Origin of the sequence: Pseudomonas sp. CBZ-4, from assembly GCF_000346755.1 — a bacterium.
Taxonomy (GTDB): Bacteria; Pseudomonadota; Gammaproteobacteria; order Pseudomonadales; family Pseudomonadaceae; genus Aquipseudomonas.
On record NZ_ANNV01000120.1, the window covers coordinates 1 to 56,130 of the forward strand.

The following is a 56,130-nucleotide window of genomic DNA, read 5'->3' on the forward strand; positions in this document are numbered from 1 at the left end:
CCTTCAGCCAAACCCGGGTGATGCCATCGCAGGCAAGCCAGCTCCCACAAAATCCAGCTCCTACAAAAGCCAGCCCTCACACAAGACTGGCCAGCGGAGTGTTTAGAAGATGTAGTCGGTCGTCAGGAAGCTGGAGTCACGGTTTTTCAGGATATCGCTGACCAACGCCTTGTTGCTCTCCTGGAACTTGGTCGCCACCAACGTACGGATCGAGAACACGCGCAACGCGTCATGCACCGACAGCGTGCCCTCGGCCGAGTTCTTGCGCCCGTTGAACGGAAACGTGTCCGGCCCGCGCTGGCACTGGGCGTTGATATTGATACGGCCGACCTGGTTGGCGAAGGTGTCCACCAGCTTGCCGACGGCCTCGGGGTTGGTGCCGAAGAGGCTCAGTTGCTGGCCGAAATCCGAGTCCAGCACGTAGTCGATCACGGTCTCCAGGTCGCGGTAAGGCACGATCGGCACCACCGGGCCGAACTGTTCTTCGTGGTACACGCGCATCTGCGGGTTCACCGGGTACAGCACCGCCGGGTAGAAGAACGAACCGCGACTTTCGCCGCCGTTGGCGTTCACCACCTGGGCGCCGTGTTGCGCGGCATCGGCCACCAGGCCGTTGAGGTAGTCGACCTTGCCGGCCTCCGGCAGTGGCGTCAGCGACACGCCGTCTTCCCACGGCATGCCGGGTTTGAGGCTGGTCAGCTTCTGGTTGAATTTCTCGATAAAGCGTTCAACCACGTCTTCATGCACAAAGAGGATTTTCAACGCGGTGCAACGCTGGCCGTTGAACGACAGGGAACCGGTGACGGCCTCGCTCACGGCGTTGTCCAGGTCCACCTCGGGCAACACGATGCCGGGGTTTTTCGCATCCAGGCCCAGGGCCGCGCGCAGGCGGTGCGGTTTTGGGTGCAGCTTCTTCAAGTCGCTGGCGGCCTTGTTGGTGCCGATAAACGCAAAGATGTCGATCTTGCCGCTGGCCATCAGCGCGCTGACCGTCTCGCGGCCGCTGCCGTAGATCACGTTGATCACACCCGCCGGGAAGCTGTCGCGGAACGCTTCCAGCAAGGGGCGGATCAGCAGTACGCCGAGCTTGGCCGGCTTGAACACCACGGTGTTGCCCATGATCAGCGCCGGGATCAGCGTGGTGAAGGTTTCGTTCAGCGGGTAGTTGTAGGGGCCCATGCACAACGCGACGCCCAGGGGTACGCGGCGGATCTGGCCGAGGGTGTCCTGCTCCAGCTCGAAGCGGCTGGAGCGGCGATCGAGTTCCTTGAGGGCGTTGATGGTGTCGGTGATGTAGTCGCAGGTGCGGTCGAATTCTTTCTGCGAGTCCTTGAGGTTCTTGCCGATCTCCCACATCAGCAGCTTGACCACGGCGTCGCGCTGTTCACGCATGCGGCGTAAAAAGGCTTCGACGTGCCTGATGCGGTCGACTACGCGCATCGTCGGCCACTCGCCCTGGCCGCGGTTGTAGGCGCGCACGGCGGCGTCGAGGGCGGTGAGGGCGGTGTCGGCGTCCACCAGCGGCGTGCTGCCGATGTGCACGCGCTTGTCACCGAGCTGCACCGGGCTTTGCACTTGGGCCAATGGGCCGTTCCATACCTGCAACTGGCCATCGACCAGGTAATCACGCTGTTCAATGGGCGCCGCCAGGCGGAATTGCTCGGGAATATCGTTGGCGGTGGCGGGAAACAGCTCGTCGAGCAGGTTGCTGGTGGTCATGTCGCTACCCCTGGAATAGTTGCAAAACATGACTAGAGAGTCACCCAACACAGGGCTCTATGGCAAGGCTTGCGCGCTTTCTTGTACGCCTGCGGGTAAACTGCGCGGCTTTCTTGAAGGAGTTCACATGAGTCAGTACCAGCCGGGCATTCTTGCCGCACCGGTGCCGTTGCAGGCACGCCATCTGTTTTTCGCCGTGGATTCCCTGGCCGCCGTGCCCGCTGCGCTTGATGCGCTGGTGCAGTTGACGGATGCGCAGGTGGTGGTCGGTTTGGGTGAGCCGCTGGTCAATGCGCTGGATGCACAGATTGACGGCTTGCGCAGCTTCCCGACGGTCAGCGGCCCGGGCGCGCACAACCCATCCACCCAGCAGGCGTTGTGGGTGTGGTTGCACGGCGTCGACCGTGGCGAACTGCTGTTGCGCAGCCGCGCCTTTGAAAAAGCCCTGGCCCCGGCATTCAGCCTGGTGCAGATGACCGAAGGCTTCCGCTACAAGACCGGCTTCGACCTCACCGACTACGAAGACGGCACCGAAAACCCCCACGACGACGCCGCCGTCGAAGCCGCCCTGACCGACAGCGGCGCCAGCTTCGCCGCGATCCAGCAATGGCAGCACGACCTCGACGGTTTTGCCGCGTTGCCGGCGCAGGAGCGCGATCACATCATCGGCCGTCGCCATGGCGACAACGAAGAACTCGACGACGCGCCGGAATCCGCCCACGTCAAACGCACCGCCCAGGAAAGCTTCACCCCGGAAGCCTTCGTGGTGCGCCGCTCCATGCCATGGGCCGAGAACGGTCAGGCGGGGTTGATGTTCCTGGCGTTTGGCCATTCCTTCGATGCGTTTGAAGCGCAACTGCGAAGGATGAGTGGGCTGGAGGATGGGATTGTCGATGGCCTGTATCGCATCAGTACAGCGTTGACGGGGGGCTACTACTGGTGCCCGCCGGTCAAGGACGGGCGCTTGGCGCTGAGTGTGCTGGTACGCTGATCTAAGCGAGTAATTCAACCTCGCCACTGTGCAGGCGGTAAATGCCGCCGACAATGTTCAACTGGCCGTTGGCCAGTGCCTCGGTCAGCAGGCTGGACTCGCGCTTGAGCCGCGCCACGGTGTCCCGGACATTTTGCGCAATGGCGTTGTCGAGGAGATTGCCGGGTGCTTTCAACACCGTGTTCACCGAGGGTCTGAACGCATTCGCCAGGCCCTGGATCTTGCCGGGGAACGTGGCGTTGCCTGTGACAGCCTTGACGCCAGCCTCAACGGCGCCACAGCTGTCATGCCCCAGCACCAGGATCAGTGGGGTGTTGAGCACCGCGACGGCGTATTCGAGGCTGGCGAGCCCGTCATTGGTGACGAAGTTGCCTGCGACGCGCACTGAAAAAAGTTCGCCCAGGCCCGTGTCAAACATGTACTCAGGGGCAATCCTTGAGTCGGCGCAGGCCAGGACCGCTGCGAACGGATGTTGGCCGTTGACCAGAGCCGCACGTTCATCCATCAGGCCGCGTCGCTTTGTGACATCCGCGGCGTATCGACGGTTGCCTTCCTGCAGCCGCGCCAGGGCTTGTTGTGGGTTTGTAACAGCCGGTGGAGCAGCCACTTCATGTGCCAGCGCAGGCGGTAATGCACCCGCCAATAGCAGTGCTCCGGCACCGGCGGTGGCCAGTCGTAGAAAGTTGCGGCGGTCATTCATCAAGGTGGGTGGGACGGGGTGGTGGGCGTTGTCCATCGATGGGCTTCTCGCGGTGGTTGGAACAGAGAAGTTCCAAGGTTGCAAACAACGCTGCGCAAGGCTGTAGGAGGCCTCTGATGATGGTGTAAACGTAGGCACGGGACATGAAGATATTGACAGTTGGCCAATCGGTCGCTGAAAAATATTGCCGCTGCCCGTACTCTAGACGCCTTTGCCATCCGTACGGATTGTTCATGTCTTCAGTTGCCGATGGGCTGCCCCTCAATAAACGCCTGCCGGCCGTGATCGCGATTTCCCTGGGGATCGGCATGGCGACCCTGGATACGGCCATCGTCAACACGGCGTTGCCGACCTTGGCCGAGGGCATTGGTACCGACTCGGCTTCGGTGATCTGGGTGGTCAATGCCTATCAACTGGCGATCATCGCCACGGTGTTGCCCTTTGCGTCGCTGAGCGAGGTGTTGGGACATCGCCGTGTGTACCTCGGCGGGTTGCTGCTGTTTATCGTCTCGTCGCTGTTCTGCGGACTGGCCGGCTCGCTGGAAACCCTCACCGCCGCGCGGGTGGTGCAGGGGCTCGGGGCGGCGGCGATCATGAGCGTGAACACCGCGTTGCTGCGGCATATCTATCCGTCGCGCATGCTCGGGCGTGGCCTGGGCTATAACTCGCTGGTGGTGGGGTTGGCGTTTACCCTTGGGCCGACGGCCGCGTCGGCGATCTTGTCGGTCACCACCTGGCACTGGCTGTACCTGATCAATGTGCCGTTGGGGGTGTTGGCCCTGGCCTTGGGTTTGCGCTCGTTGCCGACTCTGCCGATGACCGGGCACGCGTTTGACCGCCTCGCCGCCGTGCTGTGTGCCGGGTTGTTCGCCCTGTTGGTGTTGGGGCTGGGCACGGCGGTGCATGGTGCCCAAGGGGCGCTGACCCTGGGCTTGATCGCCGTGGCGTTGCTGTGCGGCGCCTTGCTGCTGCGCCGCCAGGCCGGGCACCCGGCGCCGATGCTGGCGGTGGACCTGTTCAAGCGGCCGGTGTTTGCCTTGTCGTCCCTCACCGCGATTTGCGCCTTCAGTGCCCAGGGCCTGGCGTTTGTGTCGTTGCCGTTCCTGTTGCAGGCGGTGCTGGGGCATAGCCAGGTGGAAACCGGGTTTCTGATGACGCCGTGGCCAGCCGTGGTGGCGGTGATGGCACTGGTGGCGGGGCGCCTGGCGGACCGCATGTCGCTGGGGGCGCTGTGCGGCTTCGGCCTGTTGATGCTCAGCCTGGGCATGGCGGCGTTGGCCAGCCTGGGCAACGGGGCGTCGGCCGTGGATATTGGCTGGCGCATGGCCTTGTGTGGGGCCGGTTTTGGGTTCTTCCAGTCGCCCAACCTCAAGGCCATCATGACCAGCGCGCCGCTCGCCCGCAGCGGTGGGGCCAGCGGCATCGTGGCGATTTCGCGGTTGCTGGGGCAGACGCTGGGGGCGTCGCTGGTGGCGCTGTGTTTCCACCTGTTCGTCGACAACGGCCCGCAAACGGCGTTGTGGCTGGGTTGCGTGTTTGCGTTGGTGGGCGCCGTGGCCAGCGTGTTGCGTTTGCTGCCCTATGGAAAAAAGCCCGCTGGACCGTTGTAAAACACGCGGGGGGAGGGCTACCGTGGCGACCTGAATATTTCGGGATGTTTCAGATTTATGACCGCCCTGGCCCAACGCACTGTTGACACCCAATCCCGCCGCGCTGCGCTGACCCTGGCGTTATGCCTGCCCAGCGATGTGCTGCTGTACCTGCTGCTGCCGATGGAGTCCCAGGCCTTCGGCATCACGCTGGCCCAGGCCGGGGTGTTGCTGGCGGCCAACCGCCTGGTAAGGATTTTCGGCTACCGGCATGTGTTGAATTTCTACGCACGCAACGGCGACCGCCTGACCTGCATGATCGCCGCCGGCGCCGCGACGCTGTGTGCCTTGGGCAACTCGATGCTGTCGGGCTTTGCCGCGTTGCTGGGCTTGCGGTTGGTCTGGGGCCTGTGTTTTGCCGCGTTGAACCTCTCGACCCAAGTGCTGGCGACGTCGGAACCTGCGGGCGCAGCACGCCGGGCCGGACGCTCACGGGCAGTGATCGCCCTCGGGCCGATGCTCGCGCTGCCGCTGGGTGGTTGGCTGACGTTGTGGGCCGGGCCGCGCCCGATCTTTCTGATCCTCACCGGTTGCTGCCTGGTGGGCCTGTGGGTGGCGCGCGGCTTGCCCGTCGCCGGCCATGATCTGCACAGCAGCGGGCGCCGATTCAAGTGGCCCGACAGTGTGGCGCTGTGGTCGTTTATCGAAGGCGTGGCGTTGGATGGGCTGTTTATCTTTGGCCTGTCGATCCAGGCGCAGAAGATCCTCGGCGGCGATGCGGTCCTGATTGCCGGCGGGTTGATGGCGCTGCGCTATGTCTCGGAAATGCTCCTGAGCCCTTTGGGTGGGCGCGCGGCCCAGCGTTTCGGCGCGACCTCGATGTTGCTGCTGTTCTCGTTCATGAGTGCGCTGGCCCTGACCGCGTTTGCCAGCTACTGGGTGATTGTCGGCGCGGCCGCGGTGCTGGTGTTGCGCGCGCTGCAACTGCCGCTGGTGACTACCTTGGTGGCCGAGCGCAACCCCGGTGCGATGCGGGTGTCGGCGCTGGCCTCGAATGCGGTCTGGCGGGATATCGGCGCGGGCCTTGGGCCGTTGTTGGCGGGGTTGCTGCTGCCGGTGGCGTCGGCGCCGCTGGTGTTTGGTTTGGCCGGCGCGGCGATTGCGGTGAGTGCGCTGTTTTGTTGGCGCGCCGGTCGGGTTGCCTAGCTGCGCAGGTGTTCCAGCCACGCCGGATCAAGGCGTGTTTGTTCGGTGTCGATGCCCAGCGCCTGCATTTTTGCCTTGTGCGCCTCGACTTCGCTGAGGAGTTGCGCCTGGGCGCTGGAGTTGGCGTCCAGGGCATGCATCTGCGTCAGCCCCAGGTGGTAGAAACGCAGCAGCTTGATCGCCGTCGGGTCATTGGCCTGCACACGTTCGGTAACCTTGTGCATCACATTGGTCACGCTCATCAGGCTGCGCTTGAGCTGCCAGCCATACACCGCGGGCGCCAGCCACGGCTGGGTCCAGAACGGGCCGCGCACCAGGGCCAGGGTGATCAGTACGCCGGCAAAGACGCCGCCGACGTTGAAGCGGAAGTTGTCACCGCCCGGTTCGCCGAACAGCATCACCGCCAGGCTCGACAGCAACATCGCCAGCGCCAGGAACAGGACTGCCACGATCAGCGTGCTGCGGCGGGTTTGGCGGCGGTAGGTGACAGGGTCGCAGGGTTTGAGCTCGAACATCCGGGGCGGTCTCCAGTGGCGTAGGCGCGCATCTTCGCACATCGCACATGAAGAGCCCCGCTTCGGCGGGGCTTTTGGTTACTTGGGCGCGGTCCACGTCACCTCGGTGACGCCGAATTTCTCCGCCCAGGGCCGGGTGGTCTTTTTCACTTGCTCGTGACCGACACGGCCGATGCGGCTCACGTGGGCAATGTCGGCGTCCACTGCCGCCCAATGCCAGGCCTCGGCGTTGTTCATCACGTCGGCGCGAACCACAAAGGACTTCGGTTGACCGTGTAGTTGGTAATTGATCGTGTAGATTTTTGCGCTACTCATGTTGCCTCCCTGTGTTGTTATAAATGGATAGGGCGGCGTTCAAAAAGGTTCATTCAAAATGACAATCTGCACGTCGGCGCGGCATAGTGTCGCCTCTGCACTGTGCCCAACGATTGTGCCCAAGGACTGCGCCATGCCCGACCTGGCCCATTCGCAGCTTTACCTGCAGCGCCTTGGCTACAGCAAGCCCCCAGCGCCCACCCTGGACAACCTGCGGGGCCTGCAACTGCGCCACGTGTGCGTCTTTGCCTTTGAAAGCCTGTCCACCTTGCTGCACCAGCCGGTGCCCATCGACCTGGCCAGCGTCGAGCGTAAAGTGCTGCTCGATGGGCGAGGGGGGTATTGCTATGAGTTGAACCAGATGTTCCTGGCCCTGTTGCAGGAGCTCGGTTTTGACGCGCGCGGCATCACCGGCCGTGTGGTCATGGGCGGGCCGCCGGATGCACACACGGCACGCACCCATCGCTTGACCCTGGTGACCCTGGACGGCGTGCGCTACATCACCGACGTCGGCTTTGGCGGCATGGTGCCCAGCGGCCCGCTGCGGTTGGACAGCGAGGAGGATCAGGCCACAGCTCACGAATTCTATCGCCTGACGCACAATGCGGACGACAGCTACACGTTATGGGCTGAAGTCGCCGGGGAATGGCGCGGGCTGTACGTGTTCGACCTGCAAGTGCAGGCGGATATCGACTACGAAATCGGCAACTGGTACGTGTCCACCCATCCTGGGTCGCCGTTCCTGGGCCAGTTGAAAGTGGCGCTGTTGGCGCCGGGCAAGCGCTACACGTTGAACAACGCCCACTATGCGGTCCACTACCTTGATCGGCCCAGTAAGAAACGCACGATTAAACAGGCAGATGAACTCTTGGTGCTGCTCAGGGAAACCTTTGGGATTCGCTTGCCGGTAGACGGGTCGCTGGTTGAAAAAATCGATAGCCTGATAGTGGCGTCTAGCTAGAAATATCGAGATAGAGCCATCGCTGAACCGTTTTATCTCTCTGTCTGCGCAAATGAATGCGAACCTTTTTCCTACATTTAGGCTCGAAGCGGTTCCGGAGTAATTTGCTCACCAGACAAGGAGCTGTAAAACGATGTCCAAGCTATTCGGAAAATTCCTCAAGAACACCTCGGTATTTGCGTTAGTCGCAGCGCCTGCCATGGTGTTCGCCGCACCGCCTACGGGGCCGATTTCCACCTTCGGTATCCTGGGCGCCTACAACGACTTCAAGCTCGAAGGCGGCAGCCAGAGTGACAAGGACAACATGCCCGAAGCGGGCCTGTTCTATAACTTCGGCAACAAACTCACCGCTGAGTCCGGCTTTATCTACCAGGCGGGCGTTACCGCCAAGTACGGCAAAAAGAGCGACAACAAGCTCAAGGACGGCCAGGCCGACCTGGACCTCGGCTGGCGTGCCGCGCTGGATGCGCGCAACTCGGTCGATGTGATTGCCGGCGGCGGCTACAGCTGGACCCGCTACGAGCTGGACTCCAACAACGAAGACCTGGAACTCACCAGCAAATCGCCATTTGCCAAGGCAGCCCTGGGCTACAACCACCAGTTCGATGACATGACCCTGCGCGTCGAAGCCGGCGCCCGTCGCACCCTCGACAGTCGTGCCAAGATCAAGGTGGACGGCCTGGGCAGCGACACCGTGGACCTCAAGGACCGCACCAACCCCTACGCCGAAGTCAGCTTGCTGATGAACCAGAAGGGCGACCTGCCCGTGGTCGCGGGCCTGTACTACACCCGCACCGAGTACAAGCTGGATGAAGACTCGGAAGTGGCGGATAACACCAGGCTCAAGCGGGATGAGTATGGGGTGAAGGTCGGGATCGCGTTCTGACGCCAGCACCGATGCAACTGATCTAGCGCCATCGCAGGCAAGCCAGCTCCCACAGTTGGGTGATGTGAACCCGATCCCCTGTGGGAGCGGGCTTGCCCGCGATGGCGGCGTATCAGTCACCACCTCTGGCACTGAACCACCGCATTCGCGGACAAGCTCCACACGGGTATGGGGTGTTAACTCAATGCAGCAAGTTGCGCCATGGTTTCCGGAAAACGCTCCACCAGGCGGATCAAGGTCACTGCCTGGGCATTGGGTTTGGCCCGGCCTTGCTCCCAGTTCTCCAGCGTGCGGGTATTGGTGCGCAGATACATGGCAAATACCGAGCGGGAGAGGTTGAGCTGTTGGCGTACGGCGACCACTTCTTCGGCGCTAAGGGGTGAGAGTTTGTTTAGTTGAACCTTGTGGGTCCGTAGGGTGACTTTGCCTTGGCGTTTGTTTGCCAGTGTGTCGAAGCCTTCGACCAATTCGGAAAAGATGTCACGTTTCATGGTTTTTCCTACGTAGTTTGCGTATGCGACGGACACTTTACGTTTAGCTCCGAGGAGCTGGATGCCAGTCAGCAGATATACGTTCAGTCAGAAAAATCCGATCTGCATTCGCGCAACGGCCAAGCACATAGTTGTGGCGAGGGAGCAAGCTCCCTCGCCACAGGAATGCCTTCAGGCATTTACTTATCGCAATAAACGCAAAACGGCGCCCGAAGGCGCCGTTTTGTTTACCACAGTGACTTAAGCGATCAAACGCCCAACACCGCGTGCTGCACCAAAGTGAGCAACGGTTGTGGGTACACACCCAGGAAGAACGCGAGCAGGGCGATGGCCAGCAGCATTACGCCGCCTGCCTTCTGTTCCCAATGCAGCTCGGCGTCCACACGGCGCAGGTTTGGCTCGATCAGGTAGAGGGTGACCATCACGCGCAGGTAGTAGAACACGCCGATGGCGCTACCCAGCACGAGGGAGGCAACCAACCACCATTCGTGGGCTTCAACGCCGGTGGCGACGATGTAGAACTTGCCGATAAAGCCCGCAGTCAGTGGAATGCCGGCCAGGGACAGCATCATCACGGTGAGTACGGCGGTCAGGTACGGACGGCGCCAGAACAGGCCGCGGTATTCGTACAGGGCGTCGGCGTCACGGCCTTTGAACGGCGAGGACATCAGCGTGATCACGCCGAATGCACCCAGGCTCGTGATCACGTAGGTGACCAGGTACACGCCCATGGCTTCCACGGCCAGGCCTTTGCTCGCCACCAGGGCGATCAGCAGGTAGCCGAAGTGCGCGATGGAGGAGTAACCCAGCAGACGCTTGAGGTTGTTCTGGGTCAGGGCCAGCAGGTTACCGAACAGGATCGACGCAATGGCGATCACGGTCAGTACGTCGCTCAACACGCCGGTGTTGGCAGCAGGGGAGATCTGGAACAGACGCACCATCACCGCAAACACCGCCACTTTCGACGCGGTGGCCAGGAACGCGGCCACCGGCGCCGGGGCGCCTTCGTACACGTCCGGGGTCCACAAGTGGAACGGCACCAGCGACAGCTTGAACGCCAGGCCGATCAGCATCATTGCCAGGCCCAGTTGGGCAATCGGTGCAGGCATGCCGGTGGCGGCCAGGGCGTGGCCGATACCGGTGAAGCTCAGGCTGCCAGCTTCGGCGTAGAGCAGGGCCATACCGAACAACAGGAACGCGGAACCCGCCGCCGACAGCACCATGTACTTGATGCCGGCTTCCAGGGAGCGCTTGTTGAAGAAGGCATAGGCCACCAGGCCGTAGGTCGGGATCGACAGCAGTTCCAAGCCGATGAACAGGCCCGCCAGGTGCTGCGCGCTGACCAGCACGATGCCACCGGCCGCAGCCAGCAGGATCAGCAGGTACAGCTCTTCGCGGTTGCCTGGGTAGCCGGTGCCGCCTTCGCCGAGGTAGGCGTGGGCGAGGGTGACGCAGGCCAACGTGGCCACCAGGATCAGCGCGATGTACAGCAGGGCGAAGTCATCGACCATCATCAGTGGCGTGACCGCCAGTGGTGCGACCTTGAGGGCCGGAATGATCGACAGCAGGGCCAGGTTCAACCCGGCGCAGGACAGCAGGAACGTTTGCGAGTGATTGCGGCGCCAGGCGATGGCCAGCATCACCGCGACAACGGTGAGGCTGGTAATCAGCAGCGGCGCAAGCGCGATAAAGTGTTGGATCGTGAATTCCATAGCGCTCTTACCGGGCCGAAGCGAGTTGAGAGAAGGCGGTGCCGAACCACTGCTGCACGCCATGCATCGTCGCGGCAGAAGTGTCCAGGAACGGTTGCGGGTACACGCCGATGTAGATCAGCAGTACCGCAAGGCCGAGCACCATGATCAGTTCGCGAGCATCCATCCCTTGCAGGACGGTGTCGGACTTGGCCGGGCCGAAGTAGGCGCGGTGGATCATGATCAACGAGTAGACCGAACCGAACACCAGGCCGGACGTCGCAATGGCACTGATCCACGGCGTCTGCACGAAGGCACCCATCAGGATCAGGAACTCGCCGATGAAGTTGCCGGTACCCGGCAAGCCCAGGGAGGCCGCAGCGAAGAACAGGCTGATCGCCGGCAGGTACGCGATGCGCGACCACACGCCACCCATTTCACGCATGTCACGGGTGTGCAGGCGCTCGTACAACTGGCCACTCAGGATAAACAGCGCAGCGGCGGAAACACCGTGGGCCAACATCTGGATCACCGCGCCTTGCAGCGCCAGTTGGCTACCGGAGTAGATGCCGATCAGTACGAAGCCCATGTGGGAAACGGACGAGAAGGCAATCAGACGCTTGATATCGGTTTGGGCGAAGGCCAGGAACGCACCGTAGAAGATCCCGATCAGACCCAGGGTCATGGCGATCGGCGCAAACTCGGCCGAGGCATTCGGGAACAGCGGCAGGGCGAAACGCAGCAGGCCGTAGGCCGCGGTTTTCAGCAGGATACCGGCCAGGTCCACGGAACCCGCGGTCGGCGCCTGTGCGTGCGCATCAGGCAACCAGGAGTGGAACGGCACCACCGGCAGCTTCACCGCGAACGCGATGAAGAAGCCCAGCATCAGGATGTACTCGGTGGTCAGGGACATCTTGGTTTTCAACAGGTCGGCGTAGTTGAACGTAATCACGCCGGTGGTGTTGAAGTTGACCAGTACCAGACCCAGGATCGCCACCAACATGATCAGGCCGGAAGCCTGGGTGAAGATGAAGAACTTGGTCGCCGCGTAGATCCGGGTTTTCTTGCCGTCCGAAGAACTGTGACCCCAGAGCGCGATGAGGAAGTACATCGGCACCAGCATCATTTCCCAGAAGAAGAAGAACATGAACAGGTCGAGGGCGAGGAACACGCCGACAACGCCGCCCAGGATCCACATCAGGTTCAGGTGGAAGAAGCCCACGTGACGCTGGATCTCTTTCCACGAGCAGAGTACCGAGAGGATACCCAGCAGGCCGGTCAGCAGGATCATCAACAGCGACAGGCCGTCGAGGGCCAGATGCACGTTGATGCCGAAGCGCTGGATCCACACGTGCTTGAATTCAAGCGCGAACGTTGGATCGACACCCGGTGCCGGAGCAAATGAATAGTCGCCATGGGCCCACAGCCAGAGGCCGAGTGCGAGTTCCAGGGACATGGTCAGCAACGCAATCCAGCGGGGGAGGGTGGCGCCGAAGCGTTCACCCATCCAGCAGAGCAGGCCGCCGATAAAGGGGATCAGGATTAGCCAGGGCAGAATCATGACAGGCTCGTTTCCTTTCGCAAGTTCGCAAAGTTGGCAAAGTTCATAGTCACACCGCTACCACGACGATGGCGCCGATCACCAGCACGGCACCGGCAGCCATGGACGCTGCATACCAACGCAGTTGGCCTGTCTCGCTGCGGCTCAGGGCGGTGTGACCGGCCTTGGCGGCGCGCGGGATCAAACCGATGGTCTGGTCGAGCGGGTCTTTGCGCAGTACATGGCTGATGGCCAGGTATGGCTTGACGAACAGTTTGTCGTAGATCCAGTCGAAGCCCCAGGCAGCGAACCACCAGGCCGACAGGAAGCGGCCAATGCCACTGTTGGCCACGGCGGTCACGAAGCGACGCTTGCCGAGGAACAGCAGCGCGGCCAGCAGGATACCGGCGATGGCGATGGCGCCCGAGGCGATTTCCAGGCTGTGCTTGGCAGCGCCACCGGCATGGCCGGCGCTTTCTGGCAGCACGCCAGCCAGTGGCGGGGTGATCAGGGCGCCGACGAAGGTCGACAGGATGATCAGCACCGACAAGGGCAGCCAGTGGGAGATGCCGTGGCCTGCGTGGGCTTCGGTCTTGGCTTCACCGTGGAAGGTGATGAAGATCAGGCGGAAGGTGTACAGCGAGGTCATGAATGCACCCACCAGGCCTGCGTACAGCAGGTTCTGGTTACCGCTGGCAAAGGCTTCCCAGAGGATTTCGTCCTTCGAGTAGAAACCGGCGGTCACCAACGGCAGGGCGGCCAGGGCGGCACCACCGACGATGAAGCTGGCGTAGGCCAGTGGCAGTTTCTTCCACAGGCCACCCATCTTGAAGATGTTCTGCTCGTGGTGGCAGGCAACGATCACCGCACCGGACGCGAGGAACAGCAGGGCCTTGAAGAAGGCGTGGGTCATCAGGTGGAAGATCGCCGCGTCCCAGGCGCCAACGCCCAGGGCCAGGAACATGTAGCCGATCTGGCTCATGGTCGAGTAGGCGAGGATACGCTTGATGTCGGTCTGTACCAAGGCTGCGAAGCCGGCCAGCACCAGGGTCACGCCACCGACGATGCCGACAAGATGCAGGATCTCCGGCGCCAGGGTGAACAGGCCGTGGGTACGGGCGATCAGGTACACACCAGCAGTAACCATTGTCGCCGCGTGAATCAGTGCGGAAACCGGGGTAGGGCCCGCCATCGCATCCGCCAGCCAGGTTTGCAGCGGCAGTTGCGCGGATTTACCCACGGCGCCGCCCAGCAGCATCAGGGTCGCCAGGGTGATCCAGAAGTCGCCGACCTGGAATTTCTGCGGCGCCAGCACCAGCAGTTCCTGGATGTTCAGCGTGCCCACCTGTTGGAACAGGATGAACAGGCCGATGGCCATGAACACGTCGCCGATACGGGTGACGATAAAGGCCTTGAGTGCCGCGTTACCGTTGTTGCGGTTGCTGTAGTAGAAACCGATCAACAGGTACGAGCACAGGCCCACGCCTTCCCAGCCGAAGTACAGGAACAACAGGTTATCGCCCAGCACCAGGAACAGCATGCTGGCGATAAACAGGTTGGTGTACGAGAAGAAGCGCGAGTAACCGGCTTCACCGCGCATGTACCAGGACGCGAACAGGTGGATCAGGAAGCCCACGCCGACGACCACGCCAAGCATGGTGATCGACAGGCCGTCGACGTAGAGGGCGAAGTTGGGCTTGAAGCCCTCCACCGACATCCACTGCCACAGCACCAGGGTGTAGTGGCCGCCTTCCGGCGGCGCCACGTTGAATTGCCAGATGACGTAGGCGGTCACGATGGCCGACAGGCCAATGGAACCGACGCCCACCAGGGCAGACAGGTTTTCCGACCAGCGCCCGCGAGAGAACGACAGCAGCAGGAAACCGATCAGGGGGAATACGAAAGTCAGAAAGATCATGTTCATCCGCGCATCTCACTGGCAGCGTCGATATCAAGCGTGTGGAAGCGACGATACAGTTGCAGCAGGATCGCCAGGCCAATACTGGCCTCGGCGGCTGCCAGGCTGATCACCAGGATGAACATGACTTGTCCATCCGGCTGGCCCCAACGTGCGCCGGCAACGATGAACGCCAGTGCGGCGGCGTTCATCATAATTTCCAGGCTCATCAACACGAACAGAATGTTACGGCGGACCATCAGGCCGACCAGGCCAAGGCAGAACAGGATGCCGGCGACCGCCAGACCATGCTCCAAAGGAATAGCAGGCATCGTCATTGCTCCTTGGCTTCGTTGCGGCCCAAGTGGAAGGCGGTGATGGCTGCGGCGAGCAGCAGCATCGAAGCCAGTTCGACCACCAGCAGGTACGGGCCGAACAGGCTGATGCCCACGGCCTTGGCGTCTACGGTGGTGTGGCCGATGGCCTGGCCGCTCTGGTGAGCGAACAGCACATACAGCAGCTCACCCAGCAGCAGGGCTGCCAGGATCACCGGGCCGAGCCAGATGCCGGGCTTGAGCCAGACGCGTTCCTGGGCGACCGAAGCCGGCCCCAGGTTGAGCATCATCACCACAAACACGAACAGCACCATGATGGCGCCAGCGTAGGCGATCACTTCCAGGACACCGGCGAACGGTGCGCCGAGGCTGAAAAAGGTCATGGCCACGGCGATCAACGAAATGATCAGGTAGAGCAGGGCGTGCACAGGATTGGTGTTGGTGATCACGCGAAGCGTGGACACCACTGCAATACCGGACGCGAAATAGAAAGCGAATTCCATCTTTCTTCCTTAAGGCAGCAAGCTCTTTACGTTGATCGGCTCGGCTTCGTTTTGTGCGGCGCCTTTCGGCTTACCGGCAACGGCCATACCTGCAACACGATAGAAGTTGTAATCAGGGTTTTTACCGGGACCAGAGATCAGCAGATCTTCTTTCTCGTACACCAGGTCCTGACGTTTGAACTCGGCCATCTCGAAATCCGGTGTCAGCTGGATCGCGGTGGTCGGGCAAGCTTCCTCGCAGAGGCCGCAGAAAATGCAGCGCGAGAAGTTGATGCGGAAGAAGTCCGGGTACCAGCGACCGTCTTCGGTTTCAGCTTTCTGCAGGGAGATGCAACCCACTGGGCACGCCACGGCGCACAGGTTGCAGGCTACGCAACGCTCTTCGCCATCGGGGTCGCGGGTCAGCACGATACGGCCGCGATAGCGCGGCGGCAGGTACACCGCTTCTTCCGGGTATTGCAGGGTGTCGCGTTTGCGGAAGCCATGGCCGAAAACCATCACCAGGCTTCGCAACTGGGTACCAGTACCCTTAACGATGTCGCCAATATATTTGAACATGGGTCAAATCCTCACTGAACCGCGCCGGCTGGCGTGTTCAACAACACAACGGCAGCCGTCACCAGCAAATTGATCAGGGTCAGCGGCAGGCAGAAGCGCCAGCTGAAATCCATCACCTGGTCGTATCGTGGACGCGGAATGGAAGCGCGCAGCAGGATGAACAACATGATGAAGAACGCGGTCTTGAGGAAGAACCAGAAGAACGCCAACTGCGGCAGGATGCCGAACGGACCGTGCCAGCCGCCGAAGAACAGCGTGACCAGCAGGGCCGAGATCAAGATGATGCCGATGTACTCACCGACGAAGAACATGCCCCATTTCATGCCGGCGTATTCAATGTGGTAACCGTCGGCCAGTTCCTGTTCCGCTTCCGGTTGGTCGAACGGGTGACGGTGAGTCACGGCGACGCCAGCGATGAAGAAGGTACAGAAGCCGAAGAACTGCGGAATGATGAACCACAGGTTCTGCGCCTGGTACTCGACGATGTCGCGCATGTTGAACGAGCCCACCTGCACCACGATGCCCATCAGCGCCAGGCCCATGAACACTTCGTAGGACACGGTCTGGGCCGAAGCCCGCAAGCTGCCCAGCAGGGCGAACTTGTTGTTACTGGCCCAACCGGCGAACAGCACCGCGTAGACCGACAGGCCGGCCATGGCGAAGAAGAACAGCAAGCCGATGTTCAGGTCCGCCACGCCCCAGGTCGGGGTGATCGGGATGATCGCGAAGGCGATCAGCAAGGCGCTCATGGCCACGACCGGTGCCAGGGTGAAGATCACCTTGTCGGCAAACGGCGGGGTCCAGTCTTCCTTGAAGAACATTTTCAGCATGTCGGCCGCGATCTGGAACATGCCGAACGGGCCCACGCGGTTCGGACCGTAACGGTCCTGCCACCAGCCCAGCAGGCGACGTTCGACGAAGCTGAGCAGGGCGCCCGCGACGACCACGGCCAACAGGATCACGATGGCCTTGACCACCGAAATGATCACGTCAATTACTTCCGGCGTGAACCAAGTCATTGCGCTGCCTCCTGCAGACCGTCAACGGTTTTGCCAAAGATCGCCGCAGGAATACCGGCGATGCCTTTAGGCAGTGCGATCAGGCCAGCGCCCAGCTCTTCGTTGATACGCAGCGGCAGACGCAGGGTCTGGCCGGCCACGTTGAGGCTGAGCAGGGCACCGTCGTTGACGCCAAGGCGGTCGGCTTCGGACTTGGCCACGGACACGTAGGCGGCGGGGATGCGCTCTTGCACCGGTGCGGCCTTGGAAGAGTTCTCTTCGCTGCCGAACAGGTGGAAGAACGGCACAACCTGCCAGGTGCCCTGGGCCGGGTTGAACGGACGCGGTACGGCAGCGAACCAGTTCAGGGCGTCACCAGTGCTTTCGATCAGGCGGGTGCCCGGGTCGCCAGCGCGGATATGACCACCGACTTCGTCCTGGAACTTGTTCCAGGCCTGCGGCGAGTTCCAGCCCGGCGACCAGGCGAATGGCACCTGCTGACGCGGTTCGGCCGAACCCGAGTAGCCTTCCATGGAGAAGGCGAACGCGGTATCCGGGTCTTGCGGCGTACGTGGTTCGTGCACGCTGATATTGGCGCGCATGGCGGTACGACCGGAGTAACGCAGCGGTTCACGGGCCAGTTTCATGCCCTTGATGCGGAACGCGGCGGATGGCGCAGCATCGATGATGCGCGCCAGTTGCGGCGTGCTGGCAGCGGTGGCGGCGGTCACGTGGTCGAGCTGGGTCCAGTCGATCGGCTGGGTCAGCAGGGTGGCGCGCAGGGCATGCAGCCAGCGCCAGCCTTCGTGAACCAGGATGCTGGCGTCCATGTACTTCGGATCGAACACCTGGAAGAAGCGCTGGGCGCGGCCTTCCTGGCTGACCAGGGTACCGTCGCCTTCGGCGAAGGTGGCGGCTGGCAGCACCAGGTCGGCCCGTTCGCTGGTGGCGGTGGTCTGGTGGTCGGCGACGATCAGCACCTTGGCTGCGTCCAGTGCCGCGTCAACCTTGGCGGCATCGGTGCGGGTGTACAGGTCGTTTTCCAGCACCACGATGGCGTCGGCGTTGCCGTCGATCACCGCTTGCAGGCCAGCGTCCAGGGACTCGCCACCGAGCATGGCCAGGCCAAGGCTGTTGGCTTCCGGCACCACCAGGCTGATGGAACCGTTCTTGTCGCGCAGCTTCAAGGCTTTGGCGATGTTGGCTGCGGCTTCGATCAGCGCCATGGAACCCAACGAGGTGCCGGCAATGATCAGTGGACGCTTGGCAGCCAGCAGGGCGTCGGCGATACGCTGGGCCAGGGCCACGGCTTCGCTGTCCAGGCCTTCGACGGCAGGGGCGCTGGCGTCGAGGGCGTGGGCCACGGCGAAACCGATGCGGGCCAGGTCGTCCGGTGCGGCGTGCACGCATTCTTCGGCGATGTCGTCGAGCTTGGTCTCAGCCAGGCTGGCGATAAACAGCGGGTTCAGCGCGTGCTGGCCGATGTTTTTCACCGCGGCGTCGAGCCATGGCTGGACGCGCATGGCGTCGGCCATGTCTTCGGCCTTGCCTTTCACCGACTGGCGCAGGGACAGGGCCACGCGGGCAGCGGTCTGGGTCAGGTCTTCGCCTAGGACGAAGATGGCGTCGTGGTCTTCGATGTCGCGCATGTTCGGGACTGGCAGCGGGCTGTCGTTCAGCACTTGCAGGACCAGGCGGATGCGCTCCAGCTCAGCGGCTTCGATACCGCTGTAGAAGTGCTCGGCGCCGACCAGTTCGCGCAAGGCGAAGTTGCTTTCGAGGCTGGCGCGCGGCGAACCGATGCCGACGATGTTGCGGCCGCGCAGCAGGTCGGCGGCTTTATCCAGCGCGTCGTCCAGGCTCAGCTTGGCGCCACCGGCCAGCAGAGGCTGGCGTGGGCGGTCTGCGCGGTTGACGTAGCCATAGCCGAAACGGCCACGGTCGCACAGGAAGTACTGGTTGACCGAACCGTTGAAGCGGTTTTCGATGCGACGCAGTTCGCCGTAGCGCTCGCCCGGGGAGATGTTGCAACCGCTGGAGCAGCCATGGCAGATGCTCGGGGCGAACTGCATGTCCCACTTGCGGTTGTAGCGCTCGGAGTGAGTCTTGTCGGTGAACACACCGGTCGGGCAGACCTCGGTGAGGTTGCCGGAGAACTCGCTTTCCAGTACGCCGTCTTCAACGCGACCGAAGTACACGTTGTCGTGGGCGCCGAACACGCCGAGGTCAGTACCGCCGGCGTAGTCTTTATAGAAGCGCACGCAGCGGTAGCAGGCGATGCAGCGGTTCATTTCGTGGGAAATGAACGGGCCCAGTTGCTGGTTCTGGTGGGTACGCTTGGTGAAGCGATAACGGCGCTCGTTGTGGCCGGTCATCACTGTCATGTCTTGCAGGTGGCAGTGACCGCCTTCCTCACAGACCGGGCAGTCGTGGGGGTGGTTGGTCATCAGCCATTCGACGACACTGGCGCGGAACGCCTTGGATTCTTCATCTTCGATGGAGATCCAGGTGTTGTCGGTGGCTGGGGTCATGCACGACATGACGATACGACCACGGGTGTCGTTCTCGTCGGTGTATTGCTTGACCGCACACTGGCGACAGGCACCGACGCTACCAAGCGCGGGGTGCCAGCAGAAATACGGGATGTCGAGGCCGAGTGACAGACACGCCTGTAACAGGTTGTCCGCCCCATCGACTTCGAGCGCTTTGCCGTCTACGTGGATAGTGGCCATGGTTCAAAGTTCTTCGTTGGCCCGTTGTCAGCGGGCGTGGCTAATGGAATCTTGTTATTCATGTGCATCTACACAGCCGTTAAGGCGCCGGCACATGAGAAAGCGAAGGGCACGGACCCTTCGCTTCTTTAAGCGTTACGCGCCGACTACGATCGGCCTCGCCAGAGGCGGGACGGCGGCGCTGGTAGGCGCGATGCCGGCTTCGAACTCCGAGCGGAAGTATTTGATAGCGCTGCCCAATGGCTCCACGGCGCCCGGTGCGTGCGCACAGAACGTCTTGCCTGGGCCGAGGAAACCGACCAGACCCAGCAGGGTCTCGATGTCGCCCTCGCGGCCTTCGCCGTTTTCCAGGGCCATCAGCAGTTTCACGCTCCACGGCAGACCGTCGCGGCATGGGGTGCAGAAGCCGCAGGATTCGCGGGCGAAGAACTGTTCCATGTTGCGCAGCAGCGAGACCATGTTCACGGTGTTGTCCACCGCCATCGCCAGGCCGGTACCCATCCGGGTGCCGACCTTGCCGATGCCGCCGGCATACATCTGTGCGTCGAGGTGCTCGGGGAGCAGGAAACCGGTACCGGCGCCGCCTGGCTGCCAGGCTTTCAAGGTGTAGCCGTCGCGCATGCCGCCGGCGTAGTCCTCGAACAGTTCGCGTGCGGTGACGCCGAACGGCAGTTCCCACAGGCCAGGGTTCTTGACCTTGCCGGAGAAGCCCATGAGCTTGGTGCCCATGTCTTCGCTGCCTTCGCGGGCCAACGATTTGTACCAGTCCACGCCGTCGGCGATGATCGCCGGCACGTTGCACAGGGTTTCGACGTTGTTCACGCACGTCGGCTTGCCCCACACGCCAACGGCGGCAGGGAAGGGCGGCTTGGAGCGCGGGTTGGCGCGGCGGCCTTCGAGGGAGTTGATCAGTGCGGTTTCTTCACCGCAGATATAACGCCCGGCGCCGGTGTGCACGAACAGTTCGAAGTCGAAACCCGAACCGAGAATGTTCTTGCCCAGCAGGCCCGCGGCCTTGGCTTCTTCCACGGCACGGTTGAGGTGCTTGGCGGCGGTGGTGTACTCGCCCCGCAGGAAGATATAGCCACGGTAGGTTTTCAGCGCGCGGGCGCTGATCAGCATGCCTTCGATCAGCAGATGGGGCAGTTGCTCCATCAGCATGCGGTCTTTCCAGGTGTTCGGCTCCATTTCATCCGCGTTGCACAGCAGGTAGCGGATGTTGATGGATTCGTCTTTTGGCATCAGGCCCCACTTCACGCCAGTGGGGAAGCCTGCACCGCCGCGACCTTTGAGGCCGGCGTCTTTCACAGTCTGGACGATATCGTCCTGGGCCATGTCGGCGAAGGCTTTGCGCGCCGCTGCGTAACCGTTCTTGGCCTGGTACTCGTCCAGCCATACCGGCTCGGCATCGTCACGCAGGCGCCAGGTCAGCGGGTGGGTTTCAGGCGAACGCTTGATCAGGTTGGCCGGGCCGAAAGATGTAAGGGTCATGGGTAGCCCTCGAGCAATTGGGTCACGCCAGCTGCCTGTACGTCACCGAATGTGTCGTCGTCGATCATCAACGCCGGCGCCTTGTCGCAGTTGCCCAGGCAGCACACCGGCAGCAGGGTGAAACGCCCGTCTGCGGTGGTCTGGCCGAGGCCGATGCCCAGTTTGGTCTGGATCGCGTCGACCACTTTCTCGTGGCCACCGATGTAGCAGACCATGCTGTCGCACACGCGAATGATGTGGCGGCCTACGGGCTGACGGAAGATCTGGCTGTAGAACGTGGCCACGCCTTCAACGTCGCTGGCCGGGATGCCGAGGATCTCGCCGATGGCGTAGAGGGCGCCGTCCGGCACCCAGCCACGTTCCTTCTGGACGATCTTCAAGGCTTCGATCGACGCCGCGCGCGGGTCTTCGTAGTGATGCAACTCGTGCTCGATGGCCGAGCGCTCGGTTTCACTGAGGGTGAAACGGTCTGTCTGGATAAGCGTGCTGTTCATGCTTAGCGGTCCACGTCGGCCATAACGAAATCGATACTACCCAGGTACGCAATCAAGTCCGCGACCATCTCGCCTTTGATCACCGAAGGGATCTGCTGCAAGTGCGGGAAGCTTGGGGTACGAATCCGGGTGCGGTAGCTCATGGTGCCGCCATCGCTCGTCAGGTAATAACTGTTGATACCCTTGGTCGCTTCAATCATCTGGAAGGATTCGTTGGCCGGCATGACCGGGCCCCACGAAACCTGCAGGAAGTGCGTGATCAGGGTTTCGATGTGTTGCAGCGTGCGCTCTTTCGGCGGCGGCGTGGTCAGCGGGTGATCCGCCTTGTACGGGCCGGCCGGCATGTTGCGCATGCACTGCTCGATGATCTTCAGGCTCTGGCGCATTTCTTCGACGCGCACGATGCAACGGTCGTAGGCATCGCCATTGGCCGCCAGCGGTACTTCAAATTCGAAGTTCTCGTAGCCGGAGTACGGGCGCGCCTTGCGCAGGTCGAAATCGCAACCGGTGGAACGCAGGCCAGCACCGGTGACGCCCCATTCGAGGGCCTCTTTGGTGTTGTAGGCAGCGACGCCGATGGTCCGACCCTTGAGGATGCTGTTGTCCAGCGCAGCCTTTTGGTACTCGTCCAGACGCTTGGGCATCCAGTCGATGAATTCCTTGACCAGGCGCTCCCAGCCGTTCGGCAGGTCGTGGGCCACGCCGCCGATGCGGTACCAGGCCGGGTGCAGGCGGAAACCGGTGATGGCTTCGATGACCTTGTAGGCGCGCTGACGGTCGGTGAAAGTGAAGAACACCGGGGTCATGGCGCCGACGTCCTGGATATAGGTACCCAGGAACAGCAGGTGGCTGGTGATGCGGAAGAACTCGGCCATCATGATGCGGATGGTGTCGACGCGGTCCGGGACCTTGATGCCGGCCAGCTTCTCGACCGAGAGCACGTACGGCAGGTTGTTCATCACGCCGCCGAGGTAGTCGATACGGTCGGTGTACGGGATGAAGCTGTGCCACGACTGGCGCTCAGCCATCTTCTCGGCACCACGGTGGTGGTAGCCGATGTCCGGCACGCAGTCGACGATTTCTTCGCCGTCCAGTTGCAGGATGATACGGAAGGCACCGTGGGCCGAAGGGTGGTTCGGGCCCAGGTTGAGGAACATGTAGTCCTCGTTGGTGCCGGAGCGTTTCATGCCCCAGTCTTCCGGACGGAAGCGCGCGGCTTCTTCTTCAAGCTGCTGCTTGGCGAGGTTGAGGCTGAACGGGTCGAATTCGGTGGCGCGGGCAGGGAAGTCCTTGCGCAGCGGGTGACCTTCCCACGTGGGCGGCATCATGATGCGCGTCAGGTGCGGGTGGCCCGGGAAGTCGATACCGAACATGTCCCAGACTTCACGCTCGTACCAGCTGGCGTTCGGCCAGATACCGGTCACGGTCGGGACGCTCAGGTCGCTTTCGCTCAGCGCGACCTTGATCATCACGTCGCTGTTACGTTCGATCGACATCAGGTGGTAGAACACGGTGAAGTCGGCGCCACTCGGCAGCCCTTGACGCTTGGTGCGCAGACGCTCGTCCACGCCATGCAGGTCATAGAGCATGACGTACGGCTTGGGCAGGTTACGCAGGAAGGTCAGGACTTCGACGAGCTTGGCGCGCGCCACCCACAGCACCGGCATGCCGGTGCGCGTGGCCTGGGCGGTGAAGGCGTCAGGGCCAAAACGGTTATTGAGTTCGACGACCACATCCTGGTCGTCTGCCTTATAAGGCGGGATGTACAGAGCGCTGCCTGTAGTCATGGTTTTTTTATCGCTTTCGGTCAACGTAAAGAATGAAGCCAGGTTTTCGTTCTATAAAAAGAAGCGGACTGGATCAGACTTCGTCGGGGCTGCGCAGGTTGGTCACTGCGATTCGCTGTTCGCGGCGCTGTTCCTTTTGCGAAGGCATCTCGGCGCGGTAAACGCCTTGATCGCCAACGACCCAGGACAGTGGGCGACGCTCCTTGCCAATCGATTCCTGCAACAGCATCAAGCCTTGCAGGAACGCTTCGGGGCGGGGCGGGCAGCCGGGCACGTAGACATCCACGGGCAGGAACTTGTCCACCCCTTGGACAACGGAGTAGATGTCGTACATGCCACCGGAGTTGGCGCACGAACCCATGGAGATAACCCACTTCGGTTCGAGCATTTGCTCGTAGAGACGCTGGATGATCGGCGCCATCTTGATGAAGCAGGTGCCGGCGATAACCATGAAATCCGCCTGGCGCGGTGATGCCCGGATAACTTCGGCGCCGAAGCGTGCGATGTCGTGGGGCGCCGTGAAGGCAGTGGTCATTTCCACGTAGCAGCACGAAAGGCCGAAGTTGTACGGCCACAGGGAGTTTTTACGCCCCCAGTTGACCGCGCCACTCAGCACGTCTTCCAGCTTGCCCATGTAGATGTTTTTGTGGACTTGATCTTCTAACGGATCGGAGACGGTTTCCCGTTCGCCGATAGGGTACTGATCGTTAGGAGCATCCGGGTCGATCCTGGTGAGATTGTATTGCATCGCCAAAGCCTCATTGTTTCAGCTTCGCTTGCCGCTTACGACGAGCTTCCGGAGCCCAGTCAAGGGCGCCCACTCGGAATAGGTAGACAAGGCCTGCCAACAGAATTGCTATGAAAACGAGAGCTTCGACGAATCCGGTCCAGCCGCTTTCGCGGACGGACACAGACCAGGCAAAGAGAAAGAGGGCTTCGATATCGAAGATCACGAACAGCATCGCGACCAGATAGAATTTGGCTGAGAGCCGCAAGCGGGCGCCACCTGTAGGTAGCATGCCGGACTCGAACGGTTCGTTTTTGCTGCGGCCCCAGGCTTTTGACCCGAGGAGGCTGGAGACACCAAGCATGAAGGCGCAAAGGCCGACAACACCGAGAAGGAAAATGGCAAAGCCCCAGTTGTGGGCCATGAGTCCTGTCGCTTCGGTCATGCTGGAAGTCCTTAACAGAGAGCAAGGGTCTCTGAGCTTAAAAAAGTAACGATGCAGTGACGATATGTCGCACTGCAATCAATCGCGGTGATTTTATGGCTAAACACCGGGCAAGTAAAATTCCTATAGCGAAATTATTCGATGGAATAAGGACATAGTGCACCTCGATGGGGCTGCAACCCTTGTGTGGTGGGCATTAGCGGGCATTTAATCAAATGTGTTTTGTTTAAGCGGTAACGAAGTTTTCATGCGCCAAATGATAATGAATATTGTTTGCGTGGGGTTTAAGCGAATGTTTCGCGTGTGGCGGGGGAAGTTGTCGTTACTTGCTTGATTGCTGCTTAGTTGATGACGGGGATCTTTTAGCCGATCTGGTCAGCGCGAATACCGCTCTGGATCAATGTTTTGCCAAAAATCTTCTGAATGAATGCATTCCCCCTGTGGGAGCGGGCTTGCCCCCGATGGCGGTGCGTCAGAGATGAATCGAGTGTCTCGCCCACCGCCATCGCAGGCAAGCCAGCTCCCACATTTTGATCTGTGTGGTGTCAGTCGGATTTTTATCAGCGCAAAAAAAAACGCCCCGAACAGGTCGGGGCGTGATTTTTTGCGGCACTGCGGTTAGGTCTTCCTTGGGGCCGCAGTGGCCGTGTACGCGGTGCTTAGTGGAACTGCTCTTCTTCGGTCGAACCGGTCAGCGCGGTCACGGACGAGGAGCCGCCCTGGATCACGGTGGTCATGTCGTCGAAGTAGCCGGTGCCCACTTCCTGCTGGTGCGCCACGAAGGTGTAGCCTTTGGCGGCGTCGGCGAATTCCTGCTCTTGCAGCTTCACGTAGGCAGTCATGTCGTTGCGGGCGTAGTCGTGCGCCAGGTTGAACATGCTGTGCCACATGTTGTGAATGCCGGCCAGGGTGATGAACTGGTGCTTGTAGCCCATGGCGGACAGTTCGCGCTGGAATTTGGCGATGGTCGCGTCGTCCAGGTTCTTCTTCCAGTTGAAAGAAGGCGAGCAGTTGTAGGACAGCAGTTGGTCCGGGTATTCCTTCTTGATCGCCTCGGCGAAGCGACGGGCTTCGTCCAGGTCTGGCTTGGCGGTTTCACACCAGATCAGGTCAGCGTACGGCGCGTAGGCCAGGCCGCGGGCGATGGCCTGGTCGAGACCGGCACGCACCTTGTAGAAACCTTCCTGGGTGCGTTCGCCAGTGACGAACGGCTGGTCGTACGGGTCGCAATCCGAGGTCAGCAGGTCCGCGGCGTTGGCGTCGGTACGGGCCAGGATGATGGTCGGTGTACCGGCAACGTCAGCCGCCAAACGTGCAGCGGTCAGCTTCTGTACAGCTTCCTGGGTTGGCACCAATACCTTGCCGCCCATGTGGCCGCATTTCTTCACCGACGCCAGTTGGTCTTCGAAGTGCACGCCGGCAGCGCCTGCCTCGATCATGCTCTTCATCAGCTCGTAGGCGTTGAGTACGCCGCCGAAACCAGCCTCGGCGTCAGCCACGATTGGCGCGAAGTAGTCGATGTAGCCTGCGTCGCCTGGGTTCTTGCCGGCTTTCCACTGGATCTGGTCGGCACGACGGAACGAGTTGTTGATGCGCTTGACCACGGTTGGAACCGAATCCACCGGGTACAGCGACTGGTCGGGGTACATGGATTCAGCGGAGTTGTTGTCCGCTGCCACTTGCCAGCCGGACAGGTAGATCGCCTGGATGCCGGCTTTTACCTGTTGCACTGCCTGGCCGCCAGTGAGGGCGCCCATGCAGTTGACGAAATCTTTGTCGGGACGGAAGGACGGCTTGGCACCTTGGGTGACCAGGTTCCACAGCTTCTCGGCGCCGAGTTTTGCAAAGGTGTGCTCCGGTTGAACCGAGCCACGCAGGCGGACGACGTCAGCAGCGGAATAAGCGCGGGTCACGCCTTTCCAGCGTGGGTTTTCAGCCCAGTCTTTTTCGAGGGCTGCAATTTGCTGTTCGCGTGTCAGTGCCATGGGAGTAAACCTCGTCGCGTCTTGTTTAGAAGATCCGTTTTCCAGCCGTGCAATCGATGCGTGGGCAGGGCTGCTCGCTGACCAGAAGCTTAGGCGGTCATGTCGGGTTTGGCGGGGAATGCGACGGGATGAACGTGTTGCGAGAGGAGGAGTTGAGCAGGTAGGGGCGAACTGCGGGCAGTCTTCGGGCGTCGTGGGCCTTTGTACGAACCATCAGTGTGTAGCCGGGTTACCTGGTTGGCTTCCGTCCCTCGGGACAACTTCGTTCCAGTCGCAACCTCGTCAAACACACCTTGTGGGCGGTACAGACACGAATCGGCTCGGGTGGGTAGCTTGGAGCGCGATCCGAAGGCCCTTGCCAGGGCCCCTGATTAGCGGGAGCGAGGCCATCATGCCCATGCTTTTTTGGCTCGTCAAATGTTTTGTAGTGCTTATTTTCAAGCACTACATCTTTAGTCTAAGACGACTCATCAGTCAGTTTTTGGTGCTTCAGTTCAGGGTGTCGACCTTGACCCGCAAAGTCAGGTCATCGCGGCCCTGAGTAGAGTAAGTGCGGGTTCCAGAGGATTTGTCGGCCTGGGTCTCGCGGTTGATCCCGGCCAGAGGGATCCATTCACCCAAGCGGCCGCTGACGGTTGTGTCGGTACTTTGCACGCTCACTACATCGGGACGTTCCTGGCTCATGCGGTCACGGTTGGTACTGATGGCCAGGTGAACGGTCTCGCCGGTGACGCTGGCGGTCACGTAGAAGCCCTGGGTCACGTTGCGGTATTGGGTCTGGTTTTGCGGGCGACCGTAGGCGTCCGGTTGGGTGGTGGTCAGCGGCACGCTCTGGCCGACCTGGATCAGCGCCGGCACGCCTTCGCTGGCCTGGATCTGCTGTACGCCGCCGTCGCGGCTGGCGGTGCCGTAGCTGATGATGCGGGTCTGGCTGTCGCCGCTGTTCTGCTGGTTGTTCTCGTTGGTGTCGACGGTGATCAGCAGGCGCTTGGCCGGGGTGTCGAGTTGCGCGAGCAGGGCGCGCAGGTCCTGGATCTTGCCGGGGTCGGCCTTGACAATAAGCTGGTTGCCGTAGGCGCTGACGGTGCCGTCCTTGCCGATGAAGTTCTGCGCCACGGGCAGCAGGTCGGCACTGGTGCGGTTGCTCAGGTTGACCACTTCGGTGTCGGCCATGGCCGTGACGCTGGTGGCCAGCAGGAGAGCGGTGAGCAGGGTGCGTAGGGACATATCCGTTATCTCTGCGAGTCATTAGGCTTGATAGTGCCAGTTTGTCGGCCTGGCGGGGCGCAAGTTGAATCGTAGACGGCAAAATGCCCTGGCAGGGCAGGGCATTTTGGGGTGTTGCTGCAAAAGGCATCGCAGGCAAGCCAGCTCCCACATTTGACCGAGTACATCCTTTGGAATGCGATCGCCTGTGGGAGCTGGCTTGCCTGCGATGCAGGCGACGCGGTCTCGGATCAGCCCTCGCGCACCATATCGACATGAGGAATCCCGACTTCAAGAAACTCCTCACTGACGATCTTGAACCCCAATCGCTCATAAAACGGCGCCGCATACACCTGCGCACTGAGAAACTGCTTCGTCTGGCCACGCTGCTCAGCCACGCCAATCACCGCTTCCATCAGCTTGTCGCCGACTTTAAGCCCGCGCCAATCCTTGAGCACCGACACGCGCCCGATCTCGCCGCTGGGCAGCAAGCGGGCGGTGCCAATCGGAAAGTCGCCTTCGAAGGCGAGGAAATGCACGGCGTCAGCGTCGTCTGCATCCCATTCCAGCTCTGGGGGTACCGATTGCTCAGCGATAAATACCGCTTCACGAATGCGCCGTATCTCGGCGATATCCTTTTGCCAGTCCGCGACACTTACGTGAATCTTATTCATCGGCAAACCCCAGGCTTCCTTGCTTGACCAGTTCGCACAGCAGATCGCGGCCGTCTTCGTCCGCCAGCCACGGGCCGAGGTTTTCGGCGTGCAGGGCGTCGGCGGCGCAGATCAGTTTCAGCAGCTCGCGCAGTTTGCCCGGCAGGTAACGGCTCTGGCCGCTGGCGAACAGCAGAACGTCGTCGTCCACTTCCGACCAGGCCATGCGCGCGCTCGGGTTGCGCACCAGGATCGCGCCGTCTTGCAGGGCGCCGAGGAAGTCGTCCTCGCCCAGCTCTTCGCCGGCCACCAGTTCCGGGTAGCGCGGCTCGGTCATGAACTGGCCGAACCAGGTCAGCAGCATGCGCTCGTCGCTCATGTGCTCGGCCAGCAGGCTTTTCAGGCGGTCGAGGGCGTCGCTCTGGATCTGGTGCGGGTCGCTGACCGGCTGGGCGTCGGCGTCGGTGTAGCGCTCTTCGTCGGTCAGGTACTGGGCGAGGAAGTCGGTGAAGTGGGTCAGTACTTCGGCCGCGCTCGGTGCACGGAAACCCACGGAGTAGGTCATGCAGTCGTCTTCGGCGATGCCGAAGTGGGCCAGGCGCGGTGGCAGGTAGAGCATGTCGCCCGGCTCCAGCACCCATTCGGCGCTTTCTTCGAATTCGGCGAGGATGCGCAGGTCTGCGTGTTGCAGCAGCGGGCTTTCGGAGTTGCACATCTGGCCGATTTTCCAGTTGCGCTTGCCTTGGGCTTGCAGCAGGAACACATCGTAGTTGTCGAAGTGCGGGCCAACGCTGCCGCCGGGTGCGGCAAAGCTGATCATCACGTCGTCGATGCGCCAGCTTGGCAGGAAGCGGAACTGCTCCAGCAGCTCGGCGACTTCCGGCACGAACTGGTCGACGGCTTGTACCAGCAGGGTCCACTCGCGCTCAGGCAGCGCGCCGAAAGCATCTTCGGCGAACGGGCCGCGACGCAGCTCCCACGGACGTTCGCCGTGTTCGATCACCAGGCGCGACTCGACTTCTTCTTCCAGGGCCAGGCCGGCCAGTTCGTCGGCGTCGATCGGGCTTTCGAAATCGGGGATCGCCTGGCGGATCAGCAGCGGTTTTTTCTGCCAGTAGTCGCGCAGGAATTCCCGTGCCGTGATGCCGCCCAGAAGTTGAAGAGGGATGTCAGGATTCATGTGTAACCTATTGAAAGAAAGCACTTTTCAGACTGGAATAAAAACGCCCGGCGCGGCCGGGCGTCTCAAAGGGTCTTGCGATGATCAGATGCGCTTGGCTTGCTCTACAGCGTTGCCGATGTAGTTGGCCGGGGTGAGCAGTTTCAGCTCGGCCTTGGCCGCGGCTGGCATGTCCAGGCCGTCGATGAAAGTTTGCAGCGCCTCGGGGCTGATGCCCTTGCCGCGCGTCAATTCTTTCAGCTTCTCGTACGGGTTTTCGATGTTGTAGCGACGCATCACGGTCTGGATCGGCTCGGCCAGGACTTCCCAGCACGCGTCCAGGTCAGCGGCGATCTTCTGCGCGTTGAGCTCCAGCTTGCTGATGCCTTTGAGGCTGGCTTCGTACGCGATCACGCTGTGAGCGAAGCCCACGCCGAGGTTGCGCAGTACGGTGGAGTCGGTCAGGTCGCGCTGCCAGCGGGAGATCGGCAACTTGCTGGCCAGGTGCTGGAACAGGGCGTTGGCGATGCCGAGGTTGCCTTCGGAGTTTTCGAAGTCGATCGGGTTGACCTTGTGCGGCATGGTCGACGAACCGATTTCACCGGCAATGGTGCGCTGCTTGAAGTAGCCCAGGGAGATGTAGCCCCAGATATCGCGATCGAAGTCGATCAGGATGGTGTTGAAGCGCGCAATGGCGTCGAACAGCTCGGCGATGTAGTCGTGCGGCTCGATCTGCGTGGTGTACGGGTTGAAACCCAGGCCCAGCTCGTCTTCGATGAAGGCGCGGGCGTTTTCTTCCCAGTCGATTTCCGGGTAGGCGGAGAGGTGGGCGTTGTAGTTGCCCACGGCGCCGTTGATCTTGCCCAGCAGCGGCACGGCGGCGACCTGAGCGATCTGACGCTCCAGGCGGTACACCACGTTGGCCAGTTCTTTGCCCAGGGTGGTCGGCGAGGCCGGCTGACCGTGGGTGCGCGACAGCATCGGCACGTCGGCGAAGCGGATCGCCAGTTCACGGATGGCGTTGGCGGTCTGGCGCATCAGCGGCAGCATCACGTCATCACGGCCTTCGCGCAGCATCAGGGCGTGGGACAGGTTGTTGATGTCCTCGCTGGTGCAGGCAAAGTGGATGAACTCGCTGACCTGGGCCAGTTCCGGCAGCTTGGCGGCTTGCTCTTTGAGCAGGTACTCGATGGCTTTGACGTCGTGGTTGGTGGTGCGCTCGATCTCTTTCACACGCTCGGCGTGCTCCAGGGAAAAGTTTTCCGCCAGGGTGTTGAGCACAGCGTTGGCTTCGGCGGAAAACGCCGGCACTTCGCTGATGGCGGGGTGAGCGGCCAGGCGCTGGAGCCAGCGCACTTCAACCAGAACACGAGCACGGATCAGACCGTATTCGCTGAAAATAGGGCGCAGGGCCTGGGTTTTGCCGGCGTAGCGGCCGTCAACAGGGGAAACCGCAGTGAGCGAAGAGAGCTGCATGGGGTGTTCTCGGACAGTCGGGCAACGAAATGGGGCGCGTATCATACATGAAAAAATCCGCCGGTCCGTCGCCAACTGACCGGCGTATTACGCGTAACGCTTGAAAAAATGCGGTTGCTGCGACTTATTCGTTGCGCATCAACGGGTAAAGCTCTTTGAGCAATTTGCGCCGGCTGATCACCAACTGCCAACGATGACCGCCCAACTGGCGCCACAACCGCGCCGAACGAATACCGGCCAGGAGCAGGGCGCGGATTTTCGAGGCGTTGTTCGGTTGTTGCAGGTTGCGCATGTCGCCGTGGACCTGGATCCGCTGGCGCAAGGTGCTCAAGGTGTCCTGATACAGCGCACCGCAGGCGGCGATCACGTTTTCGTGGGCCGGGCCGAAGTGTTCCACCTGGGATTGAATCTGTGGCAGGCGCTTGCCGATGACTTCCAGCATGTCCTCGCGCTTGGCCAGTTGCCGCTCCAGGCCGAGCATCGACAGGGCGTAGCGCAACGGCTCGCGCTGCAGGGTGCTGGGGTCGCGCTCCAGGGCGCCGATCAGCGCGCGGTAGCCTTCACGCAGCGCGATGTCGTCGCCGCCGTAGACTTCCAGGGTGTCCTTGGGGTCGCGGATCAACAGGCTGCCGAGCATGCAGGTCAGTCCCGCCTCGGTGACCTGGCCGGTCTTGGCGATCTTGTCCACCAGGACGGCGGCGAGGAAGACCCCGCCCAGTGCCGTCAATTGTTCCTGGGTCGGGCTCATGCCGGGTTGCTCCAGGCTTCGGCCACTTCAATCACGCCGCCGCCCAGGCAGATTTCGCCGTCGTAGAACACCACGGACTGGCCGGGCGTGACCGCGCGTTGCGGGTCATCAAAGGTGGCGCGATAGCCGGTAGCGGTCTTTTCCAGCGTGCACGGCTGGTCGCTTTGGCGATAGCGCACCTTGGCCGTCAGGCGGCGCGGGGCGCTCAGGTCGATCGGGTTGACCCAATAGATTTCCGAAGCCAGCAGGGCGCCGGAGAACAGCAGCGGGTGCTCGTTGCCCTGGCCGACGATCAGCTCGTTGTTTTCCAGGTCCTTGACCAGCACGTACCACGGCTCTTCCCCGGCGTCTTTCAAGCCGCCGATGCCCAGGCCCTGGCGTTGGCCGATGGTGTGGTACATCAGGCCGTGGTGGCGGCCGATGACTTCACCGTCGGTGGTCTTGATCTCGCCCGGTTGTGCCGGCAGGTATTGCTTGAGGAAGTCGCTGAAGCGGCGCTCGCCGATAAAGCAGATCCCGGTGGAATCCTTCTTCTTGGCCGTGGCGAGGCCGTGCTTTTCGGCGATCTTGCGTACTTCGGGTTTTTCCAGTTCGCCCACCGGGAACAGGGTCTTGGCGATCTGCTCGCCGCCGACGGCGTGCAGGAAGTAGCTCTGGTCCTTGTTCGGGTCCAGGCCTTTGAGCAGTTCGGTGCGGCCATCGATGTCACGGCGGCGCACGTAGTGGCCGGTGGCGATCAGGTCGGCGCCCAGCATCATGGCGTAGTCGAGGAACGCCTTGAACTTGATTTCGCGGTTGCACAGGATGTCCGGGTTCGGCGTGCGACCGGCCTTGTACTCGGCCAGGAAGTGCTCGAACACGTTGTCCCAGTACTCGGCGGCGAAGTTGGCGGTGTGCAGCTTGATACCGATCTTGTCGCACACGGCCTGGGCGTCCGCCAGGTCGTCCATGGCGGTGCAATATTCCGTTCCATCGTCTTCTTCCCAGTTCTTCATGAACAGGCCTTCCACCTCATAACCCTGCTCCATGAGCAGAACGGCGGAAACGGAAGAATCCACGCCGCCGGACATGCCGACGATGACGCGCTTCTTTTGTGTGTCAGAAGGGGCTGGATCACGCATAGGGTTTCAACGGGTGTCTTGAAAAAGGACGCGATTCTATCAGGCTCGGGCCTTCAAGGCTAAAGAGAAGGGCGGATCAATTCCAGGCTGTGGCGCTGGCCGGCCAAATAATCATCGATACAGCGGATGATCAGCTCGCTGCGCCAGTCTTCGCGCACGGCCAGCAGCTCGTCACGGGTCAGCCAGCGGGCGCGGATGATGCCTTCGTCGAGTTGATAGTCCGGGTGGTGTTTCAGGGCCTTGGCGATGAAGCAAACCCGTTGATAGGTCACGCCATTGCTCGGGGCGGTGTAGAGGTAGATGCCGACGATGCCGGTGGCTTCCACATCCCAGCCGGTTTCTTCGAGGGTTTCGCGCACGGCGGCTTCGGTGAGGGTTTCATGCGGGTCGAGGTGGCCGGCGGGCTGGTTGAGTACGGCGCGGCCGTTTTTCAGTTCTTCGACCATGAGGAAGCGGCCGTTGTCTTCGACGATGGTGGCGACGGTGATGTGGGGTTGCCAGGTCATAAACGGCCTCAAGGATGATGTGGCTGGAGAAACTCGGTCGATGTGGGAGCTGGCTTGCCTGCGATGGCGGTGGGCCAGCTGCGGCGGTATCAACTGGCAGACAGCTATCGCAGGCAAGCCAGCTCCCACATTTGATTGGGTTTCTTCAATGCAATCGGGGGTGGTGCAAACAGAAACCCCGGCACTGGGCCGGGGCTTCTTTGCATCCTTACAACCTTACTTCAACTTGGCAATCGCCGCATTGAGGGTGTTGCTCGGGCGCATGGCCTTGCCTGTCAGCTCCGGGCTCGGCGCGTAGTAGCCGCCGATGTCCACTGGCTTGCCCTGTACGGCGTTGAGCTCGGCAACGATGGTTGCTTCGTTCGCGGTCAGGGTTTCGGCCAGTTCGCCGAACTGCGCTTGCAGTGCAGTGTCTTCGCTCTGGGCGGCCAGGGCTTGTGCCCAGTACAGCGCCAGGTAGAAGTGGCTGCCGCGGTTGTCGATGTTGCCGACTTTGCGCGATGGCGACTTGTTGTTGTCGAGGAACTGGCCAGTGGCCTGGTCCAGGGTCTTGGACAGGACCAGGGCTTTCGGGTTGTTGTACGTCACACCCAAATGCTCAAGGGAAGCCGCCAGGGCCAGGAACTCGCCCAGGGAATCCCAGCGCAGGAAGTTCTCTTCCACCAGTTGCTGCACGTGCTTCGGAGCCGAACCGCCGGCGCCGGTTTCGAACAGGCCGCCGCCGTTCATCAGCGGCACGATGGACAGCATCTTGGCGCTGGTGCCCAATTCCATGATCGGGAACAGGTCGGTCAGGTAGTCGCGCAGTACGTTGCCGGTCACCGAGATGGTGTCCAGGCCCTTGCGGGTGCGCTCCAGGGTGAACTTCATCGCATCGACCGGGGCCATGATGCGGATGTCCAGGCCTTCGGTGTTGTGGTCTTTCAGGTAGGCCTGAACTTTCTCGACCACGACGCCGTCGTGCGCACGCTTAGGGTCCAGCCAGAAGATCGCTGGGGTGTTGCTGGCGCGAGCACGGTTGACGGCCAGTTTGACCCAGTCCTGGATCGGCGCGTCTTTGGTCTGGCACATGCGGAAGATGTCGCCGGCTTCGACGTTCTGTTCCATCAGCAGGTTGCCCTTGCTGTCGGTGACGCGGACTACGCCGTCAGCCTTGATCTGGAAGGTCTTGTCGTGGGAACCGTACTCTTCGGCTTTCTTCGCCATCAGGCCAACGTTTGGCACGCTGCCCATGGTGGTTGGGTCGAACGCGCCATTGGCCTTGCAGTCTTCGATGACGGCTTGGTAGATGGTGGCGTAGCAGCGATCCGGGATCACGGCCTTGGTGTCGTGCAGCTGGCCGTCGGTGCCCCACATCTTGCCGGAGTCACGGATCATCGCTGGCATCGAGGCGTCGACGATGACGTCGCTCGGTACGTGCAGGTTGGTGATGCCTTTGTCGGAGTTGACCATCGCCAGGGAAGGGCGAGCGGCGTAGACCGCCTGGATGTCGGCTTCGATCTGCGCTTGCTGGTCGGCCGGCAGGGCCTTGATGCGAGCGTACAGGTCGCCGATGCCGTTGTTCAGGTTGAAGCCGATCTGCTCCAGCACGACAGCGTGCTTGGCCAGGGCGTCTTTATAGAACTCGGCAACGATCTGGCCGAACATGATCGGGTCGGAGACCTTCATCATGGTGGCTTTCAGGTGGACCGACAGCAGCACGCCTTGTTGCTTGGCGTCTTCGATTTCAGCGGCGATGAACGCGCGCAGGGCTTTCTTGCTCAGTACGGCGGTGTCGATGATTTCGCCGGCCTGTACCGAAGTCTTTTCCTTCAGGACAGTGGCGGTGCCGTCTTGGGCGATCAGTTCGATCTTCACGGCGTCAGCGGCTTCGATCTGTACGGCTTTTTCGCTGCCGTAGAAGTCGCCGTTGTTCATGTGGGCGATGTGCGACTTGGAGTCGGCCGCCCAGGCGCCCATCTTGTGCGGGTGCTTGCGTGCGTAGTTCTTGACCGACAGCGGTGCGCGGCGGTCGGAGTTGCCTTCGCGCAGTACCGGGTTCACGGCGCTGCCCTTGACCTTGTCGTAACGTGCACGGGTTTCTTTTTCCGCGTCGGTGGTTACGGTTTCCGGGTAGTCCGGCAGGGCGTAGCCCTGGGCCTGCAGTTCCTTGATCGCGGCTTGCAGCTGCGGGGTCGAGGCGCTGATGTTAGGCAGCTTGATGATGTTGGCTTCAGGCGTAACGGCCAGGTCGCCCAGTTCGGCGAGGTGGTCCGGGATAGCCTTGGCGCCCAGTTGCTCGGGGAAGCTTGCGAGGATGCGCGCGGCGAGGGAGATGTCGCGGGTTTCCACGGCAATATCAGCGGAAGCGGTGAAGGCCTCTACGATAGGCAGCAGTGAATAGGTGGCGAGGGCCGGGGCTTCGTCGGTGAAGGTGTAGATGATCTTCGAGCGGGTGGGCATATTCGGATTAACTCTCTTCTTTGCTGAAAGCGTGCGCAGAAACTCGAGATGCGCCGGGTGGAGCGCGTTCGTTCAAAGTCATCCATGAGCGAAATGTCGAGGTTTCTTCGCGGTGATGTTGGGTTGCATCAGTCGAGCGTCAAGCGTTTGGACTATTGTAATAGTCCTGCTTTCTGGCTGAAGGCTACTGTCTAGAGCGGTCAGCCGTCGTGACTCTTGGGTCAGCGGCGGCATTATACATAGGTCGCTATGCTTACGCCGAGCCTTCATACAAAAGGTGTGTCGTCCATTGGTCTAAAGGTCGCAGGTGCCGAGCTACGCCAAAAGTCGCAGGATGTGCTCAGGATTGGCGATTTTGCCTTTGATTTCAGGCTTGTAGGCGACTAAATATGCTGTTTTCGATGCAAGTGAGCATGGCGCGAGGTTTCGGTCGTCATTTATCTGGAGTAGGCTCGAACGCAGCCAGATGTTCAATCCATAGATGGAGTTCAGCATGGGATACAAGAAGATTCAGGTTCCAGCCGTCGGCGACAAAATCACCGTCAATGCAGACCATTCTCTCAATGTTCCTGATCACCCAATCATCCCGTTTATCGAAGGTGACGGTATCGGCGTCGACATCAGCCCGGTGATGATCAAGGTGGTCGACGCCGCTGTTGAAAAAGCCTACGGCGGCAAGCGCAAGATCTCGTGGATGGAGGTGTATGCCGGCGAAAAGGCCACGCAAGTCTACGACCAGGACACCTGGCTGCCCCAGGAAACCCTGGATGCGGTCAAGGATTACGTGGTTTCCATTAAAGGCCCGCTGACCACGCCGGTGGGTGGCGGCATCCGTTCGCTGAACGTGGCCCTGCGCCAGCAGCTCGACCTGTATGTGTGCCTGCGCCCGGTGCGCTGGTTCGAAGGCGTGCCGAGCCCGGTGAAAAAGCCGGGGGATGTGGACATGACCATCTTCCGCGAGAACTCCGAGGATATTTACGCCGGCATCGAATGGAAAGCCGGTTCGCCGGAAGCCATCAAGGTGATCAAGTTCCTCAAGGAGGAAATGGGCGTTACCAAAATTCGTTTTGACCAGGATTGCGGGATTGGCGTGAAGCCGGTTTCCAAGGAAGGCACCGAACGTCTGGCGCGTAAGGCCCTGCAATATGTAGTGGATAACGATCGCGACTCGCTGACCATCGTGCATAAAGGCAACATCATGAAGTTCACCGAAGGCGCCTTTAAAGAGTGGGCCTACGGGATTGCCGAGAAAGAGTTCGGCGCGACGTTGCTCGATGGCGGCCCTTGGATGCAATTCAAGAACCCGAAGACCGGCAAGAATGTCGTGGTTAAAGATGCCATTGCTGACGCCATGCTCCAGCAGATCCTGCTGCGTCCGGCCGAGTATGATGTAATCGCCACCCTCAACCTCAATGGTGATTACCTGTCTGACGCCTTGGCGGCAGAAGTGGGTGGTATTGGTATTGCGCCAGGGGCCAATCTGTCTGACACCGTAGCGATGTTCGAAGCAACCCACGGCACTGCGCCGAAATATGCGGGCAAGGACCAGGTCAACCCCGGTTCGCTGATCCTGTCGGCGGAGATGATGCTGCGCCATATGGGCTGGACCGAAGCGGCCGACCTGATCATCAAGGGCACCAATGGTGCGATTTCGGCCAAGACCGTGACCTACGACTTCGAGCGCTTGATGGATGGCGCGAAATTGGTGTCATCGTCCGGCTTTGGTGAGGCGTTGATCTCGCACATGTAAAGGCAATACAAATAAAGGCCACCCCAAGCTGATTGGGGTGGCCTTTTTTTATCGCGGCGCTCTCACTTGTCGGCGGATCAGGCCGTTTGTTTCTTTTCTTTGTGAGTGTGCGAATGTGCGTGATCGTCAGGCTGCGGTTGTATGGCGTTGGTGATTGCCACGGCGTGCAGCCCTTTGGGTCCTTGAATAATCTCAAAATTCACAGGTTGCCCCGCTTTCAGCGTCTTGTATCCATCCATTTGGATCGCTGAGTAATGCGCAAAAAGATCTTCGCTTTTACCATCTTCAACGACGAAGCCGTAGCCTTTGGCATTGTTGAACCACTTGACCTTACCACTAGCCATCTCCATATCCCTCTGCACCAGACTCCATCACTGGAGTATCATCCAGTTTATCCGTCCTAACCCGAATAAATAAGGTTGACTGCGCGGACCTTTTTTACCCACTGTGGGTTCTATTGGTTGTAACACTGATTTGCCGATAGTCAAGGCGACCAGTCGGTCAGAGTTGAAATTCTGACAGGTCGCCCCCACCACTGTATTTGAACCACTGACGAACCTTTCTTTCCATGCATGCAAACAGCCAGATTCGACTAACATTCAATCAGGATCGCCCGGATCAGGAACATGATGACGACGGTTCTGCAGGCGTTGCTGTCCAGGAGGCCAAGCCTGCTCTACAGGCGCCGCCGATGTACAAGGTGGTTTTGTTCAATGATGACTACACACCGATGGATTTCGTCGTCGAAGTGCTCGAGGTGTTTTTTAACCTGAACCGCGAGTTGGCGACCAAGGTAATGCTGGCCGTTCATACAGAAGGACGGGCAGTATGTGGAGTGTTTACCCGCGACATCGCCGAGACAAAGGCCATGCAGGTCAACCAGTACGCCAGGGAAAGCCAGCATCCGCTACTCTGTGAAATCGAGAAGGACGGTTAACGCCGACCACTTGGGTATGAGGTGAAGCTATGTTAAACCGCGAGCTCGAAGTCACCCTCAATCTTGCCTTCAAGGAGGCCCGTTCGAAGCGTCATGAATTCATGACCGTCGAACACCTGCTGCTGGCACTTTTGGATAACGAAGCAGCCGCCACCGTCTTGCGTGCGTGCGGCGCCAACCTCGACAAACTCAAGCATGATCTGCAGGAGTTTATCGACTCCACAACGCCACTTATTCCAGTCCACGATGAAGACCGTGAAACCCAGCCAACCCTGGGCTTCCAGCGGGTGCTTCAGCGTGCCGTGTTCCATGTGCAGAGCTCCGGTAAGCGTGAAGTCACGGGCGCCAATGTGCTTGTGGCGATCTTCAGCGAACAGGAAAGCCAGGCAGTGTTCCTGCTCAAGCAGCAGAGCGTTGCCCGTATTGATGTCGTCAACTACATCGCCCACGGTATCTCCAAGGTGCCCGGGCACGGCGATCATTCCGAGGGTGAGCAGGATATGCAGGACGACGAGGGCGGTGAGTCTTCTTCTTCGGGCAATCCATTGGATGCCTATGCCAGCAACCTCAACGAACTGGCGCGCCAGGGGCGGATCGATCCGCTGGTGGGGCGGGAGCTTGAAGTTGAGCGCGTAGCGCAGATCCTCGCACGTCGTCGCAAGAACAACCCGTTGCTGGTGGGTGAGGCGGGCGTGGGTAAAACCGCGATTGCCGAAGGCCTGGCCAAGCGCATCGTCGATAACCAGGTGCCGGATCTGCTGGCCAACAGTGTCGTCTACTCCCTGGACCTGGGCGCCTTGCTCGCCGGGACCAAGTACCGTGGCGATTTCGAGAAGCGCTTCAAGGCGTTGCTCGGCGAGCTGAAAAAACGCCCGCAGGCGATCCTGTTTATCGACGAAATTCACACCATCATCGGTGCGGGTGCGGCGTCTGGCGGGGTGATGGACGCCTCCAACCTGCTCAAGCCGTTGCTGTCGTCGGGTGATATCCGTTGCATCGGCTCGACCACGTTCCAGGAATTTCGCGGCATCTTCGAGAAAGACCGCGCCCTGGCGCGTCGCTTCCAGAAAGTCGACGTGTCCGAGCCTTCGGTTGAAGACACCATCGGCATCCTGCGCGGGCTCAAGGGGCGTTTCGAAGCGCACCATGGCATCGAGTACACCGACGAGGCCCTGCGTGCAGCGGCCGAGCTGGCGTCACGCTACATCAATGATCGGCATATGCCGGACAAGGCCATCGACGTGATCGACGAGGCGGGCGCCTATCAGCGCCTGCAGCCGGTCGAGAAGCGTGTGAAGCGCATCGACGTGCCTCAGGTCGAGGACATCGTCGCGAAGATCGCGCGTATTCCGCCTAAACACGTCAACAGTTCCGATAAGGAGCTGCTGCGTAACCTGGAGCGCGATCTCAAGCTCACCGTGTTTGGCCAGGATGCGGCCATCGACGCGCTGTCCACCGCGATCAAGCTGTCCCGTGCGGGGCTCAAGGCGCCGGACAAGCCGGTGGGTTCGTTCCTGTTCGCAGGCCCCACTGGTGTCGGCAAGACCGAGGCGGCGCGGCAGTTGGCCAAGGCCATGGGGATCGAGTTGGTGCGGTTCGACATGTCCGAATACATGGAGCGGCACACTGTGTCGCGCCTGATCGGTGCGCCTCCGGGCTATGTCGGCTTCGACCAGGGCGGTTTGCTGACCGAAGCGATCACCAAGCAACCGCATTGCGTATTGCTGCTCGATGAAATCGAGAAGGCCCACCCGGAAGTCTTCAACCTGCTCCTGCAGGTGATGGACCACGGGACCCTGACCGACAACAACGGGCGCAAGGCGGACTTCCGTAACGTGATCGTGATCATGACCACCAACGCCGGTGCCGAAACGGCCGCGCGGGCCTCGATCGGCTTCAGCCATCAGGATCACTCTTCCGATGCGATGGAAGTGATCAAGAAGAGCTTTACGCCGGAGTTCCGCAACCGCCTGGACACCATTATCCAGTTTGGTCGCCTCAGCCATGAGGTCATCAAAAGCGTGGTGGACAAGTTCCTTACCGAGCTTCAAGCGCAGTTGGAAGACAAGCGCGTGCAGCTGGAAGTGACGGACGCGGCACGCAGCTGGCTGGCCGAAGGTGGCTACGACGCGGCAATGGGCGCACGCCCGATGGCGCGTCTGATCCAGGACAAGATCAAGCGGCCCTTGGCCGAAGAGATCCTGTTCGGCGAGCTTTCCGACCATGGTGGCGTGGTGCATATCGACCTGAAGGATGGCGAGCTGACCTTCGAGTTCGAGACCACGGCTGAAATGGCCTGATCGTTGATTGCAACACAGCAAAAAGGCGCCGAAAGGCGCCTTTTTGCTATCTCCAGGTTTGGAATACCGCCTTCAAGACAACAGAGATCAAATGTGGGAGCTGGCTTGCCTGCGATAGCGGTGTATCAGCTAAAAAATTCTTCTCTGACCGACCGCTATCGCAGGCAAGCCAGCTCCCACAGGGAATTCAGGGTGTTCGGTAAATAGCGCACACACAAAAACGCCCGGCATAACCGGGCGTCTTGTATTGACTTGCTTAGCGAGCGCGGTAAGTGATGCGCCCTTTGCTCAAGTCATAGGGCGTCAGCTCGACGCGCACTTTGTCACCGGTAAGAATACGAATGTAGTTCTTGCGCATCTTGCCGGAGATATGCGCGGTTACGACGTGCCCATTTTCCAACTCCACACGAAACATGGTGTTGGGCAGGGTGTCGACGACAGTGCCTTCCATTTCGAAGCTGTCTTCTTTCGACATGCAGTAAAGCCCTCGGTATCCAGTGAATGGCCCGGTGCAACTGCGCCAGGCAAAAGCGGCGTGCATTGTGCCCGAAAAAGGGTGTTTAAGCCAAGGGGTTCTAGTTAAGCGTGACCCATCTTTGATTAATCAGCAGTTCTATGGGGCGATATTGGGTCTTGTAGTTCATCTTTTTGCAGTTTTTGATCCAGTAACCCAGGTACACCGCCTCCAGTTCCAGGCGCAGGGCTTCACCGATTTGCCACAGGATCGCAAAGCGCCCCAGGCTGCGGCGCTCTTCGGCGGGCTCGTAGAAGGTGTACACCGCCGACAGCCCGTTGGGCAGCAGGTCGGTCACGGCGACGGCCACCAGCCGACCGTCGAGGCGGAACTCGTAGAAGCGCGAGAAGGGCAGGTCGCGCACCAGGAAGGTGGAAAACTGGTCGCGGCTGGGCGGAAACATATCGCCGTCAGCGTGGCGTTGTTCGATGTAGCGCTGGTAAAGGTCGAAATATTCTTCGCTGTAGCGTGGCTTGGTGGCGGTCACCGTCAGGTCGGCATTGCGCTTGAGAATGCGCTTCTGGTTACGGTCCGGCAGAAATTGCGCCACAGGAATGCGCGCCGGTACACAGGCATTGCAATTCTGGCAATGGGGGCGGTACAGGTGGTCGCCGCTGCGCCGAAAGCCCATTTCCGAGAGGTCGGCGTACACGTGCACGTCCATCGGCTGGCTGGGGTCGAGGAACAGGGTGGGGGCCTGCTCGTCGGGCAGGTAGCTGCAAGAGTGGGCTTGAGTGGCATAAAACTTCAAGCGCGCCAACTCGGTCATGATCAACCCTCGGGGTAAGCTTTGAAACAAGTGTAAGCCACGTGCGCGAAAGTCGCCTAGGAAACCCAGGGTCCGGCATTGGGTTGGTCCAGATGGTCGTGCAGGTACTGTGCAAAGTCACTGCGCGGGATGGCGCGGGCGCCCAGGCTGTGCAGGTGATCGTTGGGCATCTGGCAGTCGATCAGCACAAAACCCCAGGCCTGCAACTGCCGGGTCAGGGTGGCGAAGCCGAATTTCGAGGCATTGTCGGCACGGCTGAACATGGATTCGCCAAAGAACAATTGGCCCATTGCCAGGCCATAGAGCCCGCCCACCAGCTTGCCCTCGTCCCACACCTCGACGGAATGCGCGTAACCGCGCTGGTGCAGCGCCAGGTAGGCGTCCTGGATGCCTTCGGTGATCCAGGTGCCATCGGCATAGGCACGAGGTGCGGCGCAGGCCTGGATGACGGCGGCGAAGTCCTGGTCGAAGGTCACGGTATAGCGTTGTTGGCGCAACAGTTTGCCGAGGCTGCGGGACACATGCAGTTCTTCGGGGAAAATCACTGTGCGCGGGTCGGGTGACCACCAGAGGATCGGCTGGCCCTCCGAGAACCACGGAAAGCAGCCGTGGCGGTAAGCCTGCACCAGGCGTTCGGCCGACAGGTCGCCACCGGCGGCCAGCAGGCCATTGGGTTCGCGCATGGCCTTGGCCAGCGGCGGGAAGGTCAGGGAGTCACGTTGCAACCAGGTCAGCATGGCATCCAGGCTTGAGGAAGGGGAGGGGAGCGGCAGGTGCCGCGCGTGAGGGTGATTATTGTCGACGCGGCGCCTCAGGGCCAGCCCGAATCGGGCGCAAGTCAGGATTAGCGTGAGCGGGTGTTTCTGCAACTCTCTGCCGGGGATGTGGTCGTAACCGGGGTTACACCATGCAGGCCATTTGCCAAGCTTGCCTTGTTTGGTAAAAACAGCCCATAAGCCTTTGTCAGCAAAGACAATGCATGCTCAAATTGAACATGTTGCAACACTTGAATTGTCTATGCTGCCGGGGGAAGGGCAAGGGCGTGGCAACGGGGGCACAAACCCGTACAATGCGGGCACTGTGGCGTTATCGCCGTTTCACCGCTTCTTCTCCCAGTGTTAAACGTAGAATCAACGACGTTCGTTTATTTTTCAGCTGCTCGGATTGGGCAGTGGTTGCAGTCATTCAATAGATGGACGCGCTAAAAGCGCAGGAAAAGACCCGTTTTGAAGAAATCCGCCGCAACACCTAAAGCAGCAGTCGTGCCGGCCTGGCGCCAGCACCTGCACTACCGCCTCAAGGAAGGTGCGCTGATCGCGATCGGCGCCCTGTGCCTGTTCCTGATGATGGCCTTGCTCACCTATGGCAAGGACGATCCAGGCTGGAGCCACAACAGCAAGATCGACGACGTACAGAACTTTGGCGGCCCCGCCGGTTCCTACAGCGCCGATATCCTGTTCATGGTGTTGGGTTACTTCGCATATATCTTCCCCTTGCTGCTGGCGATCAAGACCTGGCAGATCTTCCGCCAGCGCCACGAACCGTGGCAGTGGAGCGGCTGGCTGTTCTCCTGGCGCCTGATCGGCCTGGTGTTCCTGGTGTTGTCCGGCGCGGCCCTGGCCCATATCCATTTCCATGCACCCACCGGCCTGCCGGCGGGCGCCGGTGGTGCGCTGGGCGAAAGCCTGGGCGACCTGGCGCGCAAGACCCTGAACATCCAGGGCAGCACGCTGATGTTCATTGCCCTGTTCCTGTTCGGCCTGACCGTGTTCACCGACCTGTCGTGGTTCAAGGTGATGGACGTGACCGGCAAGATCACCCTCGACCTGCTGGAGCTGTTCCAGGGCGCCGCCAACCGCTGGTGGGCCGCACGGGTCGACCGCAAGCGCATGGTCGCGCAACTGCGTGAAGTGGACACCCGCGTCAACGAAGTGGTGGCCCCGAGCACGCCGGATCGCCGTGAGCAGGCCAAGGTCAAGGAGCGCCTGATCGAGCGCGAGCAGGCCCTGAGCAAGCACATGTCGGACCGCGAGAAGCAGGTGCCACCGGTGATCGCTCCCGCGCCGCCCAAGGCCCCCGAGCCGAGTGCCCGTGTGCAGAAAGAGAAGCAGGCGCCGCTGTTTGTCGACAGCGCCGTCGAAGGCACCTTGCCGCCGATCTCGATTCTCGACCCGGCCGAAAAGAAACAACTCAACTATTCCCCGGAGTCGCTGGCTGCCGTCGGCCATCTGCTGGAAATCAAACTGAAGGAATTCGGCGTCGAAGTGACCGTGGACTCAATCCACCCCGGTCCCGTCATCACCCGTTACGAAATCCAGCCGGCTGCGGGCGTCAAGGTCAGCCGCATCTCCAACCTGGCGAAAGACCTGGCCCGCTCTCTGGCCGTAACCAGCGTGCGCGTTGTGGAAGTGATCCCCGGCAAGACCACCGTGGGCATCGAGATTCCCAACGAAGACCGCCAGATCGTGCGCTTCTCCGAAGTGCTGTCGACGCCTGAATACGACAACTTCAAGTCGCCGGTCACCCTGGCCCTGGGCCATGACATCGGCGGCAAGCCGGTGATCACCGACCTGGCGAAAATGCCCCACCTGCTGGTGGCCGGTACCACCGGTTCCGGTAAGTCGGTGGGCGTGAACGCGATGATCCTGTCGATCCTGTTCAAGTCCGGCCCGGACGACGCCAAGCTGATCATGATCGACCCGAAGATGTTGGAACTGTCGATCTACGAAGGCATCCCGCACCTGCTGTGCCCGGTCGTCACCGACATGAAGGACGCCGCCAATGCCCTGCGCTGGAGCGTGGCCGAGATGGAGCGGCGCTACAAGCTGATGGCGAAGATGGGCGTGCGCAACCTGGCGGGCTTCAACGCCAAGATCAAGGAAGCCCACGATCGTGGCGAGACCATTGATGACCCGTTGTACAAGCGCGAAAGCATTCATGACGAAGCGCCGAAACTGACCAAGCTGCCGACCATCGTGGTGGTGGTGGACGAATTCGCCGACATGATGATGATCGTCGGCAAGAAGGTCGAAGAACTCATCGCCCGTATCGCCCAGAAGGCCCGTGCGGCCGGTATCCACTTGATCCTCGCGACCCAGCGTCCGTCGGTGGATGTGATCACCGGTCTGATCAAGGCCAACATCCCGACGCGCATGGCGTTTCAGGTATCGAGCAAGATCGACTCCCGGACCATCATCGACCAGGGTGGCGCCGAGCAACTGCTGGGCCACGGCGACATGCTCTACATGCCACCAGGCACCAGCCTGCCGATCCGCGTACACGGCGCCTTTGTTTCCGATGATGAAGTGCACCGCGTGGTGGAAGCCTGGAAGTTGCGCGGAGCACCTGAATACAACGACGACATCCTCAACGGCGTCGAAGAAGCCGGCAGCGGCTTCGAGAATGGCGGCGGTGGCGGTGACGACGATGCGGAAACCGATGCCCTGTACGACGAAGCCGTGGCCTTCGTGCTCGAGAGCCGCCGCGCCTCGATTTCTGCGGTGCAGCGCAAGCTGAAGATCGGCTACAACCGCGCCGCCCGCATGATCGAAGCCATGGAAATGGCTGGCGTTGTGACCGCCATGAACACCAACGGCTCGCGCGAAGTCATCGCCCCCGGGCAGATGCGCGACTGACCCCGTGCCGCGTGGCAGCACGCGGCGCGCCCTTACGACTCAATGAGGACTCCCATGCGCCTTATCCGCATGCTGTTGTTGCCGGCACTGGCCCTGACCGCTGTTTCGGCCCACGCCGACCCGGCCTCCGTCGCCAGCCTGACCAACCTGTTGGACAAATCCAAGACCCTGACCGCGCGCTTCTCCCAGCTGACCCTGGACGGCGGCGGCACCCAGTTGCAGGAAACCGCCGGCGAAATGGCCGTGCAGCGCCCTGGCCTGTTCTTCTGGAAGACCGACGCGCCGAACGAGCAGACCATCGTCTCCAACGGCCAGAAGGTCACCCTGTGGGACCCGGACCTGGAGCAGGTGACCATCAAGAAGCTCGACCCGCGCCTGAACCAGACCCCGGCGCTGTTGCTGTCGGGCGATGTGTCGAAGATCAGCGACAGCTTCGAGATCACCTCCAGGCAAACCAGCAACGTGATCGAGTTCACCCTCAAGCCGAAGTCCAAGGACACGCTGTTTGACACCCTGTCCCTGTCGTTCGGCAACGGCGTGATCAACAACATGCGCCTGATCGACAGCGTCGGCCAACGCACCGATATCCTGTTCTCCGGGGTCAAGGCCAACCAGCCGGTGCCTGCCTCCACGTTCAAGTTCGACATCCCCAAGGGTGCCGACGTGATCCAGGAGTAAAACGCTGCCCATGGACCTGTTTCGCAGTGACCCGATTGCCCAGCCCCTGGCCGCGCGCTTGCGCTCGACCAACCTGGATGAGTACGTCGGCCAGGAGCACCTGCTCGCTCGCGGCAAGCCTTTGCGTGAAGCCCTGGAGCAAGGTGCGCTGCACTCGATGATTTTCTGGGGGCCGCCCGGGGTGGGTAAAACCACCCTGGCGCGCCTGCTGGCGAAAGTCTCGGATGCACACTTCGAAACGGTCTCGGCGGTACTCGCCGGGGTCAAGGAGATCCGCCAGGCGGTCGAGGTGGCCAAGCAGCAGGCCGGGCAATACGGCAAGCGCACCATCCTGTTCGTCGACGAAGTGCATCGCTTCAACAAGTCACAGCAGGATGCGTTCCTGCCCTATGTGGAAGACGGCACGCTGATCTTTATCGGCGCCACCACCGAAAACCCGTCGTTCGAATTGAACAACGCCTTGCTCTCGCGGGCGCGGGTCTATGTGCTCAAGAGTCTGGACGAAGTGGCGATGCAAAAGCTGCTGCACCGCGCCTTGAGCGAAGACAAGGGCTTGGGCAAGCGCCAGCTGAGTGTCAGTGAGGAAGGCTTCAAGATTCTGCTGAGCGCCGCCGATGGCGACGGGCGGCGCTTCCTCAACCTGCTGGAAAACGCCTCCGACCTGGCGGAAGACGGCAGCGAGATCGGCGTCGACCTGCTGCAAAGTCTGCTGGGTGACACCCGCCGGCGTTTCGACAAGGGCGGTGAAGCCTTCTACGACCAGATCTCGGCGCTGCACAAATCCGTGCGTGGCTCCAACCCCGACGGTGCGCTGTACTGGTTTGCGCGCATGATCGACGGCGGTTGCGACCCGTTGTACCTGGCCCGTCGCGTGGTGCGCATGGCCAGCGAAGACATCGGCAACGCCGACCCGCGTGCGCTGAGCCTGTGCCTGGCGGCATGGGACGTGCAGGAACGCCTCGGCAGCCCGGAAGGCGAGTTGGCCGTGGCCCAGGCCATCACCTACCTGGCCTGCGCGCCGAAAAGCAATGCGGTGTACATGGGCTTCAAGTCCGCCTTGCGCGCCGCCGCTGAATACGGCTCCCTTGAGGTGCCGATGCACCTGCGCAATGCGCCGACGAAGCTGATGAAACAGCTGGGCTACGGTGATGAATACCGCTACGCCCATGACGAGCCGGACGCTTATGCCGCCGGCGAAGACTACTTCCCCGATGAGCTGGAACCGCTGCCGCTCTATCAGCCGGTGCCCCGTGGCCTGGAGCTGAAAATCGGCGAAAAGCTGAATCACCTCGCCCAACTCGATCGACTCAGCCCCAGACAGCGGAGAAAGTAGTGCTCAAGACGATTCTTGCCGTGTCCGCAGCCGGCATCGCTGGTACATTATTGCGTTTCGCCACCGGTACCTGGGTCAGCGCCCATTGGCCGAAGCATTTTTATGCGGCGACCCTGGCGGTCAACCTGGTGGGCTGCTTGATTATCGGGCTGTTGTACGGCTGGTTCCTGTTGCGCCCGGAAGTGCCGATTGAGATTCGCGCCGGCTTGATTGTCGGCTTTGTAGGCGGTCTGACGACCTTTTCATCCTTTTCACTGGATACGCTGCGCCTGCTGGAAAGCGGGCAAGCCCTGGTTGCCTTCGGGTACCTGGGCGTCAGCGTGTTCGGCGGGCTGCTCGCCACCTGGGCTGGCCTGTCCCTGACCAAACTTTGATAAACGAGAGACCGACATGCTCGATTCCAAACTGTTACGTAGCAACCTTCAGGACGTAGCGGACCGCCTGGCATCCCGTGGCTTTGCCCTGGATGTTGCGCGCATCGAAGCGCTGGAAGAACAGCGCAAGACCGTCCAGACCCGCACCGAAGCACTGCAGGCTGAGCGTAATGCCCGTTCCAAATCCATCGGTCAGGCCAAGCAGCGCGGCGAAGACATCGCGCCGCTGATGGCCGACGTCGAGCGCATGGGCACTGAGCTGTCCGACGGCAAGGTCGAGCTGGAAGGCATCCAGTCCGAGCTGGACTCGATCCTGCTGGGCATCCCCAACATCCCGCACGAGTCCGTGCCGGTGGGTGAAGACGAAGACGGTAACGTCGAAGTGCGCCGCTGGGGCACGCCAAAAGCCTTTGATTTCGCGGTCAAGGATCACGTCGCCCTGGGCGAATTGACCGGTGGCCTGGACTTCGAAACCGCCGCCAAGATGTCGGGTGCACGTTTCTCCCTGCTGCGTGGTCCGGTGGCCCGCCTGCACCGCGCCCTGGCGCAGTTCATGATCAACCTGCACACCGGCGAGCACGGCTACGAAGAAGCCTACACGCCGTACCTGGTACAGGCGCCGGCGTTGATGGGCACCAGCCAGCTGCCGAAATTCGAAGAAGACCTGTTCAAGATCAGCCGCGAAGGCGAAGCCGACCTGTACCTGATCCCGACGGCCGAAGTGTCGCTGACCAACATCGTTGCCGGCGAGATCCTCGACGCTAAAGAGCTGCCGCTGAAGTTCGTCGCCCACAGCCCATGCTTCCGCAGCGAAGCCGGTGCCTCGGGCCGCGATACCCGCGGCATGATCCGCCAGCACCAGTTCGACAAGGTCGAGATGGTGCAGATCGTCGAGCCGTCGACCTCCATGGACGCCCTGGAAGGCCTGACCGCCAACGCCGAGCGCGTCCTGCAACTGCTGGAGCTGCCGTACCGCGTCCTCGCGCTGTGCACCGGCGACATGGGTTTCAGCGCCGTGAAGACCTACGACCTCGAAGTGTGGGTGCCGAGCCAGGACAAGTACCGCGAGATCTCGTCGTGCTCCAACTGCGGTGATTTCCAGGCCCGTCGCATGCAGGCGCGTTTCCGCAACCCGGAAACCGGCAAGCCGGAACTGGTGCACACCCTCAACGGTTCGGGCCTGGCCGTAGGCCGTACCCTGGTGGCCGTGCTGGAAAACTACCAGCAGGCGGACGGTTCGATCCGTGTGCCAGACGTGCTCAAGCCGTACATGGCGGGCGTTGAGGTCATCGGCTAAATGGAATTTCTGCCGCTGTTTCATAACCTGCGCGGCAGTCGTGTGTTGGTCGTCGGTGGCGGGGAGATTGCCTTGCGCAAATCCCGGCTGCTGGCCGACGCCGGTGCGTTGCTGCGGGTGGTTGCTCCCCAGATCGAAAGCCAGCTCAACGAGTTGGTCTTGGGCAGTGGCGGGGGACTGATTTTGCGCGGTTATCAGGAGGCCGACCTCGACGGTTGCACCCTGATCATCGCCGCCACCGACGATGAAACGCTGAACGCGCAAGTGTCCAGCGATGCCAAGCGTCGGTGCGTGCCGGTCAATGTGGTCGATGCGCCGGCCTTGTGCAGCGTGATCTTCCCGGCGATTGTCGATCGTTCGCCGTTGGTGATTGCGGTGTCCAGCGGCGGCGATGCGCCGGTGCTGGCACGCTTGATCCGCGCCAAGCTGGAAACCTGGATTCCGTCCACTTATGGCCAATTGGCCGGGTTGGCGGCGCGCTTTCGTGCCCAGGTCAAAGGCTTGTACCCGTATGTGCAGCAGCGTCGCGCGTTCTGGGAAGAAGTGTTCCAGGGCCCGATTGCCGATCGCCAACTGGCCGGGCAGGGCGCCGAAGCCGAGCGTTTGCTGGTGGAAAAAGTCAACGGCAAGGCGCCCCATGCGCCAGGTGAGGTCTACCTGGTGGGCGCTGGTCCCGGCGACCCGGATCTGCTGACCTTCCGCGCACTGCGCCTGATGCAGCAAGCCGACGTGGTGCTCTACGACCGCCTCGTTGCGCCAGCGATTCTGGAACTGTGCCGCCGCGATGCCGAGCGCGTGTACGTCGGCAAGCGTCGCGCCGACCATGCCGTGCCACAGGACCAGATCAACCAGCAACTGGTGGACCTGGCCAAGCAAGGCAAGCGCGTGCTGCGCCTCAAGGGTGGCGATCCGTTCATCTTTGGCCGTGGTGGCGAGGAGATCGAAGAGCTGGCGGCCCATGGCATCCCGTTCCAGGTCGTGCCGGGCATCACGGCGGCCAGTGGTTGCGCGGCGTACGCCGGGATCCCGCTGACCCACCGCGACTATGCGCAATCGGTGCGTTTCATCACCGGGCATCTGAAGGACGGGACTTCGGACCTGCCCTGGCATGACCTGGTGGGGCCGTCCCAGACCCTGGTGTTCTACATGGGGTTGATTGGCTTGCCGATCATCTGCGAACAGCTGATCAAGCATGGACGCGCAGCCGATACCCCGGCGGCGTTGATCCAGCAAGGCACCACGTCCAACCAGCGCGTGTTTACCGGCACCCTGGCCGACTTGCCGCGCATGGTGGCGGAGCATGAAGTGCATGCGCCGACACTGGTGATCGTGGGTGAGGTGGTGGTGTTGCGTGAAAAGCTCAAGTGGTTCGAAGGCGCGCAGTCTCAGGTCTAAAGCCTAAAAGCATCGCGGGCAAGCCCGCTCCCACAGGGGATTGCATTCCAACTGTGGGAGCGGGCTTGCCCGCGATGAGGCCTTCAAGTCCAGCGAGAAACCCGGATCAGCTCCAAACTGCGTTGCCCTTCAATTTCAAGCGATCATGCTTGGTATCAAATGCTTGCAACGGGCCTTTAGGCACAATCCCCGTCGGATTGATCGTACGGTGACTGGCATAGTAATGCCCCTTGATATGCCCGAAATCCACCGTCTCGGCCACTCCCGGCCACTGATACAACTCCCGTAGCCAATTCGACAGGTTCGGATAATCCGCAATCCGCCGCAAATTGCATTTGAAGTGCCCGTAATACACCGCATCAAAGCGAATCAGCGTAGTAAACAGGCGCACATCCGCTTCGGTCAGGTATTCACCCGCCAGGTAGCGATGGTCACCCAGGTGCTGTTCCAGGTAATCCAATTCGGCAAACACATCATCAAACGCACTTTCATAGGCGTGTTGTGAAGTGGCAAAACCTGCGCGGTACACACCGTTGTTCACGGCCGGGTAAATACGCTCATTCAGTGCGTCGATGGTCGGGCGCAGCGCCTCGGGGTAGAAATCCAGAGTGTTGCCGGTCAGCCCGTTGAACGCGCTGTTGAACATGCGGATGATCTCCGCCGATTCATTACTGACGATGCGCTTGAGCTTTTTGTCCCACAACACAGGCACCGTCACCCGGCCGGTGTAGTCGGCGGTGTCAGCGGTATAGCGCTGGTGCATGAAGGCAAAATCGTCGAGGGCGTCGCCGCTGGAGCCGTGGGCCTTGTCGAAGGTCCAGCCGTTTTCCAGCATCAGCCAACTGACCACGGACACGTCGATCAGGCTTTCCAGGCCCTTGAGCTTGCGCAGGATCAGCGTGCGGTGGGCCCAGGGGCAGGCGAGGGACACATACAGGTGGTAGCGGCCGGCTTCGGCGTGGAAGCCGCCTTCGCCGCTTGGGCCGGGCGCGCCGTCGGCGGTCACCCAGTTACGGCGTTGCGCTTGTTCGCGCTGGAATGCGCCGTCCGCGCTACTTTCGTACCACTGGTCTTTCCAGTGTCCTTCGATCAGCAAACCCATGACTGGCTCCTCGGCTAATAAGCATTGGAGCCCAGTCTAAAGGGATGGGTTCGATTTAAAAGCGCAAAGACTGCGGATGAATGATCGATTAAATCGATTTATCCCGCGCATCCCAGTATTGCTGGGCCAAGGCGAAAGCCTGTTCCCGTGGGTGGCCGAGGCCGCGCAAGGCCAGGGCCATGGTGGCGATCAGCGCGAGTTGCGGGTAGCTGTCCTCTGCATCACCGCGCCACAGCGCTTTCAAATGCTCGGGTTCCAGCGTCGCTGGCTTGACGTGGCGCTGGGCGGAGAGGGCGGGCCACTCTTCGTCCCAGCTTGCGCCGCCGGTGGTGCCGTACAGGTGGCTGGCGCTGTCGGGGTTGATCTCGATCTCGCCGCCGTCACCCTTGACCACAATCACGTTGTCGCCGAGCAGGCCGCTGGCATCGCGGTGCACGCCCTGGTAGCCGGGATGGAAAATGCTTTGCAGGCCCAGGCGGGCCTGCAGCGGGTTGAGCAGGCGCGCCAGGGAGTGGATCGGCGAGCGCAGGCCCAGGGTGTTGCGCAAATCGATCATGCGTTGCAGCTGCGGCGCCCAGTCGCCCAGCGGGATAAACGCGAGGTTGCCGTGTGCATAAGCGCTTTCGACCTGCTGCCAATTGCGGCACAGCGGGATCTGCAAGCCTTCCAGCAACTGCTCGGTGTACAGCCGGCCCGCCGTGTGTGCGCCGCCGCCGTGCATAAGGATGCGCACGCCGTTTTGCGCCAGGCACTTGGCCGCCAGCAGATACCACGGCAGGTGGCGTTTCTTGCCGGCGTAGGTCGGCCAGTCCACGTCCACATTCAACGCTGGCGCGTCAAGGCGTTCGCGCACGGCTTCGGTGAAGCCGGCGAGTTCTTCCGGGCTTTCCTCCTTGTGGCGCAGCAGCATCAGGAAGGCGCCGAGCTGGGTGTCTTCGACCTTTTCGTCGAGCAGCATGCCCATGGCTTCACGGGCTTCCTCGCGGGTGAGGTTGCGCGCGCCGCGCTTGCCTTTGCCGAGGATGCGCACGAACTGCGCAAACGGGTGTTCGGCGGGGGTTTCGAGGGTCAGGGGAGCAAAGTCGGTCATAAGCAATTCGTCGGCCTGGGCAGGCCCGCCAGCTTGGCGGCGAGTTTGGCGGGAGTGCCGTTGAACAGTTTGTTGAGGTGCAGGCTGTTGCCCTTTTCCGGGCCGAGCTTCAACGCGGTGTACTTGATCAGCGGACGCGTGGCCGGGGATAGCTGGAATTCGGCGTAGAAGCCGCGCAGCAGGTCGAGGATCTGCCAGTGGTCGGGCGTCAGCTCCAGGGCTTCTGCGGCGGCCAAGGCGTTGGCGACCTCGGCGGACCAGTCGTCCAGGTTGATCAGGTAACCGTCCTTGTCCAATTCGAGGGTGCGTTCACCTACGGTCAAGGTGTTCATAGCCAGCTGTTGACCTTGTCGTAATCGAGGGACAGTTGCACGAAACCGGGATAGTCCACGCTGTCGGCCCAGTCCGGTAAGGGCAGGTTGCGCGCCTGCATGTCTTCGGCCAGCACAAATACCTTCACGCCCTTGGTGTGCAGGGCGGGGGCGTGCAGCCCGTAGGCGCCGTCGCCGCACAGCAGGATCGCGTCGTCGGCGCCGCAGATGCGCAGGCAACTGTCGAGGCGACTGTCGGAAAACGGCGAGTGAGACACCACATGTAAAGTCGACATCAGAGGGTAATCACCTGGTCGTAACGGTCAATCAATTGGGAAATAGCCTCGTTGCTCAACGGTTGCGCCTCGGTGGGCGGCGTCAAGCCACGCACGGCCATGCTGTGGCGGCAGACAAAGACATCGTCGATGCCAAACAGCCCCAATGCCTGCAGGTTGGCACTCAGGTCCTTTTGTTGCACGGCCTTGGCGTTCTGGTGCGGTGCGAGCTGAAACACGCCGTCATCCATGAACAGCAAGCCAATCGGCAAATCAAAGGCACCGCCGGCCAGCACGATATCCAGGGCTTCCCGCGCACCGGGGCCGGACCACGGCGCCTGGCGGCTGATCACCAATAGGGATTTGGACATGTCACGGCCCTCCAAAACAGATCAGGCGGTCGGCGGCCTGGGCCGCATCGTGCAACTGCCCCAGGCCCGACAACGCCCACGGGGCTTCGAGGTTCACCGCGCTGCGCTGATAACGCGAGGCTTCTTCATGATTAAGCACGCCGCGACGCAAGGCGGCGGCAATGCACACGACGCCGTCGAGCTGGTGCAGGCTGACGAACTCACGCCATTGGCGCGCGATGTCTTGCTCATCCTGGGGCGCGACAATGTTGTTGGATGCGCTGTACACGCCATCCTGATAGAAAAACAGCCGCACAATCTCGTGCCCGCCAGCCAGCGCCGCCTGGGCGAACAGCAGGGCGCGGCGCGAGGAGGGCGCGTGAGCGGCGGAAAACACGGCAATCGCAAACTTCATGGAACACTCGGCAAGCAAACGTGGGCCAATGATAAAGCCGTCGCCAGGAAAAAGCCCGCCGTGATCAAAACGGTCACTGTCGCTGATCGTTCTGACGATTGCCCGTAGGACCAAGGCTGCCTAGTCTGTGGGCAATCGAAACGGAATTGGAGTGCCCATGACAGGTCCCCTGGCGTCCCTCAAAGTGCTGGATTTCTCCACCTTGCTGCCTGGCCCGTTTGCGTCCTTGCTGCTCGCGGACATGGGCGCCGAGGTCTTGCGCATCGAATCGCCCACGCGCATGGACCTGCTGCGGGTGTTGCCGCCCCATGACCGGGGCACGTCGGCGAGCCATGCCTACCTCAATCGCAATAAACGCAGTCTGGCGCTGGACCTCAAGCAGGCCGAAGCGTTGGAGATCGTGCGCGCGTTGGTCAAGGAGTACGACATTGTGCTTGAGCAGTTTCGCCCTGGGGTGATGGAGCGGCTGGGTTTGGGTTACGAGGCGTTGAAGGCGATCAACCCAAAGCTTATTTATGTGTCGATCACCGGCTACGGCCAGACCGGCCCCTACAAGGACCGCGCCGGGCACGATATCAACTACCTGGCGCTGGCCGGTGTGGCCAGCTACACCGGGCGTGAGGACAGCGGGCCGTTGCCCCTGGGCGTGCAATTGGCGGATGTGGGCGGTGGCTCGTTGCATGCGGTGGTGGGGTTGCTGGCGGCGGTGATCGCCCGGCAGCACAGTGGCGTCGGCCAATACCTGGATGTAAGCATGACTGACTGTTCGTTCAGCCTGAATGCCATGGCCGCTGCGGGTTACCTGGCGTGTGGGGTTGAGCCTGGGAGGGAGAGCCATGTGCTCAATGGCGGCAGTTTTTATGACTATTACCGCACGCGGGATGGGCGGTGGATGTCGGTCGGCAGTCTGGAGCCGGCGTTTATGCAGCAACTGTGCGAAACGCTGGGGCGGCCTGAGTTGGCGGCGCAAGGGTTGTCGCCCAAGCCCGAGCAGCAAAAGGCCCTGAAACAGGCGTTGCAGGTTGAGTTCGAGAAACGCAGTTTTGACGAGCTTTGCGCGTTGTTCGCCGAAGTGGATGCTTGTGTCGAACCGGTGCTGAGTTTGAGTGAGGCGGTGGAGCATCCCCAGTTGAAAGCGCGGGCGTTGGTCAGCCAGGTGCCTCGGGGTGATGGTTCGAGCCAGGCGCAACTGGCGTGTCCGTTGAAGTTCTCGCAGGGTTTGCCGGCGCCTCGGCATATTGGGGTGGCGGTGGGGGCGCACAGTGACGAGGTGTTGGTGGAGTTGGGTATGAGTGCTCAGCGAATTGACGAGCTGCGGCGGTCCAGGGTGGTTGGGTAGCGTCTGGGCTGGCGCTATCGCAGGCAAGCCAGCTCCCACATTTTGACCGCGCCGCCGATCCCATGTGGGAGCTGGCTTGCCTGCGATGAGGCCCTCACTCCACCCGAGTCTCCCCAGTGAACACCAGGGTCTGCCGACACCGCCGACACAAATACCGCCGCCCCTGTGCCACCAACCCATGGCGCTGCGCCGAAAACGGAAAATCACTGTCCGCACACGGGCAGCGGTAGATGTACCGCATCACCTGGCGCCGTTTCACCGCATAGGTATGGCAACGGTCCGGTGGCAGTTCGTAGACCCCGCGCATGATCAGCTGCCATTCCTCGCCATGGGGCTGGATACGCTCGCCAAACAGTTGGTGGGCAATCAAATGCGCCACTTCATGGGCCACGGTCTGTT

General features: G+C 61.3%; 53 protein-coding genes (1 of these 53 only partly in view). 15 read left to right on the top strand and 38 right to left on the bottom strand.

Features of this window, described 5'->3' with window-relative positions:
* Positions 1-102 precede the first annotated feature (102 nt).
* Positions 103-1,719, bottom strand: a complete 1,617-nt coding sequence (locus B348_RS0116265; RefSeq protein ID WP_017737133.1) for an NADP-dependent glyceraldehyde-3-phosphate dehydrogenase — start codon at positions 1,717-1,719, stop codon at positions 103-105.
* A gap of 127 nt (positions 1,720-1,846) precedes the next feature.
* Between B348_RS0116265 and B348_RS0116270 the strand changes: the two genes are divergently transcribed.
* Complete coding sequence (locus B348_RS0116270) at positions 1,847-2,710, top strand: Dyp-type peroxidase (RefSeq protein ID WP_017737134.1); 864 nt, start codon at positions 1,847-1,849, stop codon at positions 2,708-2,710.
* Position 2,711: 1 nt separating this feature from the next.
* Here B348_RS0116270 and B348_RS0116275 read toward each other — a convergent pair whose 3' ends face one another.
* Positions 2,712-3,446 (bottom strand): carbonic anhydrase, encoded by a 735-nt coding sequence (locus tag B348_RS0116275; RefSeq protein ID WP_032864934.1) that lies wholly within the window; start codon positions 3,444-3,446, stop codon positions 2,712-2,714.
* Positions 3,447-3,643: 197 nt separating this feature from the next.
* Between B348_RS0116275 and B348_RS0116280 the strand changes: the two genes are divergently transcribed.
* Together B348_RS0116280 and B348_RS0116285 are read left to right on the top strand one after the other, a co-directional pair.
* A complete protein-coding gene (locus B348_RS0116280; RefSeq protein WP_017737137.1) occupies positions 3,644-5,020 on the top strand; it encodes an MFS transporter in 1,377 nt (458 codons plus the stop codon).
* Positions 5,021-5,077: 57 nt separating this feature from the next.
* Entirely contained in the window at positions 5,078-6,205 is a 1,128-nt protein-coding gene (locus B348_RS0116285; protein WP_017737138.1) for an MFS transporter, read from the top strand.
* On the opposite strand, the gene B348_RS0116290 is transcribed toward B348_RS0116285, so the two are convergent.
* Positions 6,202-6,720: a DUF3087 family protein gene (locus B348_RS0116290; protein WP_017737139.1), complete on the bottom strand. Its 519-nt coding sequence runs from the start codon at positions 6,718-6,720 to the stop codon at positions 6,202-6,204. The genes B348_RS0116285 and B348_RS0116290 overlap by 4 nt on opposite strands.
* Before the next feature lie 78 nt (positions 6,721-6,798).
* Entirely contained in the window at positions 6,799-7,035 is a 237-nt protein-coding gene (locus B348_RS0116295; protein ID WP_017737140.1) for a DUF6555 family protein, read from the bottom strand.
* Positions 7,036-7,168: 133 nt separating this feature from the next.
* Between B348_RS0116295 and B348_RS0116300 the strand changes: the two genes are divergently transcribed.
* Complete coding sequence (locus B348_RS0116300) at positions 7,169-7,996, top strand: arylamine N-acetyltransferase (protein ID WP_017737141.1); 828 nt, start codon at positions 7,169-7,171, stop codon at positions 7,994-7,996.
* A gap of 133 nt (positions 7,997-8,129) precedes the next feature.
* Positions 8,130-8,882: an outer membrane beta-barrel protein gene (locus B348_RS0116305; protein WP_017737142.1), complete on the top strand. Its 753-nt coding sequence runs from the start codon at positions 8,130-8,132 to the stop codon at positions 8,880-8,882.
* A 176-nt stretch (positions 8,883-9,058) separates the two neighbouring features.
* Here B348_RS0116305 and B348_RS0116310 read toward each other — a convergent pair whose 3' ends face one another.
* The 23 genes from B348_RS0116310 to B348_RS0116420 form a co-directional block, all read right to left on the bottom strand.
* Positions 9,059-9,373: a DNA-binding transcriptional regulator gene (locus B348_RS0116310; protein ID WP_017737143.1), complete on the bottom strand. Its 315-nt coding sequence runs from the start codon at positions 9,371-9,373 to the stop codon at positions 9,059-9,061.
* A gap of 248 nt (positions 9,374-9,621) precedes the next feature.
* Positions 9,622-11,085 carry an NADH-quinone oxidoreductase subunit NuoN gene (gene nuoN / locus B348_RS0116315; protein WP_017737144.1) on the bottom strand — a complete coding sequence of 488 codons (1,464 nt, stop codon included), beginning with the start codon at positions 11,083-11,085 and terminating at the stop codon, positions 9,622-9,624.
* Between the two features lie 7 nt (positions 11,086-11,092).
* Positions 11,093-12,625 carry an NADH-quinone oxidoreductase subunit M gene (nuoM, locus tag B348_RS0116320; protein ID WP_017737145.1) on the bottom strand — a complete coding sequence of 511 codons (1,533 nt, stop codon included), beginning with the start codon at positions 12,623-12,625 and terminating at the stop codon, positions 11,093-11,095.
* Positions 12,626-12,674: 49 nt separating this feature from the next.
* Positions 12,675-14,528: an NADH-quinone oxidoreductase subunit L gene (gene nuoL / locus B348_RS0116325; protein ID WP_017737146.1), complete on the bottom strand. Its 1,854-nt coding sequence runs from the start codon at positions 14,526-14,528 to the stop codon at positions 12,675-12,677.
* Positions 14,525-14,833: an NADH-quinone oxidoreductase subunit NuoK gene (nuoK, locus tag B348_RS0116330; RefSeq protein ID WP_003174727.1), complete on the bottom strand. Its 309-nt coding sequence runs from the start codon at positions 14,831-14,833 to the stop codon at positions 14,525-14,527. The genes nuoL and nuoK overlap by 4 nt, the downstream gene beginning before the upstream one ends.
* A gap of 2 nt (positions 14,834-14,835) precedes the next feature.
* Positions 14,836-15,339, bottom strand: coding sequence for an NADH-quinone oxidoreductase subunit J (gene nuoJ, locus B348_RS0116335; RefSeq protein WP_003219561.1), 504 nt, complete (start codon positions 15,337-15,339; stop codon positions 14,836-14,838).
* Positions 15,340-15,348: 9 nt separating this feature from the next.
* Positions 15,349-15,897 (bottom strand): NADH-quinone oxidoreductase subunit NuoI, encoded by a 549-nt coding sequence (gene nuoI / locus B348_RS0116340; RefSeq protein WP_003174725.1) that lies wholly within the window; start codon positions 15,895-15,897, stop codon positions 15,349-15,351.
* 11 nt (positions 15,898-15,908) lie between these two features.
* Positions 15,909-16,916 (bottom strand): NADH-quinone oxidoreductase subunit NuoH, encoded by a 1,008-nt coding sequence (gene nuoH, locus B348_RS0116345; protein ID WP_017737147.1) that lies wholly within the window; start codon positions 16,914-16,916, stop codon positions 15,909-15,911.
* Complete coding sequence (gene nuoG / locus B348_RS0116350) at positions 16,913-19,627, bottom strand: NADH-quinone oxidoreductase subunit NuoG (RefSeq protein WP_017737148.1); 2,715 nt, start codon at positions 19,625-19,627, stop codon at positions 16,913-16,915. Before nuoG ends, nuoH begins: the two co-directional genes overlap by 4 nt.
* A gap of 135 nt (positions 19,628-19,762) precedes the next feature.
* The gene (nuoF, locus tag B348_RS0116355; RefSeq protein ID WP_003174722.1) at positions 19,763-21,118 is read right to left on the bottom strand and encodes an NADH-quinone oxidoreductase subunit NuoF; all 1,356 of its coding nucleotides are present in this window, start codon (positions 21,116-21,118) and stop codon (positions 19,763-19,765) included.
* Positions 21,115-21,612 carry an NADH-quinone oxidoreductase subunit NuoE gene (gene nuoE, locus B348_RS0116360; protein ID WP_017737149.1) on the bottom strand — a complete coding sequence of 166 codons (498 nt, stop codon included), beginning with the start codon at positions 21,610-21,612 and terminating at the stop codon, positions 21,115-21,117. Before nuoE ends, nuoF begins: the two co-directional genes overlap by 4 nt.
* A 2-nt stretch (positions 21,613-21,614) precedes the next feature.
* Positions 21,615-23,399, bottom strand: coding sequence for an NADH-quinone oxidoreductase subunit C/D (gene nuoC, locus B348_RS0116365; protein ID WP_026136827.1), 1,785 nt, complete (start codon positions 23,397-23,399; stop codon positions 21,615-21,617).
* Between the two features lie 73 nt (positions 23,400-23,472).
* On the bottom strand, positions 23,473-24,147 hold the full coding sequence (locus tag B348_RS0116370; protein ID WP_012724951.1) for an NADH-quinone oxidoreductase subunit B family protein: 675 nt from the start codon (positions 24,145-24,147) through the stop codon (positions 23,473-23,475).
* A gap of 10 nt (positions 24,148-24,157) precedes the next feature.
* Complete coding sequence (locus tag B348_RS0116375; protein WP_003219575.1) at positions 24,158-24,571, bottom strand: NADH-quinone oxidoreductase subunit A; 414 nt, start codon at positions 24,569-24,571, stop codon at positions 24,158-24,160.
* A 659-nt stretch (positions 24,572-25,230) separates the two neighbouring features.
* Positions 25,231-26,556, bottom strand: coding sequence for an isocitrate lyase (gene aceA / locus B348_RS0116380; protein WP_017737152.1), 1,326 nt, complete (start codon positions 26,554-26,556; stop codon positions 25,231-25,233).
* A 489-nt stretch (positions 26,557-27,045) separates the two neighbouring features.
* The gene (locus B348_RS0116385) at positions 27,046-27,783 is read right to left on the bottom strand and encodes a secretin N-terminal domain-containing protein (RefSeq protein WP_017737153.1); all 738 of its coding nucleotides are present in this window, start codon (positions 27,781-27,783) and stop codon (positions 27,046-27,048) included.
* 230 nt (positions 27,784-28,013) lie between these two features.
* A complete protein-coding gene (locus B348_RS0116390) occupies positions 28,014-28,436 on the bottom strand; it encodes a GNAT family N-acetyltransferase (protein ID WP_017737154.1) in 423 nt (140 codons plus the stop codon).
* Positions 28,429-29,595, bottom strand: coding sequence for a cupin domain-containing protein (locus B348_RS0116395; RefSeq protein ID WP_017737155.1), 1,167 nt, complete (start codon positions 29,593-29,595; stop codon positions 28,429-28,431). Before B348_RS0116395 ends, B348_RS0116390 begins: the two co-directional genes overlap by 8 nt.
* Positions 29,596-29,679: 84 nt before the next feature.
* Positions 29,680-31,050, bottom strand: a complete 1,371-nt coding sequence (gene purB / locus B348_RS0116400; protein WP_017737156.1) for an adenylosuccinate lyase — start codon at positions 31,048-31,050, stop codon at positions 29,680-29,682.
* Positions 31,051-31,174: 124 nt separating this feature from the next.
* On the bottom strand, positions 31,175-31,798 hold the full coding sequence (hflD, locus tag B348_RS0116405) for a high frequency lysogenization protein HflD (protein ID WP_017737157.1): 624 nt from the start codon (positions 31,796-31,798) through the stop codon (positions 31,175-31,177).
* Entirely contained in the window at positions 31,795-32,919 is a 1,125-nt protein-coding gene (mnmA, locus tag B348_RS0116410; protein ID WP_017737158.1) for a tRNA 2-thiouridine(34) synthase MnmA, read from the bottom strand. Before mnmA ends, hflD begins: the two co-directional genes overlap by 4 nt.
* A 59-nt stretch (positions 32,920-32,978) precedes the next feature.
* Positions 32,979-33,425, bottom strand: a complete 447-nt coding sequence (locus B348_RS0116415) for an NUDIX hydrolase (RefSeq protein ID WP_017737159.1) — start codon at positions 33,423-33,425, stop codon at positions 32,979-32,981.
* A 216-nt stretch (positions 33,426-33,641) separates the two neighbouring features.
* Positions 33,642-35,867, bottom strand: coding sequence for an NADP-dependent isocitrate dehydrogenase (locus B348_RS0116420; RefSeq protein ID WP_017737160.1), 2,226 nt, complete (start codon positions 35,865-35,867; stop codon positions 33,642-33,644).
* Between the two features lie 493 nt (positions 35,868-36,360).
* Here B348_RS0116420 and icd point away from each other — a divergent pair, with 493 nt between their 5' ends.
* Positions 36,361-37,617 carry an NADP-dependent isocitrate dehydrogenase gene (icd, locus tag B348_RS0116430; protein ID WP_026136829.1) on the top strand — a complete coding sequence of 419 codons (1,257 nt, stop codon included), beginning with the start codon at positions 36,361-36,363 and terminating at the stop codon, positions 37,615-37,617.
* 77 nt (positions 37,618-37,694) lie between these two features.
* Here icd and cspD read toward each other — a convergent pair whose 3' ends face one another.
* Positions 37,695-37,961 (bottom strand): cold shock domain-containing protein CspD, encoded by a 267-nt coding sequence (gene cspD / locus B348_RS0116435; protein WP_157356515.1) that lies wholly within the window; start codon positions 37,959-37,961, stop codon positions 37,695-37,697.
* A gap of 224 nt (positions 37,962-38,185) precedes the next feature.
* On the opposite strand from cspD, the gene clpS reads away from it, so the two are divergent.
* Positions 38,186-38,554, top strand: coding sequence for an ATP-dependent Clp protease adapter ClpS (gene clpS / locus B348_RS0116440; RefSeq protein WP_017737163.1), 369 nt, complete (start codon positions 38,186-38,188; stop codon positions 38,552-38,554).
* A gap of 29 nt (positions 38,555-38,583) precedes the next feature.
* Positions 38,584-40,854, top strand: coding sequence for an ATP-dependent Clp protease ATP-binding subunit ClpA (gene clpA / locus B348_RS0116445; protein WP_017737164.1), 2,271 nt, complete (start codon positions 38,584-38,586; stop codon positions 40,852-40,854).
* 256 nt (positions 40,855-41,110) lie between these two features.
* On the opposite strand, the gene infA is transcribed toward clpA, so the two are convergent.
* The 3 genes from infA to aat form a co-directional block, all read right to left on the bottom strand.
* Positions 41,111-41,329: a translation initiation factor IF-1 gene (gene infA / locus B348_RS0116450; protein ID WP_002553999.1), complete on the bottom strand. Its 219-nt coding sequence runs from the start codon at positions 41,327-41,329 to the stop codon at positions 41,111-41,113.
* A gap of 100 nt (positions 41,330-41,429) precedes the next feature.
* A complete protein-coding gene (locus B348_RS0116455) occupies positions 41,430-42,137 on the bottom strand; it encodes an arginyltransferase (protein WP_017737165.1) in 708 nt (235 codons plus the stop codon).
* Positions 42,138-42,193: 56 nt separating this feature from the next.
* A complete protein-coding gene (aat, locus tag B348_RS0116460; RefSeq protein WP_017737166.1) occupies positions 42,194-42,874 on the bottom strand; it encodes a leucyl/phenylalanyl-tRNA--protein transferase in 681 nt (226 codons plus the stop codon).
* 489 nt (positions 42,875-43,363) lie between these two features.
* Here aat and B348_RS0116465 point away from each other — a divergent pair, with 489 nt between their 5' ends.
* Genes B348_RS0116465 through cysG form a run of 6 tightly spaced genes read left to right on the top strand, consistent with a single transcriptional unit; the run spans position 43,364 to position 50,849 of the window.
* Complete coding sequence (locus B348_RS0116465) at positions 43,364-45,772, top strand: DNA translocase FtsK (protein WP_026136830.1); 2,409 nt, start codon at positions 43,364-43,366, stop codon at positions 45,770-45,772.
* A gap of 54 nt (positions 45,773-45,826) precedes the next feature.
* Complete coding sequence (gene lolA / locus B348_RS0116470) at positions 45,827-46,450, top strand: outer membrane lipoprotein chaperone LolA (protein ID WP_017737168.1); 624 nt, start codon at positions 45,827-45,829, stop codon at positions 46,448-46,450.
* A gap of 10 nt (positions 46,451-46,460) precedes the next feature.
* Complete coding sequence (locus B348_RS0116475) at positions 46,461-47,783, top strand: replication-associated recombination protein A (RefSeq protein WP_017737169.1); 1,323 nt, start codon at positions 46,461-46,463, stop codon at positions 47,781-47,783.
* Positions 47,783-48,157, top strand: a complete 375-nt coding sequence (gene crcB, locus B348_RS0116480; protein ID WP_017737170.1) for a fluoride efflux transporter CrcB — start codon at positions 47,783-47,785, stop codon at positions 48,155-48,157. Before B348_RS0116475 ends, crcB begins: the two co-directional genes overlap by 1 nt.
* A gap of 16 nt (positions 48,158-48,173) precedes the next feature.
* Positions 48,174-49,454: a serine--tRNA ligase gene (gene serS / locus B348_RS0116485; protein WP_017737171.1), complete on the top strand. Its 1,281-nt coding sequence runs from the start codon at positions 48,174-48,176 to the stop codon at positions 49,452-49,454.
* Positions 49,455-50,849: a siroheme synthase CysG gene (cysG, locus tag B348_RS0116490; protein ID WP_017737172.1), complete on the top strand. Its 1,395-nt coding sequence runs from the start codon at positions 49,455-49,457 to the stop codon at positions 50,847-50,849.
* A 106-nt stretch (positions 50,850-50,955) separates the two neighbouring features.
* Here the strand turns inward: cysG and B348_RS0116495 are convergent, their stop codons facing one another.
* From B348_RS0116495 to tusD, 6 genes are all read right to left on the bottom strand, one after another.
* Positions 50,956-51,951 (bottom strand): glutathione S-transferase family protein, encoded by a 996-nt coding sequence (locus B348_RS0116495; RefSeq protein ID WP_017737173.1) that lies wholly within the window; start codon positions 51,949-51,951, stop codon positions 50,956-50,958.
* A gap of 88 nt (positions 51,952-52,039) precedes the next feature.
* Positions 52,040-53,041, bottom strand: coding sequence for a glycosyl transferase family protein (locus B348_RS0116500; RefSeq protein ID WP_017737174.1), 1,002 nt, complete (start codon positions 53,039-53,041; stop codon positions 52,040-52,042).
* Positions 53,038-53,373, bottom strand: coding sequence for a TusE/DsrC/DsvC family sulfur relay protein (locus tag B348_RS0116505; RefSeq protein WP_017737175.1), 336 nt, complete (start codon positions 53,371-53,373; stop codon positions 53,038-53,040). Before B348_RS0116505 ends, B348_RS0116500 begins: the two co-directional genes overlap by 4 nt.
* Positions 53,370-53,648: a sulfurtransferase complex subunit TusB gene (gene tusB, locus B348_RS0116510; protein ID WP_017737176.1), complete on the bottom strand. Its 279-nt coding sequence runs from the start codon at positions 53,646-53,648 to the stop codon at positions 53,370-53,372. The genes B348_RS0116505 and tusB overlap by 4 nt, the downstream gene beginning before the upstream one ends.
* Positions 53,648-53,998, bottom strand: coding sequence for a sulfurtransferase complex subunit TusC (tusC, locus tag B348_RS0116515; RefSeq protein WP_017737177.1), 351 nt, complete (start codon positions 53,996-53,998; stop codon positions 53,648-53,650). The genes tusB and tusC overlap by 1 nt, the downstream gene beginning before the upstream one ends.
* A 1-nt stretch (position 53,999) precedes the next feature.
* On the bottom strand, positions 54,000-54,392 hold the full coding sequence (gene tusD, locus B348_RS0116520; RefSeq protein WP_017737178.1) for a sulfurtransferase complex subunit TusD: 393 nt from the start codon (positions 54,390-54,392) through the stop codon (positions 54,000-54,002).
* A gap of 157 nt (positions 54,393-54,549) precedes the next feature.
* On the opposite strand from tusD, the gene B348_RS0116525 reads away from it, so the two are divergent.
* Positions 54,550-55,731, top strand: a complete 1,182-nt coding sequence (locus B348_RS0116525) for a CaiB/BaiF CoA-transferase family protein (RefSeq protein ID WP_017737179.1) — start codon at positions 54,550-54,552, stop codon at positions 55,729-55,731.
* 94 nt (positions 55,732-55,825) lie between these two features.
* Here B348_RS0116525 and B348_RS0116530 read toward each other — a convergent pair whose 3' ends face one another.
* A protein-coding gene (locus B348_RS0116530) for a SprT family zinc-dependent metalloprotease (RefSeq protein WP_017737180.1) crosses the window boundary here: on the bottom strand, positions 55,826-56,130 show its 3' portion. The gene runs 190 nt beyond the window's last position; 305 of the gene's 495 nt are visible here — the last part of the coding sequence; the start codon falls outside the window, past its right edge; the stop codon is at positions 55,826-55,828.

Excerpts from the sequence above, each read along its gene's own strand:
- B348_RS0116265 (WP_017737133.1), bottom strand. The coding sequence starts at position 1,719 with ATGACCACCAGCAACCTGCTCGACGAGCTGTTTCCCGCCACCGCCAAC.
- B348_RS0116270 (WP_017737134.1), top strand. The coding sequence starts at position 1,847 with ATGAGTCAGTACCAGCCGGGCATTCTTGCCGCACCGGTGCCGTTGCAG.
- B348_RS0116275 (WP_032864934.1), bottom strand. The coding sequence starts at position 3,446 with ATGGACAACGCCCACCACCCCGTCCCACCCACCTTGATGAATGACCGC.
- B348_RS0116280 (WP_017737137.1), top strand. The coding sequence starts at position 3,644 with ATGTCTTCAGTTGCCGATGGGCTGCCCCTCAATAAACGCCTGCCGGCC.
- B348_RS0116285 (WP_017737138.1), top strand. The coding sequence starts at position 5,078 with ATGACCGCCCTGGCCCAACGCACTGTTGACACCCAATCCCGCCGCGCT.
- B348_RS0116290 (WP_017737139.1), bottom strand. The coding sequence starts at position 6,720 with ATGTTCGAGCTCAAACCCTGCGACCCTGTCACCTACCGCCGCCAAACC.
- B348_RS0116295 (WP_017737140.1), bottom strand. The coding sequence starts at position 7,035 with ATGAGTAGCGCAAAAATCTACACGATCAATTACCAACTACACGGTCAA.
- B348_RS0116300 (WP_017737141.1), top strand. The coding sequence starts at position 7,169 with ATGCCCGACCTGGCCCATTCGCAGCTTTACCTGCAGCGCCTTGGCTAC.
- B348_RS0116305 (WP_017737142.1), top strand. The coding sequence starts at position 8,130 with ATGTCCAAGCTATTCGGAAAATTCCTCAAGAACACCTCGGTATTTGCG.
- B348_RS0116310 (WP_017737143.1), bottom strand. The coding sequence starts at position 9,373 with ATGAAACGTGACATCTTTTCCGAATTGGTCGAAGGCTTCGACACACTG.
- nuoN (WP_017737144.1), bottom strand. The coding sequence starts at position 11,085 with ATGGAATTCACGATCCAACACTTTATCGCGCTTGCGCCGCTGCTGATT.
- nuoM (WP_017737145.1), bottom strand. The coding sequence starts at position 12,625 with ATGATTCTGCCCTGGCTAATCCTGATCCCCTTTATCGGCGGCCTGCTC.
- nuoL (WP_017737146.1), bottom strand. The coding sequence starts at position 14,528 with ATGAACATGATCTTTCTGACTTTCGTATTCCCCCTGATCGGTTTCCTG.
- nuoK (WP_003174727.1), bottom strand. The coding sequence starts at position 14,833 with ATGCCTGCTATTCCTTTGGAGCATGGTCTGGCGGTCGCCGGCATCCTG.
- nuoJ (WP_003219561.1), bottom strand. The coding sequence starts at position 15,339 with ATGGAATTCGCTTTCTATTTCGCGTCCGGTATTGCAGTGGTGTCCACG.
- nuoI (WP_003174725.1), bottom strand. The coding sequence starts at position 15,897 with ATGTTCAAATATATTGGCGACATCGTTAAGGGTACTGGTACCCAGTTG.
- nuoH (WP_017737147.1), bottom strand. The coding sequence starts at position 16,916 with ATGACTTGGTTCACGCCGGAAGTAATTGACGTGATCATTTCGGTGGTC.
- nuoG (WP_017737148.1), bottom strand. The coding sequence starts at position 19,627 with ATGGCCACTATCCACGTAGACGGCAAAGCGCTCGAAGTCGATGGGGCG.
- nuoF (WP_003174722.1), bottom strand. The coding sequence starts at position 21,118 with ATGACCCTTACATCTTTCGGCCCGGCCAACCTGATCAAGCGTTCGCCT.
- nuoE (WP_017737149.1), bottom strand. The coding sequence starts at position 21,612 with ATGAACAGCACGCTTATCCAGACAGACCGTTTCACCCTCAGTGAAACC.
- nuoC (WP_026136827.1), bottom strand. The coding sequence starts at position 23,399 with ATGACTACAGGCAGCGCTCTGTACATCCCGCCTTATAAGGCAGACGAC.
- B348_RS0116370 (WP_012724951.1), bottom strand. The coding sequence starts at position 24,147 with ATGCAATACAATCTCACCAGGATCGACCCGGATGCTCCTAACGATCAG.
- B348_RS0116375 (WP_003219575.1), bottom strand. The coding sequence starts at position 24,571 with ATGACCGAAGCGACAGGACTCATGGCCCACAACTGGGGCTTTGCCATT.
- aceA (WP_017737152.1), bottom strand. The coding sequence starts at position 26,556 with ATGGCACTGACACGCGAACAGCAAATTGCAGCCCTCGAAAAAGACTGG.
- B348_RS0116385 (WP_017737153.1), bottom strand. The coding sequence starts at position 27,783 with ATGTCCCTACGCACCCTGCTCACCGCTCTCCTGCTGGCCACCAGCGTC.
- B348_RS0116390 (WP_017737154.1), bottom strand. The coding sequence starts at position 28,436 with ATGAATAAGATTCACGTAAGTGTCGCGGACTGGCAAAAGGATATCGCC.
- B348_RS0116395 (WP_017737155.1), bottom strand. The coding sequence starts at position 29,595 with ATGAATCCTGACATCCCTCTTCAACTTCTGGGCGGCATCACGGCACGG.
- purB (WP_017737156.1), bottom strand. The coding sequence starts at position 31,050 with ATGCAGCTCTCTTCGCTCACTGCGGTTTCCCCTGTTGACGGCCGCTAC.
- hflD (WP_017737157.1), bottom strand. The coding sequence starts at position 31,798 with ATGAGCCCGACCCAGGAACAATTGACGGCACTGGGCGGGGTCTTCCTC.
- mnmA (WP_017737158.1), bottom strand. The coding sequence starts at position 32,919 with ATGCGTGATCCAGCCCCTTCTGACACACAAAAGAAGCGCGTCATCGTC.
- B348_RS0116415 (WP_017737159.1), bottom strand. The coding sequence starts at position 33,425 with ATGACCTGGCAACCCCACATCACCGTCGCCACCATCGTCGAAGACAAC.
- B348_RS0116420 (WP_017737160.1), bottom strand. The coding sequence starts at position 35,867 with ATGCCCACCCGCTCGAAGATCATCTACACCTTCACCGACGAAGCCCCG.
- icd (WP_026136829.1), top strand. The coding sequence starts at position 36,361 with ATGGGATACAAGAAGATTCAGGTTCCAGCCGTCGGCGACAAAATCACC.
- cspD (WP_157356515.1), bottom strand. The coding sequence starts at position 37,961 with ATGGCTAGTGGTAAGGTCAAGTGGTTCAACAATGCCAAAGGCTACGGC.
- clpS (WP_017737163.1), top strand. The coding sequence starts at position 38,186 with ATGCATGCAAACAGCCAGATTCGACTAACATTCAATCAGGATCGCCCG.
- clpA (WP_017737164.1), top strand. The coding sequence starts at position 38,584 with ATGTTAAACCGCGAGCTCGAAGTCACCCTCAATCTTGCCTTCAAGGAG.
- infA (WP_002553999.1), bottom strand. The coding sequence starts at position 41,329 with ATGTCGAAAGAAGACAGCTTCGAAATGGAAGGCACTGTCGTCGACACC.
- B348_RS0116455 (WP_017737165.1), bottom strand. The coding sequence starts at position 42,137 with ATGACCGAGTTGGCGCGCTTGAAGTTTTATGCCACTCAAGCCCACTCT.
- aat (WP_017737166.1), bottom strand. The coding sequence starts at position 42,874 with ATGCTGACCTGGTTGCAACGTGACTCCCTGACCTTCCCGCCGCTGGCC.
- lolA (WP_017737168.1), top strand. The coding sequence starts at position 45,827 with ATGCGCCTTATCCGCATGCTGTTGTTGCCGGCACTGGCCCTGACCGCT.
- B348_RS0116475 (WP_017737169.1), top strand. The coding sequence starts at position 46,461 with ATGGACCTGTTTCGCAGTGACCCGATTGCCCAGCCCCTGGCCGCGCGC.
- serS (WP_017737171.1), top strand. The coding sequence starts at position 48,174 with ATGCTCGATTCCAAACTGTTACGTAGCAACCTTCAGGACGTAGCGGAC.
- cysG (WP_017737172.1), top strand. The coding sequence starts at position 49,455 with ATGGAATTTCTGCCGCTGTTTCATAACCTGCGCGGCAGTCGTGTGTTG.
- B348_RS0116495 (WP_017737173.1), bottom strand. The coding sequence starts at position 51,951 with ATGGGTTTGCTGATCGAAGGACACTGGAAAGACCAGTGGTACGAAAGT.
- B348_RS0116500 (WP_017737174.1), bottom strand. The coding sequence starts at position 53,041 with ATGACCGACTTTGCTCCCCTGACCCTCGAAACCCCCGCCGAACACCCG.
- B348_RS0116505 (WP_017737175.1), bottom strand. The coding sequence starts at position 53,373 with ATGAACACCTTGACCGTAGGTGAACGCACCCTCGAATTGGACAAGGAC.
- tusB (WP_017737176.1), bottom strand. The coding sequence starts at position 53,648 with ATGTCGACTTTACATGTGGTGTCTCACTCGCCGTTTTCCGACAGTCGC.
- tusC (WP_017737177.1), bottom strand. The coding sequence starts at position 53,998 with ATGTCCAAATCCCTATTGGTGATCAGCCGCCAGGCGCCGTGGTCCGGC.
- tusD (WP_017737178.1), bottom strand. The coding sequence starts at position 54,392 with ATGAAGTTTGCGATTGCCGTGTTTTCCGCCGCTCACGCGCCCTCCTCG.
- B348_RS0116525 (WP_017737179.1), top strand. The coding sequence starts at position 54,550 with ATGACAGGTCCCCTGGCGTCCCTCAAAGTGCTGGATTTCTCCACCTTG.